Raw genomic sequence first — 44547 nt, 5'->3', positions numbered from 1 at the left:
AATAATAAAAATGAACTTTCGAATGAAAGTCCATTAAAATAAAAATGTAAGAGTTGCAGTTATTAGAACACTCTAGGAATACTCAAATCATTTTGATTTGAGTATTTTATTCAGTTCTTCTTGAATTATAATTTAATTAATATGCATAAGTCTACAGATATAAAATTAAGTAGCAAACATTCAGATGCAGTCAAGTTGCTAGACAAAACTCACGATATTGAAGAAACAATTCATAAAGTTGATATCAATCAAGATACAAGTAAAGCAAAATTACACTTTGAAGCAGAAGGTGATCCAAAATCTATTGTTGTTACTCCACCTGGCCCAAGAGTAGGCAACGAAGTTTTCAACAAAGAATGGGTATTGAAACAAATAAAGTTGGCAGTAGGAGATGCTGTAACTACTCTTCGTGATGAAAGTCAGCAAATGGAAAAAAGAATAGAGCAGAAATTTGATGCTAAAATCGACGGACTTCGTTCTGAAATGAACCAAAAGTTTGAGCAAACAAATAAAAGGATAGAAAATGTGGAAAAGCAAAATAAAGAAACTAATGAAAACTTGAATTAATTTTAGAATTACTGAAAAAGAAAGATAAATAAACTTTTTAAAAGTAACCCCTGGCAAATCAAATTGACTTGCTAAATAAGTCATTTTTTTGTTTATACAATCTTTCCATTTGTCATTAACTAACCAAATCAAACTACTATAAATAACATTTCAACTAGCCAAAAACCACACTAATTTTTTGCAAAATTTTTTTATTATAAATCAGCCTTGATGATTTATAATAAATAAACGGCATGGGTCTGTACTCAAGAGGCTGAAGAGGTGTCATTGCTAACGACATAGGGGAAGAGATTCCCGCGAAGGTTCAAATCCTTTCAGGCCCGCCATTTTTTTATTGCCTTTTTAGGCTTTTATATTAGTATAATTGCAATATATGAAGCCTATTAATAATTTATTTTGATATTTATTTTCCATTTTAGTTGTTTCAATTACGGTGGCGATTTATGCAGTCATTCTCTGAGTTAATACATATGCTTTTGTCTTTACTTTGCTAGCTAGTTATATTATTAATATCTTGACAGCTTTAATTATTTTTAGTCAAAAACGCCATAGCAGCGCCAAGTTAAGTTGAATGCTATTTGTAATTATTGTTCCCTTGATAGGTCATGTTTTATATTTTTCCTTAGGGCAAAAATATCCCCATCGCCGTGACTATTTAGTGGTTCAAAGTGAGATGGATAACGATACTGAAATTATTGATGAGCAGCATAGTTTTGCAACTAAAGAAGAAGTAACTTTTAATCACTTATCAATTTATAATAAAACAGCTATTTTAAATGGCGAGATTAAAACTTATGAAATGCCTAATGATTATTTTAATGACTTATTTTTAGCAATTGAAGAAGCTAAAAATGAAGTCTGATTAGTTTCTTATTGAGTTGAATCAGGTCATTTATTTGATGAACTTGCTTTTTTATTATTAAAAAAGCAAAAACAAGGAGTTAATATTCGTTGATTAGTCGATGATTATGGGCGCCGCAATGTTAAGAATCATCAGTGAAACGAACTGAAAAAACAAGGGATTAACGTGGTTTTTATTGGTAAGTTAAAGTTTACTTTCTTCTTAAGTTCCAACCTTTATCGTAACCATCGTAAGTTTATTTTAATTGATTCAAAGATCTTATTTAATGGTGGAAGTAACATTGCTGATCAATATGTTTCTTTAAATCCAGGTTATGGAATTTACCGTGATTTTAATTATCGTATTAAAGGTAGTTATGTTTATAACTATATAAAATTATTTGTGCAAATGTGAAGGCGTTGAGCCGATCAAGACTTAACAACTAATTTTAATATTAAAAAATTAGTTGTTAAAAGTAAACTTGAAGCGACTGAAAAACAAAATAATTTAATCCTAAGTCAAGGTGGACCTGAGATTGATGATCCTGTTTTAGAAGAAACAATTGTTAAGCTAATTTCAAGAGCAGAAACTGAAATAAAAATTATGAGTCCTTATTTTAGTTTACCTAATAATATTATTTCTGCTTTAAAAGTTGCCCTTTTATCAGGTGTCAAAGTTACTTTATATTTTCCTGGTTTTTCTAGACAAAAACTAGTATCAAATATTAGTTTGTTTGAATTAAATGTTTTACTAAGATATGGTATGACTGCTTATTTAAGTAATAATTATTTTAATCATTCTAAAGCGGGTGTTTTTGATAATAAAATTGCTTATTTAGGAACTATGAACTTTGATATTCGCTCATTTTATGCACAATATGAAACTATCGATATTATTCAAGGTGAAACAGTTACTGATATTGTTAAATATATGCAAAAGGTAGAATCGGAAAGTAAAAAACTAACTACGATTAATACTGCTAGAAGTTTTTCTTGACCAAAAAAAATCTTTTATGCAATGCTAAAATCAATTGTTTAAAAGCAAGAAAAAGACTTATCGTAAATTTGATAAGTCTTTTTAATTAGCTTTTTGTGCTTCAGTCATCAAAGACATTTGGCGAATTTGTTTTTAAGAAGTAACCAGGATCTGGTGCACCTCTTTTTTGATAAACATTTTTTGCAAAATCCATTGCTTCTTTATCTGTTGAATTAGCTTTACCTGTATCGAATAAACCTAAACGGTTTTCTCAAGCATAGTAAAATGAATTACCGATAGCTTTTAAGATATAACTATTAACATTCTTTTCTTCAAAATCATAACTAGTTAATATTGAACCTGCTAGTGGCAAGGTTAAACCTTGTTTAACTAATTCGTTTTCATAATTAGTTTGATAATCACTAGCACCTGATTCGTTATAAAAGAGTCCACCAACTACTCTTTCATAACTGCGTTGATGTGTAGTAGTAATTCTGACTTTAGTGTCTTTAGGCATTACTTTTTTACCAAAAGCTGAAGCAGCATTTGCATATTTAAGTTCATTAGGTCCAGCAGGTGAACCATTGACATTAACTTCTGGAGTATCAATATTATTTAGTCTGATTGAATACTCTGCACCTACTGATAAACCTGTACTTTTTGAAACTGCATCAGTGATTTTGACTTTAACAGTATCACCATCTGCTCAACTAATAACAACTGCGTCATAAATGCTTTGAGTAGTAACTTTTGCTCAATCAATTTTTTTAGTTTTAGTTTCTTCAAGCGTAGTTTTTTTAACTTCAGCATTAGAACAAGCAACAGCAAGAGTTGCTGTTGCTGTTATAGTTGTTAAGGCTATTAGTGAAAAAAATAATTTCTTATTTTTTAATAACTTCATTATTATCTAACGTTGTCTTTACCAAAAGTTTGTTTTAAGTTACTTAAGAATGTTTCGAATGAACCTAGATTTGGATTAGTACGGTTAGCAGTTTTTGAAGAAGCTAGTGTTGCTTCAAAAGATTCTCTAAGTTTAGCTGTTGAACTATCAACTGATTCTGCAAAAATAACTAATTCATCTGAGTCGCTTTTTAGTGCTTCTTTAAAAGCGTTAAAAGTAATTTTTTGATAGTCATTGGCTCTACTTGTTGCCATACTTTTAGCTATAACTGAATCATCATTTGTAAAGCCTTTGTAAGGAACAATGTATGAAGCTGCTTCATAGAAGAATTCTTGTGGAGTTTTTTGTGTATAGGTTTTAGTCCCAACTTCTCAGTCATATTTTTGATCTGAAGCAGTTAATCATTTAACAAACAATCTAGTTGCTTTATCACCTTTATCATTTGAGTGAATTGCTAACAATTGTGGACCTTGTTGGTAAACAATTGCTTTAGTGTCAGATGATTTCATTTTCTTAGGCGCTTGTAAAGTAAGTAGTTCTTTTTGCTGTAAAGTTTTAGTGTCTGCAGAAACCTTCTCTTTTATTTTATCTGCTGCAAAGAAGAATAATGCTTTGTCACCTTTTTCGTTTGTTGCTTGATCATTAACTGTACCAACATAAACAATACCTGTCCCAAATTTAGCTTCATATGTTGCTTTTTGATCAACGGGTTTCATTACGAAGAATCCACCAGTTAGTTTATCTTTAAGTTCTGTTAATTTAGCATCAGTTGCTGCATCTTTAGATTGAATGTAGTAATTATTTTTAGGCAAGGTTTTTACAGTTGAGATATATAAATTATTTGTATGGCTCCCAACAGTAAGACCTGTAATTGCATTATCTTTTACATCTCCAGAACCTGTTGCATTTTTTATATCTAGAGCATCTCCAGAATCCACTATAAAGGTTTTATCTCCACCAATGTTAATGATTCGATTTTCTAGTCGTTCTCCAAGAAAGTTATTTCTATATCCTGCTGTTGAACCTAGTGAAACTCCCATTCCATGACGGACTAAGTAAGTTGAACCGTATTCTCCACCTGCTCCCATTCAGATAATTCCTCGACCAATACCTGGAGAAAGAACTTCTTCATAAAGGCTTTTTAATCAAGTATACTGTTTTGCATTTTTAGTATCTTTACCTTCACCAAACATATTTTTGTAGTTTATAAAGTTGTTTTTATTACTTTCGGTGTCTAGTATGTAACCATCTGTACCACCTGCATCAGTATATGAATATGATGTTAAGAAGTTAAAGAATGAGTCAATTCCAACTAGTGCTCGACCGTTATCGATATTTGAAGCAACATCTTGAAGTCCTGAAAAACTGTCATAAACTTTAACTCCAAAATCAAATAATTCTCTGAAGTTTTCAAACATTGATTTTTTAATGGTGTAGTTTGATCAAACAGATTTTTTAGAATCATCTACTTTACCTCAACCTCCACCTTTAAGACCTTCTTGTCCTTTTTCGATGAAATCATCATCTTTTAAGAAGTCTGCTTTTTCAGTGAATTCTGATTTAAATCATGCTTCATCAGCACTATTTAAGGTGGCTCCTGCTTCAACTGCTTTTCTTATTAAGTAAGACATAACAGGACCATTTACTCCTGAAACGACTGTTGAACTTCCAAAAGGAATAACGTTAGTTACTTTAGTATCTGTACCCCCGATATTGTTTGTTATGAAACTTTGTTCATAACCTTGCATTAGTGAACCATCTGTATCTAATGGTTCATTCATATTATATTGAGCCAATTTTGATGTTAATGAAGGGTAGTTTAAGATCAAGTTATAACCAGTAGTTTTGTCTTTTGCAGTAATTTTACTAATTACATTTTGCTCTGCCGTACTATAACCACCATTTAGGTTGATCTCTTCGACATTTAAATAACCTTCAACTTTTGCTTGAGTTTCATTATATTTTGCAATTAATGCTTTAATAGCTTGTTGCTGTGTACCGTTTGCTGAAAAAGATGTTGCAAATTTTACACTTGTTACATTATTAGTGTCATAGCGACCATTAGTTGTTCCACCATTTGAACAAGCAATTGCTGTTCCTGCTAGTGCAAGTGAAGCGGCTGCTCCAAGACTAATAAATAATTTTGTTTTGTTTATTTTCATATTAAACCTCTTGTTTTTTTATCTAGATATTATTATAAATTATTAAAGCCATTCGGTTAAATATCTACGAAAACCGAAAAAATTGTGAAATTTTTTCAATCATTTTGCTGAAAAAATGACCGAAACGCACCTTTTTTAGCTATTAATGACAGTTTTTGAAAAAATGTAGTAATAGGCTTATTTGATTTTGTCAGTACCAAATGAACTTTTTAAACTTGCTATGAATTTTTCAAAATCATCTAGTTGGGTTGCTGATTTTTTACTTGTTTTTTGAGTATTTAAAACAGTTTCAAAAGCTGTTCTTAAGTCTGAAGTGGAACTATCTGTAGGTTCTGCAAACGCTTCAAATTCATCAGTTTTACTTTCTAAAACTTTAGCAAATTGACTCATAGTAACTTTTTGATACTCGTTTTTATTTGAAGCAGCATCAATAATTTTTCTAATTTCTGAGCCTTCCTTTGCAAATCCTTTTTGCACAACTATGTATGAAGCATGAGCAAAAAACATTTCTTGTGGAGTTAGTTGTGTATAAGTTTTCTTCGCAGTTTCAGTTCCGACTTCTCAGTCATAACGATTCTCGGTTGAAGTCATTCATTTTATGAATGCACGAACACCATTATCAGCTTTTTCATTGGCATGAATTCCTAGAATATGTGGCCCTTGGCGATAGTAAGCAGCTTTAGGATCGGTTGCTACATATTTACTAGGGGCTTTTAGTGCAACTACTTCACTCTCTTGAAGTGTTTCAGGGTCATTAGTTTGGCCTGCTTTTGAAGCTACTGAACTATTTTTTCATCTTGAAGTTGAACCATTTAGAATAACTTGCTGGTGATTTGCTAAAAATTTTGAAGCATCTTCTTCTCCACCTGGTTTTCCTACCCATAAAACACCTTTAGCAATTGCTGGTGAAAGCGTTTCATCATAAACTTTTTTAAGTCATTTATATTGCTTTGCTTCCTTACCTTCTTTACCTTCACCAAACATATTTTTATAATTAGTGAAGTTATTTTTATTACCTTCAGTATCTAAAACATGACCTGATAAAGATCCAGCATGAGTGTAAGAATAAGTTGTTAATCAGTTAAACATTGAGTTAACTCCAACAAAACCGCGAGCATTATCGATATTTGTTGAAGCATTTTTTAACCCTGAAAAGCTATCAAAGACTTTAGTTCCAAAATCAATAAGATCTTTGAAGTTATCGAACATAGTCTGCTTAATTTTATAGTTAGTTCAAACTGATTTATCAGCATCAGCAATTGAACCGTATCCTCCACCTTTTTCACCTGCTTTACCATCTTTAATAAAAGCATCTTCTTCTGAATCTTTATATTTATTAGTAAAATTTGTTTCAAAGTAGGTTTTATCTGCATCACTATTATAAGTAGCACCAGCTTTTATTACCTCTCTTAAAATATAAGACATCATTGGACCATTAACACCTGCAACTACTGATGAAGTTCCAAAAGGTAAAACATTTGTCACTTTACTATCAGCACCACCAATAGTTTTAGTTAAGAAATCTTCTTCAAAGTGATTAGCAAGAGAACCATCTGTATCAAGTGGTAAAAGCATGTTATGTTGAGCAACTTTAGCTGCTAAGGCAGGGTAATTTAAAATTAGGTTTCAATAAGTTTTGGTATTACGACCTGTAATATTTTGAATCGTTAGTTTATCACCGTTATTGTAACCATCTGCAACATTAACTTCTTCAACTCTAACATAGTCTTTAGGTTTAGTTTCTAGTGAATTATATTTATTAATAATTGCTTGAATCGCTTCTCTTTGAACCCCTTTATCTGCAAAAGTATTTGCAAATCTGACAACATCAGTATTTGGAATATCGAAAGCAAAACCTGAACCAGGTGAAGAAGAACAAGCAATTGCTGTTGCTGCAAGGGCTACACTAGCAGTTGCTGCTAAAGCAACTAATAATTTTGTTTTAGTTTTTTTAATCATAATTTTTTCCTTTTAAAATTGAGTTATAACTACTTTTAGTAAAAAAGTAGTTAGTTTGATTTTGTGAATTAGATTTATAAAATTTTGAGTTTATAAATCTTTTTTAATTGATTTAGTTTGAAACGTTATTAAAATAACCTTCAAAGAAGGTTTAGGTTAGACTATGGATCGTAAGTCATAACACCTCTCTCACTAAATAATAGCAAAAAAAATAAAAAATTTACAACTGGCACAAATCTTTATTGCAATGTGGAAAAATTTGCATAATTAACAAAAATTTTAGAATAATTCCATTCATAAGCCTGTTATTAACTTTATTAACCAGTTAATTTAAGGAAAAAGTAACTTTTAAATTGTCTGGTTTTAATGAAAAAAGCATATAATTTATTTATGAAAGAACAAAAAAAATTACTTACACTAGCATGAGTTAAATTTATTTTAGGTCTTATTTCAAATGCAACTTTCGCAGCGTCTATCCTTATAATTTTTCTACCTGTTATTGCCCCATCAGGTACATTTATTGATACATTTCTTACTAATCTGATTTTATACTTAATTTTGACTTTAATATCAATGTTATTTTTTATGGCATATATTGGAGTTACGATCGCACTTTATTTAATGCTTTCTTATCGAGAAATTAGTTTATTTGATGAAAAAGCCTTAGTAATTATTTCGGCATTTGTTGTTCAAGCCATTCTTTCTTTAGTTTCACTAGTAAGAATTTACAAAGCAATTAAAGATAATAAATTAGGTGAACGAGATTATTTAGCTGAAGCAAAAGAGTTTATAAAAAATAGAAGTGAAGCAGTCTAGAGACTGCTTTTTTCAATTTTTCATTTTCGCCAAATTATGGAAAATTAATAAATATATAAAAGGATATTTTTCCAAAAATCAAGTAAAATTAATTTTATGAAAAATTTAAATTTTAGTGGACTCAAAAAAGTGGCTTGAGCATATCTAGGTACTAGAATAGCAATCACTGTTTTAGGTTATATCTTCTTAATTAGTCTGATTGTTAATTTTATAAACTTAACTGCATCACTGAACTTAGAAAATCCAGACTATGTATATGCTCCTTCAAATCTTGCTGTGCAAGTCTTTTATGTCTCTGTTGGTGGCTACGTAGTCTTAACTCTATTACTAATTTCCCTAGGTATTGCTAACTTTGTGTTGACAATAGTATTGTTATCAAAACTTTCATATTATCCACACGGAATGTTTGATACTGCTAAAACATTAGTAATTCTTTCTTTCTTTTTCTTCCCTTTAATTTTAGGTTCTGTTGCACTTCATAAAATTAATAGTGGTATTAGTGATGAAATGTCATCAGATTCTGATGATGAAGATCTAATTTCAAAGGCAAGAAAACTAAAAAGCGATAAATAATTAAAGCAACAAATGTTGCTTTTTTTAATCCTTTTGGCTTAAAAGTTACCAATCTAATTTATTTTATATAAATTCATATTTATAGTAAATAAGGTAAAATGTTTATTATGAAAACTAATCAATATAAAAAACTAAAGACACTAGCTTGATGATACTTGTCAATGCAAATTGTACATGTTATTTTTATCATTATCATTGCTGCTTTGGTCATAGATTGAGCTGTGCAAACCATTAATGGAACAGAAACTGTAATATCTGATACAAGAAGCGCACTTCTTACAGGTGCAAAATTTTTAGTACCCCTTGCAATTATTATAATATCTTTTATTATTTTTATAATACTAGCAATTGTGCTTTATGTAAAACTAGGAAATTTTAGTTTCAAAGGTTCATTTGATACTGCAAGAACAATGGTTCTAATTTCGATTTTTTTTGCTCACATAATTTTAGCAAGTATTGCAGTTGCTAATATCTATATAGGTATTAAAGAATATATAGAAGATAGTGAACCTGAAGACTATATTGAAAAAGTAAGAGAAATCAAAAGTAAACAATAATTAGGAAACAACCGTTTTTGGTTGTTTTTTTATTAACGTTATGTCGCATCTTTTAAATTATGCCTTCTTAAATCTCTAAAAAATATCTCGATATTCAAATAAAAGCGTATAAAATAAGATTATCAAATCACATCAAACACTGAAGATTTTGTCAGTTATAATGGTACTGGCATCTGCTCTTGCTACACTTTTTTCAATTCTATTTTTTGTTTTCTATTTTACAGTATCAATTTCTTCAATTTTAAATGCCACAGTTATTGGTGGTACCGTAGTTGATGGAAGATGAGTCGCAATGATTATATTAGCAATTATCTTTATGGTTGTTTACTATGTCATTACCTTCATACTTTATAGAGATGTTAATAATAGGGGATACAACTTCGATGTTGCTAAAAAGAATTTAAGATTTGCATTAATCTGACCAATATTTGGAATTATATCTTTGAGCAGTCTCTGAAGAGCAATTCACTTAGAAGAAAATGAAGCAGCAAATCCTGAACAAAAGCAGGAAGTTGATTACATAGCAAGTGCAAAACCAGAATCTGAATACCAATCAAAAACAACCGAATAAGGTTGTTTTTTCTTTGCCTTTTCAGTAAAACTATAGAAGTTTTTTATCTAAAGATAGAAAATCTATGGAAAAAGTAAAGAAAAAAACATCGCATATACGATGTTTCAATTTAACCTTTGATTGCCCTTCCTTGCCGAGAAATTGCATTCATGATTTTTTTTCTAAACACAAAGTATAGAATAAAGATCGGTGCAATTGCTAGTAAAGCAGCTGCTAAGCGAACGTTTAATAAAGTATCAAGTACTCCGTCTCCACGATCTACTTGTCCTGATTGAATAGTTCATAAAGAAATAACTTCAACATATTTCAATGAATTTTTTAAATCAGCTGCTTGACCCGATAGGATGATCGAAGGTCATAAGAATGAGTTTCAAGATGCTAGAGTTGTTAAAATAATAATTGTTCAAGTTGTTGGACTTACCATTGGTAAGGCTATCTTGAAGAAGAATTTAATCCCTGAAAAACCATCAATTTTAGCAACTAATTTTAATGAATCAGGAATCATTTCAAATGAATTTTTTAACATGAAAGCATGGAAAGTACTTGCCACATAGGGTAGAACCAAGGCAGTAACTAAACCAACTGTACTTCCATTTAATTCTAGTGAGTTAATAACTAGCAGCTGACCAGTAAGCAGGGCACTTTCAGGTAAAATCAATAATGATAATAAGAATAATCAGGTTTGTCTTTTACCTCTTCAGCGTGGGAAACTGAAAGCATAAGCCAATAAAGTTGTTACTATCAATTTGAAAACAATTGAAGCAACAACTGAAACTGCTGAATAAAAAGCAGCAAATCAGTATCCACTACTAAAGGCTTGTTCAAAAGAACTTCAGTTAAAGGCATTATCAAAAACCTGAGAAACAGTTAATCCTTGTGAATCAACGTTTGTATAATCAGCATGCAGAGCAACTGAAATTAGAAGTACAAACGGAAACACTAATAAGATTCCAAAAAAGACTAAAATAGACATTTTAAAGAAAAATGATGTAACAATTGAAGCAATTGAACGGTCAGTTATTTGCTTCGAGTTACGTTCTGCAGTACGCTTAATTCTGAACTTTTGCAGTTTTCTTTCAAGCGCTAACCTTGTTGTAAACATTTTGCTCCAATCTTCATGAAATTAATCTTAATAGCCTTCCGTAACCACCTCTAAGTACAATCGTGAAGGCTAAACCTAAGGCGAACATAATTACAGATGCTGCTGCTGAATCAGCAAAGTCACTAACACCACCTGCTCTAACTTTACCAGTTATATAAGTCATCATGGTAGCTCCACCATTTAGGTTGGCTAGACTAGGATTATTGTTGAATAAAGCCAGTGGGAAGACTTTTAAACCACCAATAATTCCTAAAGTAATTAATAAGTTAGTTGTTTTTTGAATAGATGGCATGGTAATTGTAAAGAATTGTTTTACAGTTCCTGCACCATCAATTGATGCTGCTTTATAGTTGTTTTTATCAACACTTAACATAGAAGTAGTGAATAATAAAACGTTAAAAGCTAAATTTCTTCAAATTCCTTCAATCAGGATAACTCAAAAAGCTTTAAAGCCTTGTGCATCTCCTGAATCTAATCATTGAATTTGATCACCCAAAATTGAGTTAATAATTCCACCACTAGTTTGGAATAGATAAGCAAATGACATTGCTATAGCTACCGAGTTTGTTAAATATGGTAAAAAGAAAATAGTTTGTCAAAATCCACGAGCAATTTGCTTATAAACGTGAGCAATTGCTGATGAAATTAAAATTGCAATGATCAGCGTTAATGGTAATGATAGTAAAGCATAAATTACTGAATTACGCATTCCTGTTTGGAAAAAGACGTCATCAGCGACTCTTTCATAAACGGCGCCAAAATTTTGTACCATCTGATTAATATTAAATCTAGGATCTTCTAGATAGTTACCTGATCTATCGATTGTAATAATTGCTGGATAAATTGTAAATAATGCAACAACTATCAAAGCAGGTAAAATCATTAACCAAGGGATTCAAAAACTTACTGGCTTATCAAGAATTAATTGACTTTGTCCTTTAATTCTTGAAGCTTGAAATTTAATTCACCTTTTTAAGAAATAACTGCGCATTAGAGATCAACTCGCTTTTCAGTTTTAACATCGAATAAGTGAAACTTACGGTGGCGAATTTCAAAACCAATTTCTTCATCAACTGAATAATGGGTTTTATTTCTTAAGTGAGCAAAGAATTCTTTTGATTCATCACCTTTAAGAGTTAAAACTGCTTTAATTTCTTTCCCTAGGTATTCAACATGTTTTATACGACCTATAAAAACAGGCTCATCTGATTCACGTAAATCTTCAGCACGTACACCAAAATAAATTTCAGGATATTTATATTGAAGGTTTTGAGGTAGTGCTTCAACTTTATGATCGGCAACTCATAAGTTATTTTGCTCATCAATTTTGGCTTTAAAGATGTTCATTTCAGGCACCCCTAAGAAACGAGCAACAAATAAGTTAGCAGGTTTATTATATAAATCTAAAGGTGAACCGATTTGTTGAACTTTAGCAGTTGACATACAAATAATAGTATCTGAAATTGACATTGCTTCTTCTTGATCGTGAGTAACAAAGACAGTTGTAATCCCTAAAGAAGTTTGAATTTCCCGAATTCATTGACGTGTTGAAACACGTAATTTAGCATCTAAGTTTGATAAAGGTTCATCCATTAAGATGATCTTAGGTTTTTTAACAATCGCGCGAGCAATTGCGACACGTTGTTGTTGTCCTCCTGAAAGTTTGGTAGGTTTTTTACCTAAGTTTTTGACAATATCCACTCTTTCACTAACTTCCATAACGGCGTTATGGATGATCTTTTTCAGTGGAATAATGTCAACACTTAATTCAGAAATTTGCTTTTCTAAAGTTTTATTAGAAACTTTTAAGACTTTACCGTATTTTGTGATTAATTCTTTTTCAAAAGTACGATATTCTCTATTCAGTTTTCTTGCTAAACCACTTTTTTGAGATTTTAAGTTTTTATGTTCAGCTGCTTCTTTAGAAGTTTTAATGTCTGCTTTGATTTTTTTAGCAATCTCTTTTTTCTTAGTAATTTCAGTTTTAAATTCAGTCTTAATTTGCTTCATTTTTTCACTGAAAGTGACTTGGATTTTTTTAACTCCTTCTTGATATTTAGCTTTGTTAGTTTTCGCCATTGGTTTGATTTCATCTAACTTAGCAATGGTTGCTTTTTGTAATCAACTCTTTTTAAATTCAAAAGCTGAATTAGTTTTTCTAACCTCGGCACTAGCTAGTTCATATTCAGTGTTCATATCTGCAAGTTTTTGTTCAATTTTTCTTTGCAGTTTATAAGGTTCATGAATTTTAGCTTGCAATAAGTCATTATATTTAATAAGTTCATTATTGTTAGCCCCATTTGCTTTGAAGATAATGGCGTTGACTGCGTTTTGAGCAATCAAGCGCTTATTCAGAACCTTAGCTTGTCATTCCTTATCATTTTTTAAAGGATAAGCAATGTTGGTATAAACAGATAGGTGAGGGTATAAAGCGTAGTTTTGAAAAACGAATCCTAACTTGCGTTTTTGTGGTGTTCACTTTGTAACATCAACACCATTGAAGGAAATTTTTCCTGCAGTAGGAGTAATCAATCCTGCAATAGCATTCATGGCAGTTGTCTTACCTGAACCAGAAGGTCCTAGCAAGGTAACTAACTCGCCATCTTTAACTTCAAATGAAACATCATCAACTGCTAATGTTTCACCAAAGTCGATAACTAAGTTTTCGACTTTGATCCGTGGTCTTGAAGTTTTTTGTGAAAACGCAATTGTCTCGTCAATCGAAGCAACGTTTTCTAGTTTTTCATCAGTGTGATTTTTAGGCATGAGTTTATTATAATTGTGTGCAGGAATAGACTGTGATAATTGCCAAAAAAATAATCATAATGTGAAATATTTCACATTGCTTTTGCAATTTTTGGCAAATTTAAAACTATTTTAGCCTTTTTTTGAATTTGTAAGCTTTTTTAGGTAGTAGAAAAGTTGACTAAAATTGATGAAGCAAGTTAGTAATATTTTTTAATTAGCTATAAAAACAAAATATTTCAATTTACATCTCTATAAATAGGTTTTAAAGGACATAAAACGAATTATTAATCAGTTGATTTTGCTGATTAAAATGTGAAATTTTTTCACAAATTTCACGCTTTGATCAGCAGTTTCAAATTTTTTAAAAATTGCAAAGTATAATTAAAAAGCGGAAAGAATTACTCCAAAAAGTAAAATAAATAACTTATTCTGCAGAAACGAGAATACTATATTTGAACAAAACTTTAAAAAAATATCTGAAGTATACAGCCAATTAAAAGTGATAATGAAAAAACATGAAGGTTTCAATTTGTCATGCAATCCTTTACCAAACAGTGGAATTTCCTGTACAATTTCTAGTGATACATTAAAAGACCTAGATGATACAAAGGGTGGAAGAGGTAACGGCATGACTATTAAAGAATTACGCTCCATTGTTGTTAAAGGATTTGCTAGAATGGATGAGTTCATTGCTCAGCAAACTGCTTTTAACAACCAACAAACTGAATTCAACAAATTAGTTGCAAATTTCATTCAAGAACAACTTGCACACAATCGAATGATGGAAAAGCGCGTTGGTAATCTAGAAATGACTGTTAAAAGTCTCGACAACCGTGTCGCTAAACTTGAAACAAAAGTTGAAACTATTGAAGAACAAGTTAAAAACATTAAAACTATTCTTAAAAAAAACAATATAAAATAATTTAATCATTAATTTATTCGTAAAACTAACTGTTTTACCTACAGCAAGATTTCTTAAGATTTCTTGCTTTTTTTTAATGCAAAATGTTTTATTGCTTTTCAAAAGACATATAAAAAGGGAAGCTTAACTGCTTCCCTTTAACCTATTAAATGTATTTTTATTTTAATGTTAATGTTGAACCTAAAAGTTCATTATTATTATGATTGAAAAAAGATTAAGAAGGCAGACAAAAAACCTTCTTTAAATTCTAAAATTAATAAGCAAAGATTGTGTTAATTAAATAACAAAGAAAAACTCTATAAAAAACAAAAATAACTGACTCAAACGACAAGTTAAAGGAGTGACTTGTCACACACAACTATATGATGAATAATTTAGTTGATTGAAAAATAATAACAGTAATTTACAAGTAGAAAGTTGATAAGAAAGCTTGTAAATCAGATAGTAAAATACTTATAAATCAGTAAGAAACAATAAAAAAATTGAAAAGAATTTCTTACTACATTTTTATGATTGATAATAACCTAAGAAAAATTGATCTGGTCTTAGTCTAAATTTAAGGAAACTAAATAAATTAATACATTTAAATAAGGTTTTTCTAGCAACTAGTATAACGCCTGATTAATAGTCTTTATTAAAAGGTTTTTTAACCTAGTGGTTTTTAAAAAACTTACATGATAACCACATTAACTAAAACTTCAAAGTTATTTTTAGTTGCTTTTAGCATCTAAATTACTTTAGATACAATCTAAGAATATTTTTTAAGTTCACTATGAGTAATGGATAACTCGTATAGTGGCAGTTATGATTTTTAACTGCACTAATATTATAATATAAATTAAAAACAGATATTTATTTTTTGCTAACTTTTTTGTTTTTGAACTTGTTAAATTAACTACCTAACTTTTTGATTAAGCTAAATCTGATTAATAATATTCTTATTATATAACTAATTTTATCTTATAAGAAAAAGACCTTCGCTAGCAAATTTTTCAATTAGCTAGCTCGGGTCTTTAAAAATTATTATATAAGGAATTAGTGGCTATTGCCACACTTACACACGACATAATATTATAAATAATAGAACAAACATAAATTGCCAGTTTAAATCCAAAATTAAGAAGGCGCAATGCGCTTATAAAGAAACAATTAACTATAAACAAGAAACAGAGATAGAAAGACTATAGTTAACCAAAATAATAATATAAGAAGTAAGCTAATGCTTAAATTAAAGGACCAAAAGACGATGTCTTAAACACCAATGGAAGTAAACAAAAAATTTTTTTTGTTTAGAATAATTCCTAATTGAGAATCTAGTTACTTTTTTGAAAAAATATGATGAATAAATGAACTGGCAACATTTATCATCCTAAATCTAAAGACATTAATAAGATTATAGAAGTAGGAAAACAGAAAAAACAACTACTTCTATTTGTACTTAGCTACCAAGTATTGGTATCTAAGAAAAAATTACAATACACTAATAATATAAGTGTAAGGGCAACTAGTTACTATTAGTTGCCAGTGTATTATATTTAAAGTTTAAAAATAGTTGATTAGTTTGCTTAAAAAAGTCTAAAAAGTGAAAAAACCAATTATTTTTTTCATATTTGGACAATAATTCAGTTATTTATTATGTAATTTTTTTGGTAGCCATGGATTTTGTAGAGAATTTGCAAAGCAGTTGTTTAGGAAATTACTATACTGTCAAATCAATATCTATGTGCTTTATGTCAACTAAATCTTTGTAAAATAAGTTAGTGTTGCTCGCAATTATTTTGCTGAATTGTAATATCTAGCTCAATCAGAAAGGTTGGGAAGATATTTTTTTATAATATCATATAGTATGTTGTATAAACGATTAGGTATTCAAGAAAGATTTGCAATTCAAATACTTTTGAGAGAAGGAAATAACATTACAGAAATATCTAGAAAACTAGATAAAGACAAATCTACAATATCTAGAGAAATAAGGATAAATTCTAGTAACGGTGAATATGATTCTGCTAAAGCTGAACAAAAAGCCAATGAAAGAAAATATAAAAATTTTCAAACATTTGATGGCAAGTATAAGGCGTTTGCTAAATATTCAGATATTGTAATTACCAACCCTCCATTTAGTTTATTTAGAGAATTTATTGATCACATTTTTAAATACAAAAAAAGTTTTTAATAATCGGTAATAAAAATGCAATTTCATACAAAGAAACTTTTAGTTTGATTAAAGAAAAAAAGATTTGGTTAGGCAGAACAAATGTTAAAATTTTTAAGACATTTGATCACGAAGGCGAAAAATTTAAGCAATTTGGTAATGTTGGTTGATTTACTAACCTTGAACATGGTCTTAGACATGAGAAACTTAAACTTCTAACTATGGAAGAAAATCTAATTTATGATAAACGCCTAGTTAAAGCCATAAGAGAAGCCGAGAAGAGAAGCCGAGAAGAGAAGCCGAGAAGAGAAGCCGAGAAGAGAAGCCGAGAAGAGAAGCCGAGAAGAGAAGCAACAAATACAATATCTCAAGTATGATAACTACTATGATGTAATAGATGTTCCAACTGTCAGTGGAATTCCTAGTGATTATGATGGGGTAATGGGGGTGCCTATAACCTTTTTAGATAAACACAATCCAGAGCAATTTGAAATAATTGGTCTAACAGGTAGTGGAGAAAAAAACCCCGGATATAGAAAACCTGAAAGTAAACACGGTAGAGCTGTAATCTATGGAGTAGAACAATATAGAAGAATTCTAATAAGAAAAAAACCTGAAAATTAATAACTGAGAAATCAGTTATTTTTTAATGCTTAACTTATTTAAATCTATTAAACAACACAATAAAAAAACAAGACCTATTGATAAGATCTTGTTCTTAATTTTCATAAATCGTCAAAGTCTTCAATCAATAAAGCTTCAGCAAGAAGTCCTCATTTTTGATCAGAGATTGATTTTATACTAATAGTATAAAATGAATTTAATCTAGGATTAATGATCTTTAAATAATCTAAATTAGCAAAACTATTTCTTGTTAATTCATCTTTTAAGCCTATTAAATAAATAGTCATCATTTTTAAAGCATCACTATAAGATGCTTGATTAATAGATGTATTAATATTTCATAAAGTATTATGATCAAATAATTCTATATGAGTTAAATAAACATAATTAGCATATGTTTTTTGCTCTAAATCAATTTTATAAAAAAATTGATTTTTAGGTAATGCTGCTGATGATCTATTAATTAGTTTAATTAATTTATTAATAGTTTCTTCATCTAGTAATTCTTGATCAAGAATACTTAAATTATAGTCTTCAGCTTCTAACATTTTTTGCAGTAGATTAATTTTAAATGCTAGTTTTAAATTATCAACAGTTAATTCTTCATTAATTGTTTTAACATAAGTAAATAATTTTTTGCTACCTTCTAAAACATTCTTGATATCAAAAATTGTATCCTTGCTAGGCAAACGCTCATCAAGTAAATTTAAATTATGCGAGTTTTGATCATTTAAAGCATCGATAAAATAAACTTGTTCTTTATAAACTTGATATCTTTCTATACCTGCTTGCATTAATGACATTTGGCTAACAACTTTTTCAATCATTTCATTAGTTAAATATTTAGTTTCTTTTATTTCAATTACATCATCATGATCAAGTGGATCTATTATAAAATCACTAGTTTCAAAAACTGGTAAGATATCAAAAGTAGCATGCTTCAAAAGATCTTTTAAAGCAATTGGTTTACTATTTTGTCAAATATATTTCTTTTTTGAATGATTGTTCATAAGTTAAATTTTATTATAAATCTAGTTATTTAGTTTTAAAAAATAAGTAGAGCTAATTTACTAAATTACTAGTTTTTATAAAGTGTTTCAAGTTAAATAAATTTAGCTTAAAATTTATTTTTGATAATTGAATTAAGTAAAAAAATTCTTATCTAAAAGATAAGAATCATTTTAATGAATAGGGCGATTTCTTCATGTTCATAATTTTTCAAAATCTTTAATATTTAAAGCATTGGCAACTGCTGCTCATTTATCTTTAGAAATATCATTAATAGAACAAGTATATATTCTATTTGTGCGTGGGTTGATTTGTTTTAACATTGTTAATTCTGAAAATCTGTCTTTAGTATTTTTATCTTGTAATCCTATTAAATAAATGGCCATTAATCTAACAGCATCTTTATAATTAAATTTAGAATTAGATACTTTAATTTGTCAAAGACTTCTTAGACCAACATGTTTAAGAAATTTTGTATTAAAAAATTGTTTTTGTGTTTTATCACTAGTTGGTGTAGCATATCTAAAAGTCTCATATTTTTCTAATTTAGATGTGATTCTATTAACCATGTGACTAATATTTTTGACTGTGTCTTTATCAACGAAAATTTTACCTACAGATTTTTCATTGTAAGAAAGATTAATCATCATTGATGCCATTTTTGTTATCCTTGCAATAATGGTTAAATTCTTAGAAGTTAAGTTCTCATCTATGCGTCGATAAAAATCTAGGAAAACCTTCATTCTTTTTCATTCTTCTTCAATTTTCTTACGGTGTTTTTTGTCTCCTTTTTCTTCTAGAAGTTCATCTTGTTCTACTCTTTCATCTTTATAAACATCAACCATTTTAAGATAATCATACATTGTTAGTTGTACATCAAAACCTAGTGCTACTTCTGACATTTTAATTACTAAATCACTTAGAATTTCTTCACTAATTGAATCAATAGCAAAAATATATTGATCACCATCTTCATCAATTTTACTTTCAATAAATTGCTTTGTTGAAACAAGTGGCATTAATTTATTATTAACATGTTTTACAAATTCATCGATGCTAATTATTTTTCTAGTTTGTCATAGAAATTGTTTTTTACAGTCTAAACACATAAAGTAATTTTATTATAAATAACTAGTTTTAAAATTAAATTTTTTAAGTATAAAAACATGCTGTCTTTGCATACCTGTACCTATTTTCAGATTATTATTTGATTAAACAAAATATAAAAAATTCTTGCTATTTAAGCAAGAATTTCAAAACCTTTAATTAAGAAAATTTTTTAATTATCTTTCACTCATTAAGATTAAAATTACTTAATTGATTTTTAGCAATTGGCAACAAAAAAGAAGTTAGTGCTTTTGGTTCAATATAGTGACTAGGATGAACGACAGGCTGAGTTATTTCGCCACTATGATCTTCATAGGGTAGGAAGTTATAACCTAAATTAAGAGTAATAGTTTTGGTTTCTTTATCGAGTTTATAATCTTTTAGATACACACCTTTATTAACCTTTTCATATTTTTTATGAAAAATATTTGAATAACTATCACTATCTAAAATTAAATCTGTTAGATCCTTAACAAATAAATAATGGCTTTTATTAAGATCTAATTTATCTTTAATTAAGTCATAACTAAAATAAAAATTTCAGGGTTTTAATTTTTCAATTTGCTCATCAGTTAAATTAGGATCAACATTATTTTTAATATATTTTTTAAATTTTTCTTTTTCATCATCAGAAACTCTAAGTTGTGTTTTTAATGATGCTTCATCAGTTACTAAACTAATAGATTTTCTTTGAGTATCATTAGTGTTTTGATCAGTAATTAAACTAATTGTTTCTTTTAAGCGTTTATCTTCTTCAGTTATAACTACATTGGAAGAAGAACAAGCAATTGCTGCAAAAGCAAAAATTGATAAAATAGATAAACCTGAAAATAGTAAATATTTTCTAAAATTAGTTTTTCTAAATTTTTTAAGCAATAAGTTTGACATTGTTACAACCCTTGTTAGTTCTTATAACTTAATAAGTAATTTAAAAATTAATGATGTTTTTGATTTAAAAATCAAAAACAACTATTTTAAATTATTCATCATAATAGTTATAACAAATCATATTGGTTGAATTTGTTTTTGAAAAGTTTTTAAGGATTTTGAAACACTGATTAAAAAAATAATGTCACAAATTAATGCGACATTAATGAATTCATAATTTATTTTGTAGCATATTAATAATTGGATAAATATTCTAATTACTATTTTCTACAGTTTTGAACTTATGTAAATAAAAAAAACTGCCCTCGACTTTTGATTTATCAGTTTCTTCTGTTAAAATTGGTTTCATGTTTTCATAATCTCAACTTGCTGAGTAATAGATAGTTTGATTATTTTCTGTTTTTGAAATTAAGAAGTTAACAACTACATATCCTGCATCATTGTTGTAAGGTTTTGAATCCGCTTCATCTGGTGCTGTTTGTAATTCAATTTTGTAACGTGAATCAGATTTAAGTATTTTTGCCAAAGTGTTAATTGTTGGAATTTTGGGATTTGTGCTAAAGATATTGGCGATATCAATAGTATTGTATAATTTATTTAAATGTTCAACTGCTTCAGAAGCTGTTTTTGATTTTAGATCACTTATGTAATCTTTGAATTCTTTTGAATATTCATTTTGCACTATTAATTGATCTATAGGGAGTTCACGATACATTCCAAGCATAATGTAATAGTATTCAGGTAATTTTTTAGGATCCAATTTAGGAAAATTTCTAACTGTTATTAATTTACCTGCATCGAAGTTTAAATCATCTTCTTTATTTAGAATCTGTGCATTATTAGAGACAACTTTATCTTCAGAATTCAATAATCTAACTTTAAAAGTTAATTCTCTAGTTTCTTCGTTCGAAGAAATAATTTTGAAGTCAAATTTTCCTAGGTAATCCATATCTTCTCTGTTACCTCTCTTATCAATAAGGTATTCACGAAGTAATTCATTTTCTTTGAAAGGGAAGAATAAGGGAAGTGAATACTTTACATTTTCAAGATTGATATCGCTTTCAAGGTTTTTGTATCATGAAATGATATTTAGTTTTTCTTTTTGTTGTTTATATTTATCATAATTGAAATAAATAGTCATTTCCTTGCCAGCTAGGGATTCATCAATAATTTCTCCTTCTGTATTGAAAAAATCATTTTCTTTATAAAAAAGAACTTTAACTTTTAAGGTTTCTTGTTCTTCATCAAGTGAGCCATCAATAACCACAACTTTAGTTTTGATTTCACTCATATTTCTTCGGTAATCTCAATAACTCTTAAACATTTCTGTAAAAAAATCATTATCAAAATCCTTGATAGGTTTAGACTTTAAAGGGTCTGAATCCGAATTAACGGTATATACTTCATTAACTCCTGAATATAAATATTTCACATAAGGTTTTAACTCTGGTTTAAATCCTTCGATATATGTGATATAACCTTTTGCTTTAGATTTATCCAGAACTTCAGAAACTGAACTGGTAGATAATTTATTTTGATTGTCAAGAGAATAATATTTAGTTGCTTCATTAATTGTGTTTGAAAGTAATAACTCAATATTTAATTTATTCTTTATATTATCGAAATCACTATTTCTTTCATTTTGCGGAACTATAATAAATTCAAATTTGAAAGTATCTCTTAATGAAGGTGGTATAAGGCTTTCAAGTTGTAGTTTAAATAAGGCTTTTAATTCAGAAATATTATCTGTATTTAGATCAGATACTTTTATTTTGGATAGCTTTGAAGATAGCGATTCTAATTTCTCTTTTTCACTATTGTCCAAATCTCATATTCTATAAGGAACTGGATAATCAATATCAAATGAATTTCTAAAATTTAGATTAGATAATCGCTTATAAGCAAAAAGAGCATAATTTTCTGTTTTAGCAAGATTTTTTAGTTTTATTAACTTTATTAAATTTTCAGAGAATCTTTGTCCATTTTTTGGAAAAGCTTTCCCTGTTGTTACATCAAAAATATAATTATTAGATCATCGCTTTCTGCTATCACTTGCTTCTAGATAAATAAAAAAATCTGCTTCACCCAAAGAATCATCTCCTGAAATAAATTCCACATTAAATTTAAAATTTTTAGGAAGCGCCGAACTTGAATCAAGTATTTGTTTTCTTATAAAAGATGTACCTTTATATTTAAGTTCGTTTGGGAAATACATCGCAGCATCACCTTCTATAATAAGTTCATCTAGATTAAAATTCTTATATCAATCCAAAGCATCTTTTTCAAATCTAGCAATAGGACTTAAATTTTTTATAGTGACAACTTTTCCTGCACTGGATCTATTTATTAAAGCAACTGATTCACCATCTGTTTTGAAATATTTATTCTCTAAATAAAATGTAATTTTTACTTTCAAAGTAGATTCATAGTCATTTATTCCATCAGGTAAAACAGAAATGTTATAACTAAATCTTTCCGTTCTTTCAATCGAACCTATATTAAATAAGTCATTAAGTTTTTCAATTGTTACTTGAGAAGGTAAGAGATTAATAAGTGAAGAATCTTCATTAATTTGAATTTCATCATCTGCAACATCGTTATATCATTTTGCTACATCTGCTTTTAAGGTATCTTTTTTAAATCCACTAATAGTAATAGTTTTTCCTGCTTCACGTTTACTTGAGTCATTTCCAGATGTATCGAAATATTTATTATTAGCAGTTAAAATAACTTTAACTGCTAAAGTCCCTTGTTCATCATTAGGTATTATTTCAACAAGAAAATCTGATTTAGGTAGTTTAATCAAATTAGGTTTTGTAAAAATTTCTTTCACTTTTGCAAGATTAGTAATAGATGAAGGTAGTTGATTTTTTCAATTTGCAATTTCAACTTCTAATAAGGAAAAATCAATTACATCTTGATATCAGTCACTAACATTTTTTCTGAAATTATGAAATCCTGTTAAAGTTACAACTTTACCAGCCTTATCTTTTTCATCTACTTCTAATCCATCAGTTGTCAAATATTTATTGCCCTTTCTGATAGTTGCTTTAACTTTTAAGATTCCTTGATAATCATCATCACTTAAAATATCTAGTTCTATTTTTGAATCTTCAAATTTGTAAATAGTGCTTTTAAATTTAAAAAGATCTATCAGATCATTCTTTGTAAAGGATGAAGGAGAACCACCTGTTAACGAACCTGTTACATTTTTATCAATTGAAATTTCCTTATATCAGCGCTTAGCTTTGATCTTATCTAAATCACGTAATTCTATACTTGAAATAGTGATAACTTTACCTGAATCATTTGAGTTGATATTATCTTCATCACCATTTTCTTTATAAGATACTGTGTTAGTTTTTAAAGTGACTTTCAGTTTTAAACTAGTATTTACTTTACTGTTGTATTCACCTACAAAAGAGACTTCGATTTTCGCTGAAGGTATCTGCGGCTTATTTTTTTCGAAGAAATTAGCAAATATTAATTTATCTTCACTTGCATTAAGTGAAGATGCTAATAGGTTGTTGAAACTTGTTGTTGCATATAGATCAATAATATTTTCTTGATATCATCTAGCAATTATTTTTTTGTTGCTTTTTTGATCAACAATAGGTGTTTCAAAACTAATTGTGAAGTCAATGTTTTCGGTAACTAAGTTGTCATTAGTTCCTAAAGACAAGGTTAAAGTTAATCTAACTTGTTTATCTGATAAGTTAGATATATCATTTGAAACAGTAACATTAGTTAATGTGGCAAGTCCAAATTTGGGAGTATTTTTCAATAGTTTTTCAAATTCAACTTTATTATCTTTGACTGAAGATGCTGTTAGGGCGCTAATAACTTCTTCTTTATTTTGATAATTACTTTTTGCATCATATTCTTGAGTTAGTGAACTAATTAATGCTTCAAGAATTTTTCTGTTACTTTCCTTTTCGGAAGTTCTAGGAGTGGGAGTAGGCTGAGGCTCTACGGGTGTTGTTTCTGCTGAACAAGCAATTGCTGTTAAAATTGTTGTAGTTGTGGTGATTGCACCTGATAAGAGCAGTCACTTTTTATTTAATTTTTTCAATTTCATTTCCTTAGACAAATATTTAGTAAATTCAATTAAAATTCATTGCAAAATTACACATTTAAAAAGCTAATCATAACAAATAATTTAAATTTTCTTAGTCTAGTAACTATTTAAATAATCGTTAAATAAACATAATTTTGATAAATTTTAATCTAATATTAGTTTAGCACAAGTGAACTGCCAAAATACCAACTCAAAATTCCCAGAAAATTTTTCACTTTTACGTGATATTTAATTAGATATTTACAATTTTTTGAAACATTTTCCTCTGTATCAATAAAAAATATAAATCTGAAGAAATTTATGCTGGTGGATAAGCATAAAAAAATGACATCAGAAGATGTCATTAAATTTTAAATGAATTTTAATCTTTATAAGTAATCATAAAAATTTTGGAATAACTACTTCTACATAAGAATTTAAACTAGACCTTAAAGCCACTAATAGTTATTTCATAGCCTTTTACTGCAGTTTTATCTGTAGTTTCTTCAATTAAACCAGTTTCTATATCACTACCAACTTTTAGTGAATAGTATTTAGTAGTTCCTTCAGAAGTACTTGAAAGTAATAACTGAGCACGTAAAGAACCTTTATCTTTATCGGTGTTACCTTCTAAATTTGCAACACTAAGATCTGTATTTTTAATAAGTTCAAATTTGAAGGTATTTCTTAATACTTCAGGCACTAGAGCTTCTAGTTGTTTTGCAAAAGCCTGATTAAGTTCTTTCATATCATTAACCTGCGATACACTTTTTTCAGATAATTTTTTCATTAAATCTTCTAAAGTTTTTCTTTCAGATTCTCAAAGTGACTTATGTCATAAATCTGCTTTCAAATTAAAGGTGGTTGGAAAGTATGAATTTTTTAAACGTTTGTAAGCAACTGAAGCAAAATCTGTTTTTTTAGTTAAATTTTTAATTGTAATTGATTTTTTATGAAGTGTGTTTTCTAAATTATTTTCAAGTGAACTTTTGCCTGTTGTTGCATCAAAATTGTAACTACCTAATGTTTCTAAATCTGCTTTTAAAATAAGATTAATTTCTAATTCAGCAGTTGCATCATTAGCATTAACTAGATCAAAATCTAGTATGAATCCTTCAGGAAGATTAGGTAATTTCATTTCTAGTTTTTGTTTAAAACTAGAAATTAATCCATGTTTAGTTTTTACTTCAGATGGTAAATACATAGTTTCATTATCACTTAAATTAATTTCTGTAGCCTGCATTTTTTCATACCATTTTAAGGCTTCATTTTCATATCTAGTTAAAGGACTAAAACCTGTTAAGGTAATAGTTTTTCCTGCATCAGATTTATTTGCTAAAGCAACAATTTGTCCATCTGTTTTAAAGTATTTAGTTTGAGACTGCACTAAAGTAACTTTAACTTTTACGCTACCTTCATAATTATTAATTTCATCTTTAATAAGAGTAACTTCAGTTTCTAAATCATCAATTCCTTCTGGTAAATTAAGTTTAAATAATTCTTTTAGTTTTTCATTAGTGACTAAGGAAGGTACTAATTTTGCAAGTTCAAAATTAGTAACTTTTATTTCATCTTTAAGAATTTCACTATATCAACTTGTGACATCTTCTTTTAAAGTGTCTTTTTTAAAACCACTAATAATTACTTTTTTACCTGCTTCTTTTTGATCAACATTATTTCCGTTGAGATCATAAAATTTATTATTTGCAGTTAAAGTAACTTTAACTGCAAGTGTACCTAATTTATCATCAGCAGATAAATCTACATTAAAATCTGCATTAGGAAGTTTTTGTAAATCAGGTTTTGTAAAAATTGATTTTACTTTTTCTAAACCATTAATAGTTGAAGCAAAAACATCTTTTCAGTTTTCTTTAGGATTATCTATTAAAGAGACATCAACGATGTTTTGATATCAATTACTTACTGCTTCTTTTAAGTTTTTAAAGTTAGTTAAAGTAATAACTTTACCTGCTTGATTTTTATCATCTACTTTTAAACCATCAGTAGTTATATATTTATTTTGTTGTTTTAAGAAGACTCTTAAACTAATAGTTCCTGAATAATCATCTTCCTCTAAAATTTCTAAATCAAGATCGGTATCTTTGGTTTCGTAGTTAGTAGTTTTAAAAGTGAATAATGGAATTAATTCACTTTTAGTAATATCTGATGGTTTTTTATTTTTTAAGTCTGATTCAACTGTTAAATTATTAACTTCTTTTTGGTATCAAAGTTTTATTTTAGTTTGTTCTAGATCACGTTTAGTTAAATTATTAATAGTAATAACTTTACCTGCTTGATTAGGATCGTTTGTAACTTTTTCTCCGTTTTCCTTATAAGTATCATCATTAATTTTAATTGTTACTTTAACTTTTAAAGATGTGTCTAAATCACCGTTTCATTCTTCCACAAAATCAACTTCTAACTTAGATCCTGATATTTCAGGTAACATGTTTTTTAAAAAATCAGACAAGATTTTTTTATCTTCTTCTAAAGTGATTGAAGAAGATAATTTTGTGTTTAGTTCGTGTGTCGCATTTTGATCAATTACTTTATCTTTATATCATGTTGCAATAACTTCACTATTAGTATCTAGCAATTGATTTACAAGATCAAAAGTAATTGTGAAATCAATATCGGCAGTTACTAAATCATCGCCATTTCCATATGATAAAGTTAATGTTATTCTTATTTGTTTATCAGTTAAGTCATCTTTATTAGATGAATTAACTACATTAGCTAAATTTGAATTTCCGAATTTAGGTGCAACTTTTAATAAATTTGAAAAAGCGTTTTTATCTGCTTTAACTGTATCAGTTGTTAAAGCTGAAATAAGCGATTCTTTTGATTCATATGATGTTTTAGCATCATAATTTTGACTAATTGAAACTATCAAAACTTCTAAAATCTTTTTGTTTTCTTCTTTGGTTGTTGTATCTGGTGCACAAGCAATTGTTGTTGCTACTAGAGCGCTTGCTAAAACTGTTCCTGAAAGCAACAGCAACTTTTTATTTAATTTTTTCAATTTTTCCTCCTGATTAAATAGTTATTGAAATAACATCATAAATTGTTTTTGATTTACAAATTTAATTAGTAAATTAAATTGGAATAATTTATAAATAAGTTTCAGAATTAACGGGCAAAAAAGAAGAAAATTTTTAACTTTTTTTAATCGTAATTTAATAGTGTAAAATACTTAACGTATTTAATTTATTTAGAATTTAATTATGCAAAATTGAAAATAATTATATGAGAATTAATTCTCATAAATTAGAAATAATTTTTATAAAAAGTCAAATCTAGCATATAAATGTTTTAAAATTAAACCAATAATAAAAAGCGAGAGGTATGGCACATGAATAACAATAATATGGAAATTTTTGACAATAATTTTTCTATAAAAAATATCAGAGAAAAATTAAATATTACACGAAAAGAATTTTCAGATGCTTTAGGTTTTAACAAAACTTCCGAAAAAATGTTGAAGCATTGAGAGATGAATCAAAAAAAAATCCCTTGAGATATTTATGAAAAAATTATCAATTTCCCTACATCTCCATTATTAGCTTCTCCATCAAAACAAAATAGTAGATTTACGCAAATAGATCTATTCGCAGGTATTGGTGGTATTCGCCTAGGTTTTCAAAAACATGGTGGAAGAACTATTTTTTCTTCAGAATGAGATAAGTTTGCTCAGAAAACCTACAGAATAAATTATGGTGATACTCCATCAGGAGATATAACAAAAATACCTGCAAATGAAATTCCTGATCACGATATTTTATTAGCTGGTTTTCCATGCCAACCGTTTTCTAATGCAGGATTGAAATTAGGTTTTGAAGATACTAGGGGAACTCTTTTTTTTAATATTGCTTCAATTTTAAAAGAAAAAAAACCAAAAGCTTTTTTGCTTGAAAATGTTAAAAATTTAAGAACTCATGACAATGGAAAAACTCTAAAAGTAATTTTGACTACTTTAAATGAATTAGGATATTACGTTCCTGACCCACAAATTTTAAATGCTTATCATTTTGGTTCGCCACAAAATCGAGAGAGAATTATTATTGTTGGTTTCCATAAAAGCTATTTGCCTAAAAATTTTTCTAACTTTGTTTATCCAACAGGTAAGATTAATGAAAAAATAACTGTTGGAGATATTCTTGAGAAAAATGTAGATGATAAATATACGATTTCAGATAAATTGTGGAACGGACATATTGAACGAAAAAAACTTCATCAAAAAAAGGGAAATGGTTTTGGTTTTTCATTATTTAATAATGCTAGCAAATACACAAGTACGATCAGTGCGAGATACTACAAAGATGGAAGTGAGGCACTAATTCAACAGGAAGGAAAAAACCCTAGAATGTTAACTCCTAGAGAGTGTGCTAGGCTGCAAGGTTTTCCAGAAAATTTTGTTATACCAGTTTCAAATGCTCAATCATATAAACAGTTTGGAAATTCAGTTAATATCAATGTAATCGATGCAGTCGCAGGTAAAATGATCAAATTTCTTGAAGAAAATAAGGTACTTTAAAACAATTTTAAAAATTTCGTTCTTTTGTAAAATAAGAATGAGATTTTTTTTATTTATATAATTATGATTCACTGTTTGTTTTCTATTCGTAACAGTCGGTAATTAAATTATCTCAGAAGGAATTATTAGCTCTTCATGTTGAATAAGGTCTTTTGTTTCCTTCGTGCATTCCACTATCGAAAAAGACAATACCCACTTCGACAAATTCGATTCATGATTCATATGTTAATTTTTCACCAAAACAAATTCTATGATAAGCGCCACTTTGATTTTTTCTACATGTAAACCAACCTTTATCATTAAACTTAATTTCTAGTTTTTCTTGTAATGTTCTTCCTTTTCTATTGGGAGATGGTAAACCATATCATCTCGCTATTTCAAGATTATCAACTTGAAATATTATTGGAATGATTTTGTCTTTGTCTTATCGAGTATCTTCATTAAATGAATAATAAATAACAATGTCTAAGTTATTTTCTATTAATAATATTTGACCAAAAGCATTATAAGAATTTATCTTAGGTATTGCACTGCCTGACCATGAAAATCTTCCACCTTTTTCAATATTTGATTTTCCAAACATTCTGCAAAAATGATTCTATTTTTCATATTTCTTTGAACCATTAAAAAGTGAAGAATATTCTTTTTTTGTAAAAACATATTCATTAGCAGATCAGTCTCCAAAACTTGTTCTGCCAGTTGATGTTTCATTTTTAAGTTCATATCCTAGGATGTCTGCAGCATTTTTTCCATTAGGTTTAATTCCGAATTGTTTTTCAAGTCAATTTCCATACCTACCATCATGTCTTTTATTCTGATCCAAAACATTTGGTAATTTTCCCCTCACATCGTTTTTGAAAATTTCAATAATTTTATTTTTATTTTTTTACATAATTAAATCTCTATTCAACAATTTGAAAAATACTCTATAATTCATCGGATTAATAGCATTTTGTAAATTTTAGCAGAAAGTTTATATTGATTATCACTTTATAATTGACTCAAATGAAAAAATACTAATAACAACTTTAAAATGGTTGTTATTAGTATCAAAATATATTTAATTTTTAAGGCTTAATTAATTCTAATTTTCTCGTAGGCTTCAATAATGTCACCTTCTTGAATTTCATTGAAATCTTTAATATGAGTTCCAAATTCAAAACCTTTTGCAACTTCTTTAGTATCATCTAAACCGCTTCTAAGAGTGTCTAAAACACCTTCGTGAACAAGTTTATTTTTGCGTATTAATTTAATAATTGCGCCTGCTTTGATTGAACCATCTTCAACACGACAACCTGCAATATTTCCTAATTTTGAATAAGTAAAGATTTTTAAAATTTGTGCTTTACCAGTTAATTTTAATTCATAAATAGGTTCTGCATTTTTATCTAAATAAGCTTGCAAGTCTTCGATTAAATGGTAGATAACATTATATTCTTTAATCTCAATTTGCTTTTCTTTAGCTGATTGAGAAATTTGATTTTGTGACTTAACATTGAAGGTATAAATTTTTGCATTCGATGCTTGAGCAAGCAATAAATCAGCGTTTGAAACATCACCAATTGAAGCACTAACTACATTAATTGAGAACTCTTTTGTTGATAGTTTTTCAACTGCATGTTTAATCGCTTCAGCTGTTCCTTCAGTATCTGCTTTAATAATAATATTGATATTATCTTTGTCAGAAATATTTAAAGAAATAGTTTGTGTTTGCTGCATAAACTTTTCACGTTTAATTAAACGTTCATTTTCTGAAGCAATTTTTTTAGCATATTTTTCATCTTCAAAACCGATGAATTTTTCACCAGCCATTGGTGAAGATGAAAGCCCTGTAATTCTAACAGGCATACCTGGAAGCGCTTCTGAAACATTTTTTGATTCACTATCTGTCATAGTTTTAACACGACCTTGATGTGAGCCTGCAACGATATAATCTCCTAGTTTTAAGGTACCATTTTTAACGATAATAGTTGTTGCAGCACCAACACCTTTAAGTAGTCTAGATTCAACAACTACACCGATAGGATAACGGTTAAAGTTGGCTTTCAAATCAAGAATTTCACTTGTTAAATTGATGATTTGAAATAACTCATCAATACCTTCACCAAGTAGTGCTGAACCATATACTACAGGAACATTACCACCTCATTCTTCGATAACAACATCTGCAGCAGATAGTTCTGATTTAAGTTTTTCTAGGTCTTTATCAGGTTTATCCATTTTGTTTACAAAAACAATCATCGGAACTTTTGCAGCATGTGTATGAGCAATTGCTTCTTTAGTTTGTGGCATAACTCCATCATCTGCAGCAACCACTAAAATAACAATATCTGTTAATTTAGTGCCTCTAGCACGCATAGCTGTAAAAGCTTCATGACCTGGAGTATCTAAAAAAGTAATGGCTTTATTATTATGAAATATTTGATAAGCACCTGTATGTTGAGTAATCCCACTAGCTTCTGATTCAGCTATTTTTGATTTACGAATCTTATCAATTAAAGTAGTTTTACCATGATCAACATGACCGACAATTGTGACAATTGGAGCCCGTGTTGTTAGTTCACTTTCTTCATCACTAAATTCAACTGTATCTAGATAATTACCTGCATTAATTTCTTTAACAACTTGAAAATCTAGATTTCTTTCAAAACATAATTCAGCAATTTCTTCTTCAGAAAGAATCTTATTTAGATCGTACAGTTTTCCTGCTAAAAAGAACTTCTTAACAATTTCTGCACCTGAAGAATTAGTTTTTTGAGCAAATTCTGCAACTGTCATTGGGCCTGAGAAAATAAATTTATTATTTTCAACTCCACTTTTGACATTGAATAATTGCGTTTCAATTTGATCAATATTTGTTTTTCTTTCTTTTTTACTTTTCTTTGCCATTTTCAATCTCCTCTAGTAGTTGTTGTTTTAAACTATTATAGATGGCTTGATCTATATTTGCTTTAAAAACTCGATTTAAAAGCTTCTTTTTGAATAACTCTTCAATCACAACTTTATCATTTAAACAATAAGCACCTCTTCCAGGCGCTTTTAATGATCAATCAATTGTGATTTGATCATCTTTTTTTGCAAAACGGATTAAATGTTTTCTTTCATAAATTTTATGAGTAACAAAACATTTTCTTTTGATTTCCACTTTTTAATCTCAATCCTCATCATCTAGATTATCTAGATCAATTCCATCTAGAGCAAAATCTGCAAAGTCATTATCTTTAATTGCATAGTCTTGTAATTTAGCTTTAGTACGGCGGTCTTGTCTTTCTTTTTCAGCAGTTTCTTTATCCTTGATAGCAACTTGTTCTTCAAAATCTGAATCAATTTCTTGATCTAATTCATCAAATGAAGCCGCTTCAATTGCTGCATTAATTTCTGCAAAATCAACATCATAATAATTATCTTCTTTAATCACATCTTTATCTTTAGCAGGTTTAGCTTTAACTTTTGGTGCTTCTTTAGTTACTAAATCAGCAGGTCCTGCGCCTTGAGTATCTTTGATGCTTTCAAAATAACTATCAAATGCTTCAATATCTTTATTAAAGTCTGAAATATCAAAACTATCCTTACGTTTAGGCTTAGCAGTTTTACTGTAGTTTGATTGTGAACGATTGGTTTGTACTCTCTTGTTAGTTAAACTGAAAGTATTAAGTTGCTCTAGTTCATCTTCAGTTACGTTAGCATTTCATAAAATTTCTTGTTTAGCAGCTAAAGCATCTGTATAACCTTTAACATTAACACGACTTCTAGTAATTTCACTTGCTAAATAGGTATTAATTCCACCTTTACCAATTGCAACTGAAACCATGGCATCAGGTACAACAATTTCATAAGCATATTGATCAGGCGATTCTTGTTTTTCACTGATTGAAATTACTCTAGCTGGTTTTAAAGCATCTAGCATAAAACTTAAACGGTCTTCGCTAAAAGTAATAAAATCTAATTTTTCTTCGCCTAATTCAGAAGATAAGGCTTGTGATTTTGAACCTTGCTGACCAATTAAAATTCCGATTACATCTAGATCTTCACGAGCTAAATCAGGGTTAGCCATCACGGCAATTTTACTTCTCACACCTGCACGGCGAGCAATTCTTTTAACTAAAATTTCTTTTGAAGCAATTTCAGGGAAAGTGCTTTCAAGTAATTTTAATAGTTCAAAAGGACTAGTGGTTGAAACCATGATCATTGAACCATTTTTCTTTGGCTGTGCTAAAACATCTGTAATAAAGACTTCATAAACACCGTTAACTTTGATTTCTGGATATTTTTTCTTCAAATCAGCAGTTCTAATAAAAGTTACACTTTCGCTATCACCAACAATTGAAATTGTTACTAACATTTCTGTAATGTTTTCAATCTTAACTTTAATTGCTTCACCAATACGATCCTTATAAGTTAAATAAATACGATCTTTAGTTGCTTTTGAAAGGTTTTGCTGAAATAAGTTTTGAATTTTTCTAACTCTAGCTTGAGACAAATTTTGATACTCAATTGCTTCAACAACTGTATCATCAACAACTGCTTTTTTATCTAGTTTTAAAGCTCTTGATAGTGGAATATAAGTAATTAAATAAAGGTCTTTTGTATCTAGATCTGATTTTTTTTCAGCCTTAGCTAATTCTTCTTCAAACTCTTCATCTGAAACAATAATTTTAGGTGCTTTTACGATTAAAGTTTCACCTTCATCGACTCATTCTTTTTCTAATTCAACGTCTTGATCGATTTCTAAAAAAATGTGTTTTAAGGCTTCGAAGAAGATTTCTTTAACATTTTCGATGTCTAATTTACGACTTTCAGCAATAAAAGCAAAATTCGCATAATTTTTTTTACTTGCTGACTTCTTTTTAATTTCTGCAACACTCATTTATACCTCTTGTTTTTTGTGTTATATAATGTAAAAAAGTTGCCAAAGCAACTTTTTTCTCGCTCGAATACAATTATTATCACTGTTAAAACAATATTAATAATTTGTATAAATTCATTTTAATGCAAAACTAATAAAAAACTGCAAAAAAATCTAGTTTTTTAAATATCTTTAACCTATTTAAGCAAAGTTTTAAAATTATTGCATAGTTATTTGAGAGAGAGTGGAAGTATTTTTTTGAACTTACTGATTAATCCTAGACTAACATCTAGGCATTTCAACTAACTATATATAAGTTTATATATTACAACAGAAAAGAGGAAAGGTAAATTTTTTCATATAAATTTACCATCTAAAACATGAGAAAAAAAATCATATTTACATCTACTTTATCAGTTGCTTCAGTTGCTGTTGCAGCAACAGCAATTGCTTGTGCACCAGGTGAAACTCCACCTGCTAAAGACACTGTAGAAACAACTTTGAAAAAAATTGCTGATGCATTGAATAATGTAGAATTAACTATTAAAGATAAAGAGACAGATACTGCTGTAAAAGCAAAATTAGAAGCTATTACTAGTGACTATAAAAATAAATTAATAGCACTAGTTAGCGATGCTACCAAATTCAGTGAACACCTTGGTGCAGCAGAAATTACAAGTTGAAAAGTGACTACTACAAGCTCTACTTCATTAAGTCTTGAATTAGCACTTAAATATACTGAATCAGGAACAAGTGCTACTAATAAAGCAACCATTAAAATTTTGGGTTTAGGTACAAGTGCATCTGAGTTAGTTAAAAAAGAACTAGCAGATGTTATTGCTAAATTTGCAGATCGTGATCTAAAAGCAGATTCAGAAGATAAAAAATTATTTGCAACACAGTCGAATATTAATTCGCTTACAACATGAAATAGTAATACAACTGGAACAGCAGTTACAGTTGATAATTCAATCACTGTAAACTTTGCAAAAGTTTCTAGTGATTCAGGAAACGGAACTGTTAATTATAGAGTGACATTATTAAAAGATAATCAATCATTAACTAAAGAAATTAAAGTTAGTGGCTTTAAACCACATGAACTTAGCGTCGCTGAAAAAGCAGTCGAGAAAACTTTTAATGCTTTTACTTTAAAAGAAGCTACTTTCGATCGTGGTTCTCAACGCATTGAAAAAACTGGTAAGCTTGATTTTGATAATAATCGTGATTGATTATTATCAATGTCTAATTCATATTCAAGAGCAAGCGCTTATAAACCAACTGTTTTAGATAGTAAAAAATTTACTAGTGCAGATTATTTTAAAGCTGAAGCTGCAAATCATTTACAAGCAAAACTAAAAGAAAAAGACCAAATTAAATTAGAAGAAGGTGTAACTGGAAAAGTTAGGGTCGTAACTGCAGATGATATTAAAGGTGAAGTAGTTGTTGCTATTACTTTTGAAAAAGGTAATGCTAAATCAGCAGAAAAATTCTTAACTATTAAGAATTTCTTAGATCGAAAAGAACTAGGTGCATTTGCAGGAGCAATTTATGGTTATTTAGTAGATAAATGAAACCGACAAGATAAAAATTTAAAACCTGCATTTGCTACTGAAGCAGGAGCGCAAAGATATATTGAGTTAATGCAAAAAACTTTTGATGATACAAGAACATACCCTAATGATGTAAAACTTACTTTAACAATCGATAATAAAAATGGTGGTATTAATTATGAGAAAGCAGAAATTCATTTATTAGGAACTTACATCCTTAATAATGTAGTTCTAGCTGAAAACGATATTACCTTGATGAACTTTAACAATGACTTAAGTGCCGATGCTCGATTAGTTTTAGAGGCATATAATGCTTTTACTAAAACTGAGTATAGAGTGAGAGAACCTGAATCACGTGAAACAGGTTCAGCACAATGAATACCAAGCACACAACGAATTGATTCTCTTGATAAATTGAATGGAAAATTACCTCAAAACGATCAAATTAATTGATTAAATAAAGAAAAAGGTGTCGAAGTTGATGTTAAAACCATAGGAATTAATAACAGCAACGGAACAGTAGACCTTGAATTAGTTTTCAAAAAAAGTGAAATCAAATCAGATGCAGTAAAAATTACTTTATCAGGATTCTTTACAGACCAACAAATTCTTGAAGGTGCTACAGATGTATTTAAAAGAGCATTTGCACTAAAAGGTAGTGATGGGAAAAATCCTTATGAAGAGCAAATGAAAAAATATACAGTTTACCTATCTGGAAATACAACAACACAGTTGGGTCCTGATGCAACTATTCAAATAGCTGGTTATCAATCATATGTAACTAATTTATTAAATTATGGAGATGGTCCTGCAGGTGTTCCTGGGTTGTGACAACTAGCAAATGGTGCAACATTAGTACTACTTAACGGTGCCATTGCTGGACCTTTCACCTTCGTGGTTCAGTATGGTGGTCTACAATCAGGTCCATTTGAGATACAAATTCCACTGCCACAATTTAAACAGGTTACAGCAACTTCTATTTCATAAACTAAATCAACCACAATCAAACAGAAAGCATTTCACTTTCTGTTTTTTATATGTTTTTGCTTAAATTATGATTATTTATAATTATTAACCTTATTTAACTATAAAAAAGAGCATCGAAAAAGGTCGCTTTCACGACCCTTTTGGATACACATATAATATTATAAAAAAACTTATTGTCTTTCTATACTTTAATTCTACACTAAAAAAGACCTATGTGCGCAAAAAAAGTCAAAAAATTTTTTAGCACCCGTCTTTTTTGACAAAAGCCTAAAATCATATCCTGTTACTTTACATTTACAGAGAGAGTTTTAAGTAGTTTAAATTAAGCTATATTTTAAATTTAGTTTCTAGATTAACTTATCTAGAAACTAAGGGTAACTGAAAGTAATTTATAAATAACAAAAGAGAGGTAATTTAAATTTGTTAAAGCAAATTTAAATTTATATAATGAAAAGAAAATTTCTAATAACAACCATGTTGTCATTAGGTTCTGCTATTGCTGTAGTTGCAGCAATAGCATGTTCACCAATTGATAAACCTTTAATTAAAGATACAGTTGAAATTACTTTAGACAAAATTGCAACTACTTTAAATAATTTTGAACTAATAATTAAGGAAAAAGATTTACCAAGTGTAATTAAAACTAAAGTTGAAGCAATTACTAGTGACTTTGAAACTAAGTTAGTTGAACTAGTTTCAAATGGTCAAACATTCAGTGAATTTTTAGGTGAAGCACAAATTACTAGTGTTAAAGTAAGTAATCAAAGTTCTGCTTCATTAAGTCTTGAATTAGGACTTTTATATACAGAAGAAGGAGTAAGTTCTACTAGTAAAACAATAATTAAAATTGTTGGTTTAGGAACAAGAATAAGCACTTTAATTCAAGAACAACTAGCAATTGAAATGGCTAAATTTGCAGATCGTGATTTAAAAGATACTTCAAAAGAAAAAGAATTATTACCTTCAAAAACTACAATTAATAATTTAGAAACTTGAAATAGTAATACAACTGGAGAAGTTGTTAAGATTGATAATTCTATCACTGTAACCTTTACTAAAGTTTCCAGTGATACAGCAAAAGGTGTAACTATTTTTAAGGTTACACTTACAAAGCAAAGTGAAACTTTATCTAAAGATATTAAAGTAAGTGGTTTTAAAACTAAGTTACTTAATGCTGATGAAAAAGATGTTGAAACAACCTTCAACAACTTCACTTTAAAAGTAGCGAATTTTGATCGTGGAGCAGAAAAACTAACTGTTGAATCATTTATTAAAATAACTACAGGAAATGAATTAGGTACTATTTATGAATATCAATTTGAGAAAAACCCTGATTGGCTTTTATCAATGTCTAATTCAAATTCAAGGGCTAGTGCTTTTAAGCCAACTGTTTTAGATACTAAAACATTTGCTAAAGCAGACTATTTTAATAATGAAATTAAAAATCATTTACAAGAAAGATTAAAAGAAAAAGATCAAATTAAACTAGAACAAGGTGTAAGTGCAAAAGTTAGAATAGTAACTGCTGATGACATTAAAGGTGAAGTAGTTGTTGCTCTTACTTTTATTAAAGGTGATGCCAAATCAGATGAAAAATTTTTAACAATTAAAAATTTCTTAGACCAAAAAGAATTAGGGTCTTTTGCATTCGCTATTTATGGTAAATTAGTTGATACTTGAAATCGCCAAGATAAAAATTTAAAACCAGGTTTTACTGATGAAGCAGGAGCCTTAAGGTATATTGAATTAATGCAAAAAATTTTTGATGAGCAAAAGTTTTATCCTAATGATGTGAGATTATTGTTAGCAGTTGATACTGCAAATGGTGGTATTGATTATGAAAAACAAGAAATTAATTTAATAGCGACTCATATTTTAAATAATGTCATTTTAGCAACTAACAAAGTTGTTTTACAAGGATTTAATACTAGTTTAAGTGATGATGCAAAGCTAGTTTTAGAAGCATATAATAATTTTAATATTAAAGAATTACAAGCGAGAAATCCTGTCGTTAGTGATACAGTTAATGAAGCAGCAGGTGGACTTTGAATTCCGAGTAGACAACACTTTAATTCACTAGAAGAACTAAACAAAAAATTAAGTCAAGATCATAAAATTATGACTTGACATAATAAAAATAAAGGTGTTATTTTAGATGTTAAAACTATCGGTTTTAACGGCGTTAATGGAACAGTTACATTGCAGTTTAATTTTAAAAAAGGTGAGATTATTTCAGAACCTATTACTGTTACAGTTAAAGGCTTTTTTATAGATGCACAAGTTATTGATATTGCTAAAAATGCCTTCAAAAAAATGCTTGAAACTAAAGATCAAAGTGGAGTAAAAGCTATTGATAAAAAGATTCAAGAATTTGTTGTTTATATAGCACTACCTCAAACTAGTGAAACTCCAAGAAATGTTCAAACACAGTTGAACATTTTTGGAAGTTATGTTGCAAACTTAATTAACTTTGGTTCTTTTGCAGATGGCATTCCAGGTTTGTCATGATTAGGTAATACTGCTCTTGCTAGAATTAAACATTTAGATTTTGAAGGTAATGCTAAATTTGTTGTTATGTATAACGGTTTAGAATCTGAAGAAATCAGTATAAAACTTCCTAAACCACAATTTAAAGGGGCAGTTGTTCAACCAGTTAGAGTTGTTTAAAAATAAGGGCAGAAAGTGAATAACTTTCTGTTTTTTATTGTGCAAAAGGGTGAATAGTCAAATAGTTGGTTAAAAAAAGACTTAACTATTTAATTTAATTAATTTAGTTAATGATCAGTGCTCTTTTTAAGAAAAATTACTCACCAGTTTTTTATTGTTATATTAAGCCAAAAACACCTATAAACATGGTTTTTAGCATTTAAAGTTCTTAATTATCGACCAAAAAAATAAGTTAATAATTTGGGTAAATAAATTTTAAACTCAATGATATTAAAAGTTCCAAAATAAACCAGTTTTTAAAATATCTTCAGACTTTTTTGCCAAAGTTTTAAAATTGGCACGTAGTTATTTTAATGAAAGAAATAAAGTGTTTTTAATGAATCTACTTTTATAAATTTGCTCGCAAATTTTACAAATTAAAGTAACTATAAATTTATAAATAATCAAAAGAGAGGTAAGACTAAATTTGCTTTGCAACTTTAGTCTTAAATAATGAAGAGAAAATTTTTAATCACAACTGGTTTATCAATTGGATCAGTTATTGCTGTGACTGCTGCAATTGCTTGTTCGCCAATTGAAAAACCTCCAGCTAAAGAAACAGTTGACATAACTTTGCAAAAAATCGCAACTAATTTAGCTGATTTTGAACTAACAATCAAAGAAAAAGATACAGATTCTGCAGTTAAAACTAAAATAGAATCAATTACAGGAGAGTATAAAACCAACTTATTAAATTTAGTTAAAAATACTACGACTTTTGAGCAATTTTTAGGTGATGCACAAATTACAAGTATCAAAATAACAAAGCAAGATGCTAAGTCAATCAGTGTTGAACTAGGTCTATTTTATACAGAAGAAGGTGTTTCATCAACTAATCAAGCCACTATCAAAATAATAGGCTTAGGAGTTAAAGATAGTGATGTAATTCAGAAATTATTAGAAAGTGAAATTGCTAAATTTACAGATCGAAATTTAAAAGATAACTCATCAAATAAATTGCTATTAGCATCACATTCTGACATCAATTCACTAACTATTTTTAACAGTAATACTGTAGGTGATACAGTGAAAATTGATTCATCAGTTACTGTTACATTAACTCATGTTTCAAGTGATACAGCAAATGGCAGTGCCGTGTTTAAAGTTACACTTTTGAAAGAAAATGAAACTAAAACAAAAGATGTTAAAGTAAGTGGTTTCAAAACAAAAACCCTGACTGATGCAGAAAAAGCTGTTGAAACAACTTACAACAACTTTACTTTAAAAGTTGCTAATTTTGATCGTGGAGCAGAAAAGTTAACGATTGAATCATTTATTGTAGAACATCCAACTGCAACCGATCACTCAAAAACCCTTCTTAAGTACAACTTTGATAAAAACCCTGATTGGCTTCTATCAATGTCTAATTCAAATTCAAGAGCAAGTGCTTATAAACCAACTGTTTTAGATACTAAAACATTTACTAGATCAGAATACTTTAAAAAAGAAACAGCAAATCACTTGCAATCTAAACTAAAAGAAAAAGATCAGATTAAGTTAGAAGAAGGAGTAACTGGAGAGGTTAGAGTAGTTGGTTTTGATGATATTAAAGGTGAAGTAACAGTAGCAATATCTTTTGTTAAAGATAGTGCTAGATCAGAAGAAAAGTTATTAACTATAAAAAACTTCTTAGATCAAAAAGAGCTAGGCAAATTTGCTAAAGTGATCTATGGTTCATTAGTTGATGAATGAAATTTACTAGATAAAACTACTAAACCTAGTTTTATTGATCAAGTTGGTGCTAATAAATATATTGAATTAATGCAAGAGGCATTAGATCAACGTAAAGCATATGCTAATGATGTTAAAATTCATCTAGTAATTGATGCAAATAAGGGTGGAATTGACTATAAAGACCTAAAAATTAATCTTTTAGCTACATATACTGTTAATAATGTAATTTTAGCTGATAATGATATTATCTTACAAAACTTTAATAGTAACTTATCTGATGATGCCAAACTAATTTTAGATGCTTATAATAACTTTACAAAACTGAATTATTCAGTTAGACAAGCTAAAGCAAGTGAAAAAGTTGATGCTAAATGAGTCGCTAGTTCACAACAAATTAATACTATTGAAGAGCTTAATGAAAAACTACCTGAAAATCAAAAAGTTACTTGAACTAATCAGGATAAAGGGGTTACAGTTGATGTTAAAACTGTTGACTTTGTCAACAAGGATGGTTCAGTTTCACTACAATTAACTTTCAAAAAAGGTAATCTTGTATCAGACCCTGTAAAAATTACTTTAACAGGATTTTTAACTGAAAAACAAGTTCTAGATCAGGCTGTAGAAATCTTTAAAAAAGCAATGGATAAAGATAAAAACGGCAACAATAAATACGAAAACAGAATGAAAAACTATGTTCTGTATTTGAAAAATTATCCTAGACAAACACTGGATGATTTAGGTATTATGCAGATGGTTGCTTATCAATCATATGTCACAAAACTATTAAATTCTGGCGATGGACCTGCTCGTATTGATGGTTTAGAAAAACAAGCAAACGGTGCAATGTTAGTCTTTGTCGATGGTGGACTTGCAGGTGATTGAGAATTCACTGTTCATTATGGTGGGCTAATTTCAGAAATTTTTACAATAAAAATTCCTTATGCAAAAACCCAAGATATTTAGTTTTTAAAAACTAAAACTAATAAATATTAAGATAGCAATTTTCAAAAATTGCTATTTTTTAGTTTTAATGTTTAAGCATAAAATTCATAAATTTTGGCATAGTACTTTTGCAAAAAATTCTTGTAAAAATTCAGCTTTATTACACAAATAGTTTGACTAATTTTATAAAAGTTTATAATGTGCCTAAGAAAAAGGAGAAACTAAATTTGAATTACAAATTTAGCTACAATTCAGCGTCTTTAAAGATGGTGGACTTTCAGGTGAATGAGAATTCACTGTTCATTATGGTGGTTTAATTTCTGAAGTTTTCAAGTTAAATATTCCACATGCTAAAATACAAAATATTTAGTATTTAAAAAATAAATTAAACAAAAACAGAAGGCGAAAACCTTCTGTTTTTTGGTTCAAAAATAAACTTTTACACTAGTAATTCAGAAATATCTTCACCTAAATCATTTAGTCTAGGTACATCAAAATTTTTAGCAATTAAGTTACCTGAAGTCATCATTCCAGTTACAGTTGGTAAGACTTTAGGATTTTTAAAAGCTTTTGAATAAATAGTTAATGGCAATAATTCACGAGTATGGTTAAAGCCTGGATAAGCAGGATCATTACCATGATCGCTAGTGATAATTAGTAAGTCATCTTCAGTTAAAGCATTAACTAATTTTGCTAGTTTAATATCAAAATTAGTAATGTTTTGTCCATAACCATCAACATTACGGCGGTGTCCGTAATGTGAATCAAATTCAACTAAATTAGTAAAAATCAGTTGTCTTTCTTTACCTTTTTCCATTGCTAGGTCGATAGTTATGTCCATACCGACATTGTCACTACCACTAGGAATATGTTTACTAATTCCTGAATCAACAAAGATATCGTTAATTTTTCCAACTGAAATAACTTCAACGTCGTGATCAATTAAGTTATTTAAAATAGTGCGTGGTGGTACATTTGCATAGTCATGACGGTTGAAAGTTCTTGTATATTTGCCGTTATCTCCAACATAAGGGCGAGCGATAATTCTTCCAACATTTCATTCAGGTCTTGATGAACAAATAGCTCTAGCTTTTTTACTATATTCATATAGTTTATCAAGTCCTATTCAGGCTTCATTAGCACAGATTTGTAAAACTGAATCAAAAGATGTATAGACAATCACGGCGTTATTGTCTCTTTCTTCATGGGCTAGTTCATCAATAATTTCAGTCCCTGAAGCAGACTTATTTCCAACTATTTTTTTATTATCAAATGCCTTTGATAATTCATCAATTAATTCTTTTGGAAAACCGTTTTCAAAAAAAGTTGGAAATGGTTTTTCAGTTTTAACACCCATCATTTCTCAATGTCCTGCTAAAGTATCTTTAGCATTAGAAATCTCTTGCACAGGCATTACATAGGCAGTTGGTTTTTTAACTTTTCACTTATGATCTAAATTAGCAATATTACCAATCCCCATTTTTTTTCATTCATTAATTTCAAAAAGATCAGAAGTGGCTGCACTTTTAAAAGTGTGAGCCCCTTCATCTCCAAAAGCTTTTTGATCTTCATCGGCACCAATTCCTAGTGAATCAGTGACGATCATAAAAACACGTTTAAATTTTTTCATATATTATTCCTTTCAAATTTAGGTTAGAAATTAAATTCATGTTCAATTTTACTCTGCAAAATTAAAATTTATCAATATAATAAAAGTTAATGCAAAAACCTGAAAAAAAACCGAAAGTAAGGCCAAAAATTAAAGATTTTTGGCAAGTTTTCTACTTTATTCAAATAGTTACCTTCCTAGGATTTGGTGGAGGTAATGCTTTAATGCCGATCATTAGAAAGTACAGCGTACTTAAATTTAAGTGATTAAGTGAAGAAGAATTTGATAAGTTATTGATTGTTGCCAACATGTTACCTGGTCCTAGTGTCTTGCAGGCTTTAACTTATATTGCCAGTATAAGGCTTGGTAAAATCAATGCAATCTGATTTGTTTTAATTGCAGTTTTACCCCATGTTTTACTAGCTGTTTTAGTTTTTTACTTATTTCAGTTTTTGCCTCCACGCTATTTATTTGTCGTTAACTTAGGCGTGTTGAGTGCAATTATTGCCACCTTAATTTTGTTTGGTTGAAGATATTTGAAAATGTCTCATAAGGAATTAAGCATTCCTTTATGAGTCTCTTTATTTTGTTTCACGATCGTTTTTGCACTCTTTATTCCAGCACCTTATAATATCGCTGCAATTGTAATGGTTGGCTTAATTGTCGTTGTTTTTATCATTGAATTCGTAAGGCAAAGAAAGTTAAAAAAACAACAGAAAACTGAAGCAGAAAATAAGGATAAATAATGTTTATTGCCTTATTAGTTTCTCTGCCTTATACAGTTTTTGTTTCGCTAGTAGTTTTTGGTGGTGGGCAAGTTTTTATGCCAATGTTTCAAAATATGTGAAACTTTTTGGCATCAACTTTTAATATTCCTATTGACCCTGAAACTATTAATAATATCTTTGTAGTTGGTAATTTAACACCAGGAGTTTTTTCTACTCAACTTAGTATTTTTACAGGTATTTTAATTTCGCAGGGACAATGATGGGGGTATCTAGCAATGTTTTTAACTTATGCAGTCTTTGTTTTACCAGCGACAATTATCATGATTATTTCAATGGCAATTGTGAAGAAAATTGAGCATAATCGATTTTTAGTTTTATCAATTAAATACATGAAACCAGTGATTGCAGGAATTATTATTGCTCTAGTTATTCAGTTATTAA

The 44547-nt window shown here is 28.7% G+C and carries 29 protein-coding genes, 1 tRNA gene and 2 pseudogenes (1 of these 32 cut by a window edge); 16 read left to right on the top strand and 16 right to left on the bottom strand.

The features are described 5' to 3' along the window. Positions 1 to 141: 141 nt before the first annotated feature. The 3 genes from CJJ23_RS01920 (at position 142) to CJJ23_RS01910 (ending at position 2446) form a co-directional block, all read left to right on the top strand. Entirely contained in the window at positions 142 to 567 is a 426-nt protein-coding gene (locus CJJ23_RS01920; RefSeq protein ID WP_143823610.1) for a hypothetical protein, read from the top strand. Between the two features lie 235 nt (positions 568 to 802). Continuing rightward, positions 803 to 893: transfer RNA gene (locus tag CJJ23_RS01915), tRNA-Ser, on the top strand. 47 nt (positions 894 to 940) lie between these two features. Further along, a complete protein-coding gene (locus CJJ23_RS01910; RefSeq protein ID WP_095334694.1) occupies positions 941 to 2446 on the top strand; it encodes a phospholipase D-like domain-containing protein in 1506 nt (501 codons plus the stop codon). Between the two features lie 43 nt (positions 2447 to 2489). Here the strand turns inward: CJJ23_RS01910 and CJJ23_RS01905 are convergent, their stop codons facing one another. The 3 genes from CJJ23_RS01905 to CJJ23_RS01895 all read right to left on the bottom strand — a co-directional run bounded on the left by CJJ23_RS01905 (position 2490) and on the right by CJJ23_RS01895 (position 7405). Then, positions 2490 to 3284, bottom strand: coding sequence for a thermonuclease family protein (locus tag CJJ23_RS01905; protein ID WP_095334693.1), 795 nt, complete (start codon positions 3282 to 3284; stop codon positions 2490 to 2492). A 2-nt stretch (positions 3285 to 3286) separates the two neighbouring features. Then, positions 3287 to 5446 (bottom strand): P68 family surface lipoprotein, encoded by a 2160-nt coding sequence (locus CJJ23_RS01900; protein ID WP_095334692.1) that lies wholly within the window; start codon positions 5444 to 5446, stop codon positions 3287 to 3289. Positions 5447 to 5623: 177 nt separating this feature from the next. Continuing rightward, positions 5624 to 7405 carry a P68 family surface lipoprotein gene (locus CJJ23_RS01895; RefSeq protein ID WP_095334691.1) on the bottom strand — a complete coding sequence of 594 codons (1782 nt, stop codon included), beginning with the start codon at positions 7403 to 7405 and terminating at the stop codon, positions 5624 to 5626. 390 nt (positions 7406 to 7795) lie between these two features. On the opposite strand from CJJ23_RS01895, the gene CJJ23_RS01890 reads away from it, so the two are divergent. The 4 genes from CJJ23_RS01890 to CJJ23_RS01875 all read left to right on the top strand — a co-directional run bounded on the left by CJJ23_RS01890 (position 7796) and on the right by CJJ23_RS01875 (position 9922). Further along, the gene (locus CJJ23_RS01890; protein WP_143823609.1) at positions 7796 to 8221 is read left to right on the top strand and encodes a hypothetical protein; all 426 of its coding nucleotides are present in this window, start codon (positions 7796 to 7798) and stop codon (positions 8219 to 8221) included. 96 nt (positions 8222 to 8317) lie between these two features. Continuing rightward, the gene (locus CJJ23_RS01885; protein ID WP_095334689.1) at positions 8318 to 8794 is read left to right on the top strand and encodes a hypothetical protein; all 477 of its coding nucleotides are present in this window, start codon (positions 8318 to 8320) and stop codon (positions 8792 to 8794) included. 107 nt (positions 8795 to 8901) lie between these two features. Beyond that, entirely contained in the window at positions 8902 to 9351 is a 450-nt protein-coding gene (locus tag CJJ23_RS01880) for a hypothetical protein (protein ID WP_095334688.1), read from the top strand. A 160-nt stretch (positions 9352 to 9511) separates the two neighbouring features. Beyond that, a complete protein-coding gene (locus CJJ23_RS01875; RefSeq protein WP_095334687.1) occupies positions 9512 to 9922 on the top strand; it encodes a hypothetical protein in 411 nt (136 codons plus the stop codon). Between the two features lie 109 nt (positions 9923 to 10031). On the opposite strand, the gene CJJ23_RS01870 is transcribed toward CJJ23_RS01875, so the two are convergent. The 3 genes from CJJ23_RS01870 to CJJ23_RS05290 are packed head-to-tail and all read right to left on the bottom strand — an operon-like array spanning position 10032 to position 13790. Further along, the gene (locus CJJ23_RS01870; protein WP_095334686.1) at positions 10032 to 11024 is read right to left on the bottom strand and encodes a carbohydrate ABC transporter permease; all 993 of its coding nucleotides are present in this window, start codon (positions 11022 to 11024) and stop codon (positions 10032 to 10034) included. Further along, a complete protein-coding gene (locus CJJ23_RS01865) occupies positions 10972 to 12015 on the bottom strand; it encodes a carbohydrate ABC transporter permease (RefSeq protein WP_095334685.1) in 1044 nt (347 codons plus the stop codon). The genes CJJ23_RS01870 and CJJ23_RS01865 overlap by 53 nt, the downstream gene beginning before the upstream one ends. Beyond that, entirely contained in the window at positions 12015 to 13790 is a 1776-nt protein-coding gene (locus tag CJJ23_RS05290; RefSeq protein WP_095334684.1) for an ABC transporter ATP-binding protein, read from the bottom strand. Before CJJ23_RS05290 ends, CJJ23_RS01865 begins: the two co-directional genes overlap by 1 nt. Positions 13791 to 14277: 487 nt before the next feature. Here CJJ23_RS05290 and CJJ23_RS01855 point away from each other — a divergent pair, with 487 nt between their 5' ends. The 3 genes and pseudogenes from CJJ23_RS01855 (at position 14278) to CJJ23_RS01840 (ending at position 17470) form a co-directional block, all read left to right on the top strand. Further along, complete coding sequence (locus CJJ23_RS01855) at positions 14278 to 14694, top strand: hypothetical protein (protein ID WP_095334683.1); 417 nt, start codon at positions 14278 to 14280, stop codon at positions 14692 to 14694. 1846 nt (positions 14695 to 16540) lie between these two features. After that, positions 16541 to 17226: pseudogene (locus CJJ23_RS05325) on the top strand (adenine-specific methyltransferase EcoRI family protein). After that, positions 17204 to 17470 (top strand): adenine-specific methyltransferase EcoRI family protein, encoded by a 267-nt coding sequence (locus CJJ23_RS01840; RefSeq protein WP_095334680.1) that lies wholly within the window; start codon positions 17204 to 17206, stop codon positions 17468 to 17470. Before CJJ23_RS05325 ends, CJJ23_RS01840 begins: the two are co-directional and overlap by 23 nt. 74 nt (positions 17471 to 17544) lie before the next feature. On the opposite strand, the gene CJJ23_RS01835 is transcribed toward CJJ23_RS01840, so the two are convergent. The 5 genes from CJJ23_RS01835 to CJJ23_RS01815 all read right to left on the bottom strand — a co-directional run bounded on the left by CJJ23_RS01835 (position 17545) and on the right by CJJ23_RS01815 (position 27552). Next, positions 17545 to 18480: a hypothetical protein gene (locus CJJ23_RS01835; RefSeq protein WP_095334679.1), complete on the bottom strand. Its 936-nt coding sequence runs from the start codon at positions 18478 to 18480 to the stop codon at positions 17545 to 17547. Between the two features lie 171 nt (positions 18481 to 18651). Beyond that, the gene (locus CJJ23_RS01830) at positions 18652 to 19587 is read right to left on the bottom strand and encodes a hypothetical protein (RefSeq protein ID WP_143823608.1); all 936 of its coding nucleotides are present in this window, start codon (positions 19585 to 19587) and stop codon (positions 18652 to 18654) included. A gap of 157 nt (positions 19588 to 19744) precedes the next feature. Next, positions 19745 to 20473 carry a hypothetical protein gene (locus CJJ23_RS01825; protein ID WP_095334677.1) on the bottom strand — a complete coding sequence of 243 codons (729 nt, stop codon included), beginning with the start codon at positions 20471 to 20473 and terminating at the stop codon, positions 19745 to 19747. 253 nt (positions 20474 to 20726) lie between these two features. Continuing rightward, the gene (locus CJJ23_RS01820) at positions 20727 to 24551 is read right to left on the bottom strand and encodes a lipoprotein 17-related variable surface protein (protein ID WP_095334676.1); all 3825 of its coding nucleotides are present in this window, start codon (positions 24549 to 24551) and stop codon (positions 20727 to 20729) included. Positions 24552 to 24972: 421 nt separating this feature from the next. Then, positions 24973 to 27552: a lipoprotein 17-related variable surface protein gene (locus CJJ23_RS01815; RefSeq protein WP_095334675.1), complete on the bottom strand. Its 2580-nt coding sequence runs from the start codon at positions 27550 to 27552 to the stop codon at positions 24973 to 24975. A gap of 330 nt (positions 27553 to 27882) precedes the next feature. On the opposite strand from CJJ23_RS01815, the gene dcm reads away from it, so the two are divergent. Further along, positions 27883 to 29064, top strand: coding sequence for a DNA (cytosine-5-)-methyltransferase (gene dcm / locus CJJ23_RS01810; protein ID WP_234805544.1), 1182 nt, complete (start codon positions 27883 to 27885; stop codon positions 29062 to 29064). Between the two features lie 82 nt (positions 29065 to 29146). Here the strand turns inward: dcm and CJJ23_RS05235 are convergent. The 4 genes and pseudogenes from CJJ23_RS05235 to CJJ23_RS01790 form a co-directional block, all read right to left on the bottom strand. Further along, positions 29147 to 29911 (bottom strand): annotated as a pseudogene (locus CJJ23_RS05235) (LlaMI family restriction endonuclease). Positions 29912 to 30138: 227 nt separating this feature from the next. Continuing rightward, positions 30139 to 31953 carry a translation initiation factor IF-2 gene (infB, locus tag CJJ23_RS01800; RefSeq protein ID WP_095334674.1) on the bottom strand — a complete coding sequence of 605 codons (1815 nt, stop codon included), beginning with the start codon at positions 31951 to 31953 and terminating at the stop codon, positions 30139 to 30141. After that, the gene (locus CJJ23_RS01795; protein WP_095334673.1) at positions 31937 to 32209 is read right to left on the bottom strand and encodes a YlxR family protein; all 273 of its coding nucleotides are present in this window, start codon (positions 32207 to 32209) and stop codon (positions 31937 to 31939) included. Before CJJ23_RS01795 ends, infB begins: the two co-directional genes overlap by 17 nt. Positions 32210 to 32212: 3 nt before the next feature. Then, positions 32213 to 33931, bottom strand: a complete 1719-nt coding sequence (locus CJJ23_RS01790) for a hypothetical protein (RefSeq protein ID WP_095334672.1) — start codon at positions 33929 to 33931, stop codon at positions 32213 to 32215. A gap of 359 nt (positions 33932 to 34290) precedes the next feature. Here CJJ23_RS01790 and CJJ23_RS01785 point away from each other — a divergent pair, with 359 nt between their 5' ends. From CJJ23_RS01785 to CJJ23_RS01775, 3 genes are all read left to right on the top strand, one after another. Continuing rightward, complete coding sequence (locus CJJ23_RS01785) at positions 34291 to 36447, top strand: lipoprotein 17-related variable surface protein (protein ID WP_095334671.1); 2157 nt, start codon at positions 34291 to 34293, stop codon at positions 36445 to 36447. Positions 36448 to 36894: 447 nt separating this feature from the next. Further along, entirely contained in the window at positions 36895 to 39114 is a 2220-nt protein-coding gene (locus tag CJJ23_RS01780; RefSeq protein ID WP_095334670.1) for a lipoprotein 17-related variable surface protein, read from the top strand. Between the two features lie 492 nt (positions 39115 to 39606). Beyond that, positions 39607 to 41790 carry a lipoprotein 17-related variable surface protein gene (locus CJJ23_RS01775; protein ID WP_095334669.1) on the top strand — a complete coding sequence of 728 codons (2184 nt, stop codon included), beginning with the start codon at positions 39607 to 39609 and terminating at the stop codon, positions 41788 to 41790. Positions 41791 to 42208: 418 nt separating this feature from the next. On the opposite strand, the gene CJJ23_RS01770 is transcribed toward CJJ23_RS01775, so the two are convergent. Continuing rightward, positions 42209 to 43399 carry a phosphopentomutase gene (locus CJJ23_RS01770; protein ID WP_095334668.1) on the bottom strand — a complete coding sequence of 397 codons (1191 nt, stop codon included), beginning with the start codon at positions 43397 to 43399 and terminating at the stop codon, positions 42209 to 42211. Between the two features lie 89 nt (positions 43400 to 43488). On the opposite strand from CJJ23_RS01770, the gene CJJ23_RS01765 reads away from it, so the two are divergent. Together CJJ23_RS01765 and CJJ23_RS01760 are read left to right on the top strand one after the other, a co-directional pair. Beyond that, positions 43489 to 44124 carry a chromate transporter gene (locus tag CJJ23_RS01765; protein ID WP_095334667.1) on the top strand — a complete coding sequence of 212 codons (636 nt, stop codon included), beginning with the start codon at positions 43489 to 43491 and terminating at the stop codon, positions 44122 to 44124. Further along, a protein-coding gene (locus CJJ23_RS01760; RefSeq protein WP_084232842.1) for a chromate transporter crosses the window boundary here: on the top strand, positions 44124 to 44547 show its 5' portion. It continues 251 nt past the right edge of the window; the window shows 424 of its 675 coding nt (coding positions 1–424); its start codon is at positions 44124 to 44126; its stop codon lies beyond the right edge, outside the window. Before CJJ23_RS01765 ends, CJJ23_RS01760 begins: the two co-directional genes overlap by 1 nt.

It is taken from the genome of Mycoplasmopsis agassizii (genome assembly GCF_002276225.1).
GTDB lineage: Bacteria > Bacillota_I > Bacilli_A > Mycoplasmatales > Metamycoplasmataceae > Mycoplasmopsis_B > Mycoplasmopsis_B agassizii_A.
Note: the sequence above shows the minus strand (reverse complement) of the source record. Positions and strands in the feature narration are given on the sequence as shown.